This is a genomic window from Rhodoferax sp. GW821-FHT07F03, from assembly GCF_059418745.1.
The window spans coordinates 1-57,487 of sequence record NZ_JBWKQM010000021.1; the positions used below are offsets into that span (position 1 = coordinate 1).

Sequence of the window (57,487 nt, forward strand, 5' to 3'; positions counted from 1 at the left end):
GCCAAGGGCCAAGTCGATGTAATGAGCGCCAACGCCCACATCGACTGGGCTGCGGCCAAGCGGATTCGCATCGCTACCGCCGCGGGGGCGAGTATCACCATTGAGGGTGGGAACATCACCACCACCGCACCGGGGCAGATCACCGTGCATGCTTCTGAGAAGGTGTTTGAGGGGCCGGGGCGGGTGGGGTATACCCCTCCGCACTTGCCCAAGACCGAACTAGCCAACACCGATTTGGAATTCCGCCACATCACCGACTGGGGGGAATCCATCGCAGGGGCCAGCTACAAAGCCACATTGGTAGACGGCAGCACCCGCTCAGGGACACTGGATGCCATGGGTATTGCCCGCATTGCGGGCGTTCCAGCAGGCACTGCTGCCAAGGTGGAATACAAATACCACCCATTGCCGGCCAGTTCCAGCGTATCGACAGACATGCACGATGACGTACACGAGCTATTGAACTGGATGCCTGCCAACGCAGGCAAGGCGAATGGAGAGAGCCAAGCATGAGCGGGAATACCCACCTGAATACGCCTCCGAACGGCCACAGCATGCTTGATGACGCATGGGCAAGCGTGGTTGGGGGCATGGACTGGCTCAAGTCGGTTCTCTTTGGCGAGTTTGCCGACCATCGCCCCTTGTCTGCCGTCGTAGCCGACATGCTGGTAAGTTTTCTACCCGGGGTGGTGATCGTTACCAGCGCACGCGACGCAGTGGCTGTCATCCTGCGCATGGCCAATCATCCAGAAAAGCGCGAAGAGCTGATGGAGTGGGTGCTTTTATGCGCCTGCCTGATCGTGCTCGCCTTGCCATTGGCCATGGCTGCTGGTGGTGCCGCCGCAGCCGGTGTGGGGGCGATTGTTGGCGGCATTGCCGGCTCCGAGCTGGGTGCGGCCTTGCGGGCTGTAATGCTCCTGCTTATTAAGGAGGCATCGAAGCTGGTGGAGCTTGTGCAGTTTTTGCAAAAGTTCATTAAAGGCGACGTGATGAAGTTCTTGCGGGCAGTGAAATTCGCCAAGTATGAAAAAGCGGTGGTTCAGGCTCTGCAAAAGGTTACTGGCAAGCTGTTGGAGATGGTCATAGCCCTGCGCACGCACCTGGAGAGCTTGCGCTACTTCGACACGGTCAAAGCCACCATTGCCAAGTTGGTGGAGTGGGAGAAGAAGTTCTACGCGGTGCAACAAGATGCGCTCAAGCAGGTACCCAAGGCAATGGCCGAGCTAGATGCACGCTTGACAAAAGTATTGGCGCAAACCGCGCCGAAAGAGGTGCACACCGTTTCTGCCGGTGTGCAGGCAGACAAAACAGTAGCCCAAGTGCCCGTCAAACAGCTGGTGCAGGACACGCCGGGCAAAGTGTTGGCCAAGGTGGAGAACAAAGCTCCGGCCGCCAAGGCGAAACCGAAAGTAGAACCCAGCAAGTCCGCGAAGCCTAAAACTCCGCTCAAGGCAGAGCCGCCACCGCTTAAAGAGAAACCTGATCCGGTCAAGCCGCCGGAGGAGGGAATGAACACGAAGAAGCAGGCCGCTGCAGATGCTTTGGCGGCTGCGGATAAGGAGCGGATTACGCAATTGTCTAAAGCTGGAAAAATCGACGAAGCGAGGGAGATTTTGCAACCTCATGTTGATGCAGCAAAGGCAGCAAAAACTGCAACCGAAAAGCAGGCGGCAATGGATGAAATTTTGAAGCGTTTAGACGTCACATCGGATAAGGAAAAGATGTTCTGGTCCGGGAACAAGGATTTGGCAGGGAAGATCGCTGCTGAAAAAGGTAAGACCATTCTTGAACAAACTCCCGGGGGTAAGGTGATCGACGGATGGAAGGATTTAAACAACACCTTTTCATGGAATAAGGAAGATATGCCTCCTCATGGTTGGGATTTATGGGGCGACGTTTCATCCAATTATTCAAAGGGTGCATCCGGGGTTATCGATGTTGTGCAAGATGCGGGGAAATTTCCTGCTGGTGGTCCAACTTGGAGAGGACGCGAGTGGCCAACGATCCTCGACGAAGGCAAGGTGACTTCAATAAATATTTTTAGTATGGACAAAGCAGGCAATGTGCTGGACACAATGAAAATAAAACCAGATAGCGCTGAGGCGTTTTCCCTTTTTGGAGGAAATTAATATGACTGCAGCATTCGATAAATTTATGAAACAATACAAAATGACCGGCAGCGAGAAGGCTGATGGTTATAGTACTGATGCATTCATTGGCCTCGATGACAGTGAAAAAGAAAAAGCTTTCGAATTACTGATAACGGAACTTCCTTTTTCAGCAGAATGGATTTTCCTTCTTGATAAGCAAAAAGCAATATCTGTTGTGCAGGCAATGGAAAAAAAGCTAAGGGGTCAGTATTTGGAGCATGTCTATATGCTTCAGCAGCAGCTTGTCAAAAATACAGGTGACTTAACGTATCAAGCACATATGATTGAGGACTTCCCAAGTTACTCAGATCGTATAAAACCACTTGTCGTGGATGCCATTGGCCGTACCCCAACTTCTGATGAGGCGATAGTTTTTTTTAAACAAGTAATACTGACTGAGGCGAATTCGAGCGCAGTCGCGCGGGCTGCGAGGCGTTTATTGGAGGCAGTTGCCCTGCCTCGTGGCTCGGATGTTGATGATCAACGCTACTCCTTGCTGATTGCTGAACTACGCAGCGATTCAAATGACGTGAAGCTCCGCGCTCTTGCGCAAATTGAGCGCTACCAGATCTGATATACGTCACGGCCCAGTGGGGTAAAGCCGGAAAAATAGAAGAGGCACGCGCCTATCTGAGAGAGAAGGTTCTGGACAATCCGAATATCGCTCCCGCAGACAAGCCAAAAGCGTTGATTGATCGTTTGGATGTTTCGTCCGCCACAGATAAAGCTGTTTTCTGGTCAGGTGACTTGAATGCAGCAAAAGCAAAGGCTGCCGAGATGGGGGGTGTCACATTGGAAACTACTACAGGGGGCAAAGTGGCCGACGGGTGGACTGAGTTAGGGGAGAGATTTCCGGGATGGCAGAACGATCCGCCACCAAATGGACACGATTTTTGGAGCGGTTTGTCAGCGAAATATGCAGAAGGAACCAGCGGAACTGTCAATGTTGTGCAGAGTGCCGAAAGGGCTGCCCAAGGAGGTGGTGGCATTTGGAAGGGGACTGAATTTCCGATATTAAAAGACGCCCAAGATGCAGGTGTTGTTGACGAAATTATTTATACCGTCGTAGCGCCGAAATAGGATTTATGTGAGTGATGCATTTAACAAATTTCTCGATGAATACAACGCGAATGGGCGGGAAAAGCTTGACGGCTATACCTTGATTTACCTGGATTCACTTAAAGGTGACGAACGAGATCAAGCAACTGAAATGTTGCGCAAAGAAACTATTCGCGACGGAATGGGAATGGAGGGTCTGGTACGCATAAATCCCGATGTTGCCTTGAAGACCCTACTGCAAGTGGAACAAGAATGGCCGGAGACTAGAACACAAAAATCATTTGAACTCTATTACTGGCTATGGAAGCTCACCAATGAAGAATCTTATGCAGAAAAATTTTGCTCTTGCAGACCGTTTTTGAGTGAGGCCAGCATCGTCCCGTTTTACACGCATGCAAGTTGGATTATCGAATCACCCACAATCGAACAAATGCTGCGCCAGGCTATCTATGTGGAAATCAACAAAATTGGTTTATCCACCGCAGCAAGAGCCCTGCTAAACAAGTATGGATATAGCAGCGATATACCTACGACCAAATCAGAGTACCTTATAAAGTGGCGCATATTGACTGCTGGAACAATTACACAACGCCAGCATGTACTTCAAAATTTAGTGTGACTTTCAGCGCTACATCTGGACTAGCTCGGCTCCATCCTTAACTATTCACCCGCTTCTTCAGCCATCGCATCAAGCCACCCACCACGGGCAGCTTTTCGTACAGCTCCTCGGCTGTATCCCAGTAGTCGCGGTGTAGGGTGATGCGGCCGTCCGGCCCCAGCTGCAGGTGCGACCCGCCGTGGATGGTCTGGGTGACGGTAGGGCTGAAGCTTTTGAAGCGGAACTGGAAGTCCCAGGTCAGGAAGCACTGCGGGCCGCTGCTGATGTGCTCCTGCACTACGAAGCGCGGCCCATCCAGCGTGTCGAACATATGGCGGTAGATGCCCTGGATGGCGGGTAGGCCTTGCACGTCTTTGAACGGGTCCTTGAAGCGCGCGTCGGCGGCGTAGATGTCGCCGCAGCGCGCCACCGAGGTGGGCGTCAGTGTCTCGAAGAAATCGACGATGGTCTGCAGGGGAATGGGTGTGTCGCTCATAGGCCGGTCATGCCGCGTACTGCCCGGAAGTAGGCGCCGTAGGGTAGCAGGCGCAGGGCCTTCATCCACAGGGTGAAGCGTTTCGGGAAGTGGATTTCAAACGCGCCCCTGGCCCAGCCGGCCAGCATGGCGGTGGCGGCCTGCTCGGGGGTGATCAGGGCCGGCATCTGGAAGTCGTTCTGCGCGGTCAGCGGGGTTTTGACGAAGCCGGGGCAGACCAGGCTCACGCCTATGCCCTGGTCATGCAGATCTAGGTACAGGGTCTCGGCCAGGTTGATCAGCGCGGCCTTGGTCGGCCCGTAGGCCAGGCTTTGCGGCAGGCCGCTGTAGCCGGCCACGCTGGCAACCAGGCTGATGTGGCCGCTGCCCTGGCGCAGCAGCACCGGCAGCACCGCGTCCAGCAGGTGCAGCACGCCCACGTAGTTGACCTGCAGGTGCCGCTGCATCTGCACCAGGTCAAAGGCGGTGGCGCGTTGGGCGCGGTAGTAGCCGGCGCAGTAGACCACGGCGTCGATACACCCCAGTTGGCCCAGGCTGAGCGCGGCGGCCTGCAGGGCGGCGTGGTCGGCCGTGTCCAGCGGCACGGTGCGCGCGCCGGGGTGCTGGTCCACGAAGCGCTGCAGCGCGTCCGCTTGGCGCGCCGACACCACCACCTGGGCGCCCTGGCCGTGCAGCGCCTGCGCTGTGGCCAGGCCGATGCCGCTGGAGGCGCCGATCAGCCACACGGTTTTGCCGTGCCAGTCGGTGATGCGGGGGTTGAGTGACATGCTGTCTACTATTATTTTGATAGCTGCTTGCGCAGGTTTTATGTGCGCTAGCTGCCGATTTGGCTTAACGTTTCGTGAATGAGAGCGTGACGTCGCCCAGGTGGATGCCTAGCTTGGACATGCGGGCTTTGTTCAGCATCACGCGCTCGGTGACCAGGTACATCCAGTCGTCCATCTGCACGTTGTAGACCGAGCCGTCCACCGGCAGCGCCAGGGTGTAGTTCCAGTGGAAGGCGTTGCCGCTCTCCTCGCCCAGGGCAGCGCCCACCACGTCGTCGGCCCGGCCGCTGTAGCGACCGTCGGCCTCGCGGTGCATGCGCCAGATGCGCTTTTGCGTGCTGCCGTCGGAGTAGCTGAAGGACTCGTCGAGCGCACCGTCGTCGCCGCTCCAGCTGCACACCATCACCACGGTGAAGCGCTTCACCACCTTGCCAGACCGGTCCGTGAACACGCCATAGGCGTCCAGCGTGCCGTTGAAGTAGCTGCGCAGGTCCAGCTTAGGTGTTTGGCCCGCGTAGTCGGTCACTTGGGGGCCTGCGCAGCCGGCCAGGGCGGTGATAGCGGTGGCGGCGAGCAGTAAACGGCGTTTCATGGGGATACCTCGGGGGTTGGACGGACGATGAGCCAATACAGAGCGGCGGCGGCCAGGGCTTTCAGCACGCAGGGCAGCAGGCAATAGACGGCGCTGAGGGCGCGCAGGGCGGGCGCGTCCTGCGCGCCGGGTGTGTAGCCGGCCAGGGCCAGCAGCGGCAGGGCCAGGCCGGCGGCCAGCGCCAGGTTCAGTTTGGTGGCGAAGTTCCACCAGCCAAAGTACAGGCCGGTGGCGTTGCCGCCCACGCCGTGGTGCTTGGCATCTTTGACCACGCCCGCCAGCAGCGCGCTGGGCAGGGCCAGGTCGGTGCCCAGCGCAGCACCTGAGGCCACGCAGACCAGTAGAAAAGCGGTGCTGTCGCCCGCACCCAGCAGGCTGGCGCCGACAAAGCTGACAACCGACAAGCCCATGCCGACCAGCCAGGTGCGCGCCAGGCCCAGGCGCACCACCACCTTCAGCCAGAGCGGAATGGACAGCGCCGCGCAGATGAAATAGGTGGCTAGAAACAGCGGCTGTAGGGCGGCTGCGGCCTGCAGCCGGTCTTGCACAAAAAACAGCACCAGGGTGGCAGGCACGGCGCTGGCAATGCCGTTCAGCAGAAACACCGCCAGCAGCCTGCGAAACGCCGGGTTGCGCCAGGGTTGCCACAGCGCGGCAGGGCTGGCGTGTAGAGTCGCTGCGGGGGTGGATGGCGCTACCGAGCGGCTCCAGGCCCACCAGCCGGCAGCCAGGCCCAGCACCAGCAGACCCACGGTCGCGGGCAGGCCCAGCAGCACCGGGGCTACGCTGGCCGTGACCACGCCCACCAGGCCCAGGCCTTCGCGCCAGGCCACGATGCGGCTGCGCTCGGTCTCGCTGCCGCCCAGCAGCGCGGCCCAGGACTGGTGCAGCACGCCGAGAGTGCTGTAGGCGGTATAGGTCAGCACCAGCAGCGCTGCGGCCCACAGCAGCAGGCCCTGCGGTGTGCTGGCCCAGGGAAAGAACAGGCCGGCAAAACCCAGCGCCATCAGCAGTGCGGCGCCCGCCGCCACCGCCAGCACGGCACGGTGCGAGGTGGCAAACAGCCGGTCGCCCCAGCGGCCCAGCAGCGGGTCCACCACGCCGTCCAGCACCCGCGCCGCCAGCAGCAGCGGGCCCAGCCACGCCAGGGGCACGCCCAGGGTGGTGGCGTAGTGGTGGGGCAGCACCACGTACAGCGGCAGCGCCACAAAGGCCAGGGGCAGGCCCATCAGGCCGTAGAGCAGGCCGTTGCGCGGGGTGAAAGCGGCGGAGGATGTCACGGTGTGGCGGCCAGCAAGGCCTTGCGCATGGCCGGCTCGGAGGTTTGGGGCGACAGCCAGATGCCGAAGAACAGCGCGGCAAAGTTGCCGTCGCGGATCTCGCCGGTGGGCTGGCCATTGGTCAGGAAGCGCGCAGTCTGGGTCTGCGGTTCGTAGATGCCCAGGATGCGGTCGCCGCGTTGAACGTCGGGGAAGGCAGCCTCCAGCTTCTGCTGCCAGGCCTGGGCCTGGGTGTCAGGAATGCTGGCGCTGCGGCGCATTTCGGCAATCGATCGGCGGGCGATGTCGGCGCGGCTGAAATCGCGCAGGTAGCGCAGCTCCAGAGCGAAGGGCGTGTCGGCATAACGCGCGGCCTGGAAGCCGGGCGCCACCCAGAGCTGGGCGTCATACACCTCAAAGCCCCACACGCGTAGGCGCGTGCTGCCGCTGAGCGTGGCTTGCGGTACGGCCTGGGCCACCGGTGCGGGCAGGTCTGCCGCCCACAGATTCAAGCAAAAAAGGCCTGCGGCGCAGGCAATACCTGCACAGGAAGCTACTTTTTTAATAGCGTGTACTGAACTAGATTGATGTTGCCCTTGTCGAAGGCGGCTTCGCAGTAGGCCAGGTAGAACTCCCATAAGCGCATAAACCTTTCGTCAAAACCCAGTTGCAGCACCTCGGTGCGGGCGGCCAGAAACTTGTCGCGCCAGCGGCGCAGGGTCTCGGCGTAGTCGGGGCCGAAGGCGAACTCGTCCACCACCTCCAGCCCGGCCGCGGTGGCTTCGCGCTTGAACTCGCGCGGGCACGGCAGGCAGCCGCCGGGGAAGATGTACTGCTGGATGAAGTCGGTGCTGCTGATGTAGCGCTCGAACAGGCTGTCGTCGATGACGATGCTCTGGATGCAGGCGCGGCCGCCGGGCTTGAGCAGGCGGGCCACGGTCTGGAAGTAGGTGGGCCAGTATTCGCGGCCCACGGCTTCCACCATCTCGATGGAGCAGATGGCGTCAAACGGCGCGTCGGCGATGTCGCGGTAGTCCTGCAGGCGCAGGTCGGTGCGGCTGCCTAAGCCCAAGCGCTCGCCCAGCTGGTGCATGCGCTGGTTGGCAAAGGCCAGTTGCTCGGTGCTGAGGGTGACGCCTGTGACGCTGGCCTTGAATTCCACCGTGCCCATCTCGGCCAGCGCGCCCCAGCCGCAGCCTATCTCCAGCACGCGGTCGCCCTTTTGTACGTTGGCCATGCGCAGGGCGCGGCGCACCTTGGCGTTTTGCGCCAGGCGTAGCGGCTGGTCCAGCGCGCCCTCGAACCAGGCGGACGAGTAGTTCATGCTGTCGTCCAGCCACAGGCTGTAGAAGGCATTGCCCAGGTCGTAGTGGGCGTGGATGTTCTTCTGGCTGTTCGCCTTGGTATTGCGGTTCAGCAAGTGCTTGATGCGGTACCACAGCCGGCCTATCCAGTGGCCGTAGACCACGTCCTCAATCTCCTGCCGGTTGCAGATGAAGACGGTCAGCAGGTCGGTCAGGTTGGGCGTGGTCCAGTCGCCGGCGATATAGGTTTCGGCCACGCCGATGTCGCCGGACTTGAGGGCGGCGACGCAGACGTTCCAGTTCTTCAGCGTCATGGCCGCGGTGGGGGCGTCGCCATGCTGCTGGTGGTTGCCAAATACCTGCATGCTGCCGTCGGGCAGCTGCATGGTCAGGCTGCCGTGGCGCAGGCGCTGCAGCAGTTGCAGGGCGCTGCGGGCGGCGGCGGGCGCGTCGGAGGGAATGGCGAAGCGTGGGGCGGTGGTGCTGATGGGCATGGGCTCTATCTCGTCACAAAATCTTGGGGTGGCTGGGGCTTGCGGAAGAAGGGCACGCGCTGGCGCCACAGCTTGAAGGCTTGCCAGTGGATGCGGGCCATGACGCCCAGGGTCATGGCCGGGTAGCGCCACAGGGCGCGGCGCATGCTGGCGGTCGTAAAGGGTTCCAGCGTGCCGCTGACGCTGGTTTCGATCAGCGCGCCCTGTGCGTCGTCGTAGTCCACCCGGGTCACGGTCTTGTCGCCGGCCCGCATGAAGCGGAAGCGGTAGCCGCCCTCCACCGGACAGAACGGCGAGACGTGGAAGACCTTGGCGGCGCTCAGCTCTAGGCCATAGCGGGGCTGGTCCAGCACATAGCAGTGGCGTTCGCCAAAGGTGTTGTTGACCTCGACCACGATGGCGCGCAAGGCCCCATCGGCACGGTGGCAGTACCAGAAGCTCACCGGCTTGAAGGTGTAGCCGAATACGCGGGGGTAGCAGTGCAGCCAGATTTCGCCATCGGCGTCGGCAATGCCTTCGCGCTGCAGCAGCGCTTCAACCCATGCCAGGGCACTGCCCTGGCCGTCGCCGTGGTCGGCGTCATAAAAGCTCAAGGCCGCGCGGCGGTTGATGGCTAGCTTTGTCGTGCCCAGTGAGCGCATGGGCAGCATCAAAAAATAGGTGGGGTAGGCAAACGCATGGCGCACCGGGCGTAGCCGGGTATGCCGCACTTGGCCAAAGCCAATCAATGGTGCCCCCACGCTTCTCACTGCGTGTAGTGCGCTGCCCCCCGAGGGGGTCGTGCCTGTGGCGTTCATACCCCCGCCTTGATCTGCTCGGCCACGGCCAGCCCAGCTTTCAGGCCATCTTCATGGAAGCCGTAGCCCATCCAGGCGCCGCAGAAATAGGTGTTCTGCTGGCCCTGCAGCGCCGGCATGCGTTTTTGCGCCGCGATGGCGGCCAGGTCCAGTACCGGGTGTGCGTAGTCGTAAGTGCCCATGACATGGGTACGCGCGATCTCGCGGATTGGATTCAAGGAAACCACCACCGGCTGTTCCCACGGCAAGGGTTGCAGCTTGTTCAGCCAGTAGTGCAGACACACGCGGCTGGATTCGGTCTCGGTGGCCGGAGCGCGCTCGTAGTTCCAGGCGGCCCAGGCCACCGGGTTGCGCGGTAGCACCGATGCATCGGTGTGCAGCACCGCCTGGTTGGCGTGGTAATGGATGGCGCCCAGGGTGGCGGCCTCGGCCTGCGTGGGCTGGTCCAGCAGGGCCAGGGCCTGGTCGGAATGGGTGGCTAGCACCACTTTGTCGAAGCGCTCGCTGCGTTGGAAGCCGTGTTCCTGGCTGGCAATGAACACGCCGTCGGCGCGGCGTTCTATGCGCTGCACGGGGCTGTGCAGGCGCTTGTCTTTGATGCGGGCCGTGATCTTGTCCACATAGTGGCGTGCGCCGCCGGTCACCGTCCACCACTGGGGCCGGTTCAGCACCTGCAGCAGGCCGTGGTTGTGGCAGAAGCGCACCATGGTGGCCACCGGAAACTGCAGCATCTGCTCGGTGGGGCAGCTCCAGATGCAGCCCATCATGGGCAGAAAGTACCAGTCACGGAAGGCGCTGCCAAAGCGGTGCTGGGCCAGGAAGTCGCCCAGCGGTTGCGCCAGAGCTGCATCGTTGTTGCCCAAAGCCAGCTGGGTGCAGAGCTTGTTAAAGCGCAGCAAGTCGCGCAACATGCCCCAGAAGCGCGGTTTCCACAGATTGCTGCGCTGGGCGAACACGCTGGACAGGCTGCTACCGCTCCATTCCAGATGCTGTGGCCCGGGGATCTGGGCCGAGAAAGACATATCGGTCTTGCTGGTGGCCACCTCCAGCTGCTGGAACAGCGCAATCAGGTTCGGGTAAGTGCGTTCGTTGAACACCAGAAAGCCAGTGTCCACCCCATGCGTGACCGGCCCCTGCGGCGTGGGCAGGGTCAGGTCCACCGTGTGGGTATGGCCGCCAAAGTAGCTGCCCGCTTCGAACAGGGTGATGTCGGCGTGGTCGTGCAGGGCATGGGCCACGGCCAGGCCGGAGATGCCGGAGCCGACGATGGCCAGTCGCATGCGCGCTGTCATGGCCGGTCGCCAGCAATGAGGGTGAGGAAAGTGGCCGCGAAGCACCCCGGAGCGAACAAGGGAGTGAGGGAGGAGGAGAACCGCCCTGGGGCATCGTGTCTACGCACAGAGCGCGGACGGCTTCGCTGCCAATAAAAACAGGTTGCGCGCATAGCGGCAACACGGGCAGTGACAGCGCCTGGGGCTAAAAAGTTCCCCCAAGCGTACCGGGCTGGCGACATTGCGGGAAATAGGACTGTGGATCGCATGGTGGGATAATATACCAATCAGTCATATTTCGACCAATAAGTTATATTTAAGTCGTTACAGGTTTGTTTACTTGATGGTTTTGAGAATAAATGTCATCTGCACCGCCTAGAATGAAACCAGCTATGAAGGACTGCCATGCTCTACCCTGAACTTTTCAAGCAACTCGAAGCTGTACGCTGGAATATGGAAAAGGATGTTCCCTGGGCCGACTTTGATCCGGCGCTGCTGACCGAAGAGCAGGCCCAGACCATCAAGATGAACGCCATCACCGAATGGGCGGCCTTGCCGGCCACCGAGATGTTCCTGCGCGACAACCAGGACGACAGCGACTTCTCGGCATTCATGTCGATCTGGTTCTTTGAAGAGCAAAAGCATTCGCTGGTGCTGATGGAGTACCTGCGCCGCTTCCGCCCGGACCTGGTGCCCACCGAAGAAGAGCTGCACGACGTGCGTTTCGAGTTCGACCGGGCCCCGCCGCTGGAAACCCTGATGCTGCATTTCTGCGGCGAGATCCGCCTGAACCACTGGTACCGCCGCGCCAGCGAATGGCATTCCGAGCCGGTCATCAAGAACATCTACACCAAGCTCAGCCAGGACGAGGCCCGCCACGGCGGCGCCTACCTGCGCTACATGAAGCGCGCCATCGCCAATGTGGGCAACGAGGCGCGCACCGCCTTCACCAAGGTGGGTGTGCTGATGGCCAGCGCCCGCCGCACCGCCCAGGCCCTGCACCCAACCAATCTGCATGTGAACGAGAGCCTGTTCCCGCGCGACACCATCCAGAGCCGCCTGCCCAACCCCGAGTGGCTGGAGCACTGGCTGGACACGCAGATCAAGTTCGACGCGGTGTGGGAAGGCAAGGTGGTGGACCGCATCCTGCACAACCTGAGCCTGCTGATGGACCGCAGCTTCAAGACCGTGCAGGAGCTGAACCGCTACCGCAAGGAAATCACCCGGGAACTGGCCGAAGCCACCCCCCCGGGAGCCCCCGCCTAGCGGCTCAAGGTTGGCGCTGCTAGATCAGCGCCAGCAGCTTGTGCAGCTGCACTTGCACCCGCACATCGCGGTGCAGTACATGGGCCACGATCTTGTAGTTGGGGGTGTTGGTCTCGCGCACGATCAGCTCGCCGGTGGGCATGCCTTCGCGGTTCACCAGCACGGCCACGCGGGGGGCCGTGGTATTGGCGCTGCGGCGTATGACCGCCGCGATTTCACCATTCGCCAGGCGCACGAAGACCCCGGGTGAATACACGCCCACGGCCTTGATGATGGCCGCGCCCGCCTCGTCCACGTTCTTTTCCTCGTCGTAATAGCAGGCCTGCATGGCCGTGGTTGGAGGTATGGAGTCGCGCCCCACGCGCGGCGACAGCCGTGCAATGAAAGAGTCGGCGCGCTGTATCAACCGGGACATGCGCAAGGCCACGGTCTTGGCGTCCAGCGGGCCGGGGGCGCGGTCATGGTGGTGGCGCACGGCCAGCAGCCAGTCTTCGTTGTCCACGCCCAGGGCCAGCAGCATGGTGAAGGCGCGCTGCGGGTGTTGCTCCACCATCTCGATCTGTTGCGCCGTCATGGCTTGGTTTTGCACCGCCAACTGGTCTTGCAGCGCGGTCATGGCGATGTTCATGGTCAGCACGGCTCGGCCCAGCGTGGCGTCATGCTCGGGCGGCCAGTTCAGCACATCGCGCGCGGCCATGCTGCACACCACGTACACCAGCATGGCGTGGGTGGCGCTGTACATGTGCACCTCGGTGGCGGCCAGGTGCATCAGCGCGCACAGGGTGGCATCGGGGTGCAGCTGCACCAGGTTGTGCAGCTCGTTGTACAGCTTGTCCAGCCGGGGCAGGAAGTTTTCGGCCTGCGGGTCGCGCAGCAAGGTGTTGGCGCGCATCTGCAGCGCCGTCCAGTCCGGAATGCCCGAGGCTTCGGTGGGCTCGACCGGCGCCAGGTCGTCGGCACCCAGCTGCATTTCGGCAATGTGGCCCAGCGTGGTGTCTGTGCGCACCATGTCGTACAGCTTGCCCACATAGGCCCGGTGGTTGTCGGCCGCGTCCACGTCCACGCACAGCGTCATGCCGCGCGATGTCCAGTAGGTGATCTCCTCGCGGCTGGTGATGGTGTAGCCCTTGTTGGCCAGCAGCACCCCGTTTTCATTGCGCAGGGTGAATGGCAGCGGCTGCCCCAGGCGCAGGGTGCTGAGGTTGACGGGGATGAGGTTCATGGTGGCGATGCCTGGGTGTGCGCGGTCAAATCAGTTCCAGCAGTTGCTCCATGGGCACAGCGGCGCGTACATCGCGGCGCGCCACATGGCCGGTAATCTTGTAGCTGGATTGCTGGGTGTCGCGCACGATCCACTCGCCGGTAGGGAAGCCCTGCCGGTTGATCAGTACCGCGACCTGCGGTGTGGTGTTGTGGATGCCGCGCCGGATCACGGCCGCAATCTCCTGGCTGGCCAGCCGGACCAACGTGCCCGGTGCGTACAGGCCCACGGTCTTGACCAGGGCGGCGCCGGCTTCATCGGACTGCGCGGCCGCCACCGGTGGCAGGCACAGCCGGCCCAGGCGCGGCGACAGGCGCGCCGCATAGATGTCGGCACGCTGTATCAGGCGGGCGATGTGCAACGCCTCGCTGGCCGGCGGGCCGGGCGTGCGGTCGTGGTGGTGGCGTACGGCTTGCAGCCAGTTCTCATCGCTCACGCCCATGCTGCGCAGCATGCTGCAGGAGCGTTCGGCATGCTGTTCCACCGCTTCCATCTGGGCCACGCTCAGCGGCTTGGTCTGCAGCACCAGGTCGTCCTGCAGGGCCGACATGCTGATGTTCATGGTCAACGCGGCCTTACCCAGGGTGGCATCGCGCTCGGACGACCAGTTCAGGGTTTCGCTGGCGGCCAGGCTGCACACCACGTAGACCAGCATCGCGTGGGTGGCGCTGTAGCTGCGCATCTCGGTGGCCGAAAGGTGGATCAGCGCAAACAGCGTGGCATCCGGATACTGCTGCACCAACCCATGCAGCTCCTGGTAGAGCTGCTCCAGCCGCGGCAGGAACTGCGCGCTCTGGGTGTCGCGCAACAAGGCATGGGCCTTTTGCTGCAGGGCTGCCCAGTCGGGCAGATAGGTGGGAGATGGCGGCATGGTGGCAAAGATTATCTATTCAGGTATCGACAAATCAACTCTCCTCTTGAGCAGGTACTGAGCCTGCTAGCATTTGACCATGACGTCAATGCTCGCTGTACCTGCTTTCTTGCAAAAAATATGCCCCCGGGAAGATGCGCAGGCCCAATTGGCCCGCCTGCCCCGCCCCTGGGTCTTCACCAACGGGGTGTTTGACATCCTGCACCGCGGCCACGCCACCTACCTGGCCCAGGCCCGGGCACTCGGTGGCAGCCTGGTGGTGGCGCTGAACAGCGATGCCTCGGCGCGCCGCCTGGGCAAGGGCCCGGACCGCCCGCTGAACAACGAGACCGACCGCGCCGTGATGATGGCCGCGCTGGAGTCGGTCAGCCTGGTGACCTGGTTCGATGAAAACACCCCGCTGGAGCTGATCACCGAGCTGCGCCCCGACATCCTGGTCAAGGGCGGCGACTACGACATGCAAAAGCTGGCCGAGACCGCCGTGGTGCAGGCCTATGGCGGCACGGCGCTGGCAATACCCTTTGTAGACGGCTACTCCACCACCGCGCTGGTACGCAAGATCAAGCAGCCGCATGGCGCCTGAGCCGCTGCTGCAGCGCGTCTGGCAGACGCTGCGTAACGACATTTTTCTGCAGATCCTGTTGCTGGCCCTGGTGGGCCTGAGCTGGGCCACCCGCACGCCCTTGCGCGCCTACCCGACCCTGGTGGACTGGCCCACCATCGCCGCCCTCACCGGCCTGCTGGCCTTGACCAAGGGCGTGGAAAGCAGCGGCGCGCTATACCGCCTGGGCCACTGGCTGGTCGGCTACATGACCAGCGAACGCGCCGCCGCCCTGTGCCTGGTGACCGCCGCTGCCGCGCTGTCTACCGTGCTGACCAACGACGTGGCGCTGTTCGTCATCGTGCCGCTGACCCTGGGCATCTGCCGCATCACCCCGCTGCCCACGACCCGCCTGGTGGTGTTCGAGGCGCTGGCTGTCAACGCCGGCTCGGCCCTTACGCCCATCGGCAATCCGCAAAACCTGTTCCTGTGGCAACTGTCTGGCAGCTCCTTTGGCCAGTTCGTCTGGCACATGCTGCCGCTGGTGGCCATCCTGATGTTGCTGCTATGGGCGGTGACGGCGCTGGCCTTCTCCGGCCGCGAACTGAAAACCAGCGACCCCGAGTCCGAGCACGCGCTCAGCCGTCCGCTACTGGCCGTGTCCCTGCTGCTGTACCCGGTGTTCCTGGTGCTGACCGATATGCACTACGCCCCCTGGGCCTTGCTGGCCGTGCTGCTGTGTCTGGGCCTGCTGCGCTGGCGCGTGCTGGCGCAGATCGACTGGGGCCTGCTGCTGGTCTTCGTGCTGATGTTCATCGACCTGCGCTTGCTGGCCGGGCTGGACCTGGTGCAGCACGCACTCGCCGGCTGGGGGCTGCAGCAGCCCATGCATTTGTTCTGGGCTGGCATTGCCGCCTCGCAGGTGGTCAGCAACGTGCCGGCGGCCATCGCCCTGGCCGAGTTTTCGAAGGACTGGAAGGTGCTGGCCTACGCCGTCAACATCGGCGGCTTCGGCCTGATGGTCGGCTCGCTGGCCAACCTGATCGCTCTGCGCATGGCGCCAGACAAACGCGCCTGGATCAGCTTCCACGTCTGGTCCATCCCTTTCCTGGTGGCCGGTGCGGCCTTGGGCTGGGTACTGCTTTTTGCTATATAAAAGGTAGCTACTCGCGCAGGTGGAATCTGCGCTAGCGGCCATTTTTATTCAAATGACCGCCGGGGTTCTTCAGCCCTCTGCTACTTCGGGCGGCTGCAGCCGCGTGTTGATGCCATACAACGCCAGCAAGCCCAGCACATGGCCAATGGCAACGCCCGGCTCGCCGGACTCCACGCGGGCAATGGTCTGCACATGCACGCCCAGCCGGGCTGCCGCAGCGGCCTGCCCTTCGCCAGCGGCGACGCGGGCCTGCTTGGCTGCGGCGCCCATGTCCTTGATGGCCTGCACCGCGTCGTTAGGGATGTGGGAAGAGATTCGTTTGCCTTGGGTCATGGCTGGATTGTCTACGTAGAGCGTAGCACCGCCCCGGCCCGTTCAAGAGCCGGGCACGAACACCATGGCGATGCTCACCCACACGCCGAAGCTGAAGTACGGCGTCAGCCACAGCGCGTCGGCCCGCCAGGCCGACCAGTTGCCGCTCGGCACGCGGCGCTGCCAGGCGTCGCGCGCGCCCTGGTCCAGGCGCATATAGGCCAACCCGTGGGCGCGGCCATGCTGGTAGCGGCGCCAGTACATCGGCACGTCCACGCACAGCACATAGGCCACGAAGGATACCGAGCCCAAGATGCCGGCGATGGCCAATGCCTGCACCCAGCCGCTGCTGCCCAGGGCCACGGCGCCCAGCAGCGCCGCCATCCACGCAAAGCCCGCCGCCCACAGCGAGGACTCGACCGCCTGGGTAATGTGGTTCAGCGTCAGCACGCTGTGCCAGCAGAAACCCTGGGCCACCACCATGAACACCGGTATCGCCCACGCCGCCATCTGCACCCACGGCAGGCCGGCATGCACGCCCAGCTGGTGCACCAACAGCCCCAGCTGCAGCGCAAAGCAAATCTCGGCCACCGTGGCCGCGCTGCGGCCAAGGAAGATGCTGGACAGCCGTGTGTCCACTACCACCAGCCGCTCCAGGTCCACCCGGGGCAGCACCGACCGGTAGGCGCACACCAGCACGTACACGCCCGACAAGGCCAGCTGCAGCCCCGCGTAGATACCGCTGCCCGGTCCCATGTGCAGCACGGCCAGCCATAGGCACACATTCAGTACCGCAATCGCGCACAACGCTCGCCACCAGGACAGGACCCCTATATCGGCTTCGATGGGGACTAGCGAAAAAGTGTGGCGGTTTGATGACATGGGGGTCAGGGTAACCGGGAGGGGGTTGGGGAGGCAAGTGCTTTCAGCAATGAGGACGCAGGGCTCACCTAACATAGGCCGTGGAGGAGTGGCCGGCAGCAACAACGCGGCTCTCAGGATTAGCTTGCAAACCAATGGCGTTGTGCCAGGGAGGAAAAATGCCGACGATTGAAAAATTAATTTTGTCGAACTTTAAGAAGTTTGATGCCCTTGAACTTGAGTTTGACCCCGATCTAAATCTTCTAATCGGGGACAACGAAGCAGGGAAGAGCTCCATACTGTTGGCGCTCGAGCTCGTAATGGGTGCAAGCCGCAACAAGGTTGAGACGGTTGGTCTTGAGACCCTGCTTAATGCAGCCGCAGTGAAGGCATTTCAAGCCGGGGTGCGCACAATTGAGAACCTACCGGAGCTGTTTGTTGAGGTTTATCTTTCGGTAGGTGCTAAACCAGGGCTGAGCGGAAAGAACAACTCGAAGCGCCTCGAGCGGGACGGTCTGAAGATGACCTTCAAGCCGATGGACGAGTTCAGTAAGGATATCGCCGAGGCACTGGCGGAGGATCCGACGAACTTTCCATATGAGTACTACGGCGTGCAGTTCATGACATTCGCCGGAGACGCCTATTCGAGCGTAAAGCGCCATGTACGACACTTGGCTATCGACAGTTCTAGGATTGACAGCGACTACGCGGCGCGTGAGTACACCCGGTCTGTCTTCGCGCTCCACGCGGACGTGGCCCACCGAAGCAAGCTCGAGAACGCCTATCGGCAGAACAAGGGGGCGTTCAGAGCTACTCACCTTACCGAACTGAACGACGGAATTGACGACTACAAATTTTCGGTCCGAACGAGTGCCAAATCAAACCTCGAGGCCGATCTAGTTATCACTGAAGACGACATTCCGATTGAGAGCAAAGGGAAGGGACGTCAGTGCTTTATAAAGACAGAGTTTGCACTCCGAAAACGTGGTGGAGAGAGCCGCTTGGACGTACTGCTGTTGGAAGAGCCGGAGAACCATCTCAGCCATGCAACGATGAATAAACTCATTGACCGCATCGCGCAGTCTTCGAACCAGCAGTTGTTTGTGGCAACACATAGCAGCCTCATATCGTCACGTCTGGACTTGCGCAAGGCTATCCTGCTGGGCGCGGGTGGCAAGAATGCTAGGCTCAACAAGCTTCCAGAGGACACTGCAAAATTCTTTATGAAGGCGCCAGACAACAATGTGCTCGAATTCGCGTTGTCAAGGAAAGTGATACTGGTAGAGGGGGATGCCGAGTTCATTCTCTTGGACGCCCTTTACTCTAAGCACACCGGTTCCTCATTGAAGCGCGATGGTGTGCATGTGATCTCCGTCGGCGGCACAAGCTTCAAGCGGTACCTTGATCTTGCCAAGTTGTTGGACGTGAGAACAGTCGTCATTCGCGACAACGACGGCGACTATCAGAAGAACTGCGTCGACAACTACGCGGAGCACGTGACTGGGACTGCGAAGGTTTTCGCCGACAGCGAATCGATTCGCCGCAAGACTTTTGAAATCTGTCTCTACGATGACAATAAAGCACTGTGCGACGAGGTCTTCGTTACGCCCCGTCGAAAACTATCGGCTCTTGAGTACATGCTGGCCAATAAGACAGATGCTGCGTTCGAGTTACTGCAAAAGAAGGAGGCAGATCTTGTTGCGCCCGTTTACATGCGAGAGGCCATCAAGTGGATAAACGAGTAGTCTTCGCGGTTGCAGGATCGGGGAAGACGACGCTGTTGGTGGACGAACTCAATCTTCAAAAGCGGGTGTTGCTGATTACCTATACCGAGAATAACTGCGCGGAGATCCGGCGAAGGGTGATCGCGAAGTTTGGTTATTTGCCTGAGAACATCTCGGTGAACACCTACTTCACCTTTCTAAACTCATTCTGTTATAGGCCGTTCCTACTGGATGAGATGAAGACGAAAGGCATATGCTTCGAGCGACCCGCTGATCACACCTCGCTGATGAAGCTTACTAATCCGGCTCGCTATATGACCTCGGAGAGGCGTGTTTATCACGCGCGCATGGCAAAGTTGCTCGAAGTCAAAGGTTGCATCGCTGAACTACAACGCCGCATTGCGCGGTACTACGACAAGATCTGCGTTGATGAAGTGCAGGACTTCGGAGGTCATGACTTTAATTTGCTTAAGCAGATCGTCGCGGCGAAGGTGGAAGTTCTTCTCGTTGGAGATTTCTTTCAGCACACATACTCGACAAGCGTTGACGGTGCAGTGAATAAGGGACTCCACGATAGTTTTGATCGTTTCAAGAATAGTCTGCAGGGCGCTGGACTCGTTGTCGATACAACGTCTCTGCTGAAAAGTCATCGCTGCAGTGCAACAGTTTGTGAATTTATTCAGAAGCACATAGGTGTGGAAATCCGTCCTGCCGTTGAGCGCGTCACGACGGTTTCCATTGTTCGCGATGCGGACACTGCCGCACAGATTTATGTCCGCGGTGATACCGTGAAGCTATTCTTTCGGGAGCAAGATAAATACTCGTGTTACTCGCAGACGTGGGGAACATCTAAGGGTCAAGATCACTATCAAGACGTCTGCGTCGTCATGACCGATGTAGCATGGAAAAAGTACGAAGCAGGAGGGTTAGCGGGGTTGGCTGCGCTGTCGAGAAACAAGCTGTACGTGGCCTGTTCGCGCGCCCGCGGTGACCTTTACCTTATGCCGGAATCATTGCTCAAAAAGTTCAAGGCTACTGCCGAAATGCGCCATTGAGCGGAGCGATTCCTTACGATGAGTCGCTTCGTGGATATCCCATTTAGCAGCACAAGAATGTAGAGACAGCCCCATGCACAAGCCCGCCGGACCGCATAGTTCAGAGCCATTGCCGTTTGAAACGGATCGTCTCATTCTGCGTCCTTGGCGCGGCAGTGATCGTGAGCCTTTCGCGGCGATGTCATCTGATCCCGAGGTGATGGCGTATTTGCTCCCCTTTGCTTCACCCGAGGCCGTGGACAGCTGGATCGCTCGGCAACAAGCGCATTTGGCAACGCACGGCTTTTGCCTGTGGGCCGTAGAGTCCCGAGATACCGGCGAATTCATAGGTGCGACTGGCCTGCTCCGCATTGGCTACCAGGCCCATTTCGCTCCTGCTGTGGAAGTGGGCTGGCGTTTGGCTCGCCGATTTTGGGGCAAGGGATATGCCCCGGAGGCCGCACGCGCGGCCATTAACTTCGGCTTCGATCGTCTTGGACTTCAAGAGATCGTGGCTAACACGGTGCCGCATAACAGCAACTCACGCCGCGTTATGGAAAAGCTGAGTATGGCGTACGACCCTGCGGACGATTTCGACCATCCATTGGTGCCCGCAGATAGCCCGCTGCGAAGGCAAGTGCTATACCGCCTACCACGCGAACGTTGGACTGGGCTTTCGGAGATGGGCATTTAAATCGGCCCAGCAGCTTCCGGCCGATACGCAAACCTACCGCAGATGCCCCGGCACCCGCTTCTCCAACAGCGCCACGAGCTCCGGCTGCATGAACTGGTAGTTATCCGGTATATCCAAACACACCACTTTCTTCCCGGCCAAGTGCCGCTTGAACCGCTGGCTCAGCTGCGTGCGGTGCCGCTTCTCCATCACGCAGATGATGTCTGCCCACTCGATCTGGTCCGCGCTCAGCGGGCAGTCTGCGTCGGGCGCCAGGCCGGCGGAGTCGGTTTCTATGCCGGGTACGGTGGAGAAGACATGCTCGGCCGTGGGGCTGCGCAATCTGTTGCGGCTGCAGATAAAGAGTACGCGTGGCATGGCTGGCGCTGTATCCCAGGTTTAAACAAAAAAGGCCGCCAGCGCAGGTAGTATCTGCGCCAGAAGCTCCTATTACGATAGCGCCTTGGGCTGCGGTGCCGGGGGCAGCTGGGCGGGCCCCGGGGCGGGTTTGCCGCGTAGCTTCGCGCCCATGCGCTTGAACCAGTGCTCTAGGTCGTCGATATAGGTGAACACGGCAGGCACCACCAGCAGGCTCAGCACCGTGGAGGTGATGAGGCCGCCTATCACCGCCACCGACATGGGGCTGCGGAAGCTGCTGTCGGCGGCGCCCCAGCCTAGGGCGATGGGCAGCATGCCGGCGCCCATGGCCAGCGTGGTCATGATGATGGGGCGGGCGCGTTTGTGGCAGGCGTCCAGCAGGGCCTCCACTCGGGTCATGCCGTGGTCTCTTCGCGCCACGATGGCGTATTCGACCAGCAGGATGGAGTTCTTGGTGGCGATGCCCATCAGCATCACCAGGCCGATCAGCGAGGGCATGGAGAAGCTCTTTTGCGCGATCAGCAGGCCCACGAAGGCGCCGCCCAGCGACAGCGGCAGCGCGCACAGGATGGTGACCGGGTGCAGGAAGTCTTTGAACAGCAGCACCAGCACGATGTAGATGCACAGCACGCCGGTCAGCATGGCCAGGCCGAAGCTGGCGAACAGCTCGCCCATCACTTCCGCGTCGCCCACCTCCACCACTTTCACGCTGGGCGGTAGCTGCTGGATGGAGGGCAGCTTTTGCACGGCGGCGGTCACGTCGCCCAGCGGCAGGCCGGACAGTTCGATTTCAAAATTGACGTTGCGCGTGCGGTCGTAGCGGCTGATGACGGCCGGGCCGCCGGTGGTTTGCAGCGTAGCCACCTGGCCCAGCATCACCGGGCCCTTGCTACCCGGCACGGCCAGGCGTTCCAGCACGGCCAGGTCTTTGCGCGCTGCGTCGTCCAGCTTCACCAGGATGGGCACCTGGCGTTGCGACAGGTTCAGCTTGGGTAGCGACGTGTCGTAGTCGCCCACGGTGGCGATGCGCAGGGTTTCGCCGATGGCGTTGCTGGTCACGCCCAGGTCGGCGGCGCGCGCGAAGTCGGGGCGCACGGCGATTTCCGGGCGTATCAGGCTGGCGGTGGAGGCCACACTGCCCAAGCCGGGGATGGTGCGCAAATCCTTGCCCACGGCCATGGCGGCCTCCTGCAGGGCCACCGGGTCTTCGCCGCTGAGCACCAGCACATACTTCTCGCCCGAGCCGCCCAGGCCCACCTTGCTGCGCACGCCGGGCAGGGCCTCCAGCGTGGCGCGCATGCGGTTTTCAATCACCTGTTTGCGCGGCCGTGCGCCGCGGTCGGTCAGGGTGATGGTCAGCGTGGCCTTGCGGGTTTCGGCGGTGCCGGCGGGCGCAAACGGGTCGCCGCCCACACTGCCGCCACCCACGGTGGTGTAGATGCTTTTCACATCCTCCAGCTGGGCCATCAGCAGGCGCGCCTGCTCGGCGACCGCGCTGGTTTGCGCCAGGGTGGAGCCGGGTGGCAGCTCCAGCGTGACCTGGGTTTGCGAGTTGTCGTCCGGCGGGATGAAGCCGGTGGGCAGCAGCGGGATCAGCATCACCGAGCCGATGAAAAACAGCGTGGCGCCGACCATGGTCAGCACCCGGTGCTTCAGGCACCAAGCGGCCCAGCGCATGTAGACGCGCAGCCAGCCGGGCTCCTTCTCGGCGGTGACGATGGGCTTGAGGATGTAGGCCGACATCATTGGCGTCAGCACCCGCGCCACCACCAGTGAGGCCACCACGGCCAGCGCCGCGGTCCAGCCAAACTGCTTGAAGAACTTGCCGGCAATGCCGCTCATGAAGGCCGTGGGCAGGAACACCGCCACCAGGGTGAAGGTGGTGGCGATGACGGCCAGGCCGATCTCGTCCGCCGCCTCCATGGCCGCCTGGTAGGGCGTCTTGCCCATGCGCAGATGGCGCACGATGTTCTCCACCTCGACGATGGCGTCGTCCACCAGAATGCCCACCACCAGCGACAGCGCCAGCAGCGTGATCACGTTGACCGAGAAGCCCAGCCAGGCCATGCCGATGAAGGCCGGAATGACCGACAGCGGCAGCGCCACGGCCGACACAAAAGTGGCGCGCCAGTCGCGCAGAAACAGCCACACCACCACCACGGCGAGGATGGCGCCCTCGTACAGCAGATGCATGGAGCCGGTGTATTCCTCTTGCACCGGCGCCACGAAGTTGAAGGACTCGGTCAGCGTGATGTCGGGGTGCTGGGCCTTGAGTTCGTCCAATGCTTTCAGCACCGCCGCGCCCACCGACACCTCGCTTTCGCCGCGACTCCGCGAGACTTCAAAACCGACCACTGGCTTGCCATTCAGCAGTGCCGACGAGCGCTGCTCGGCGGTGGTGTCGCTCACCGTGGCCACCTGGTCCAGGCGGATGCGTCGGCCGTCGCTCAGCGCCAGCTGCAGCTGGCCCAGCTCTTGGGCGGTTTGTACCGTGGCCAGGGTGCGCACGGGCTGCTCGCCACTGCCCAGGTCGGCACGGCCGCCGGCGCTGTCCAGCTGCACCAGGCGCAGCTGGCGCGAGATGTCGGCGGCGGTGGCGCCCAGGGCCTGCAATTTGAGCGGGTCCAGCGACACACGCACCTCGCGCGTCACGCCGCCCACGCGGCTCACCGCGCCGACACCGCGCACGGCCAACAGCTTGCGCGTGACGTCGTTGTCGACAAACCAGGACAAGGCCTCGTCATCCATCTTGGGGCTGGTGATGGTGAAGGCCAGCACCGGCTGGGCCGCCATGTCCATCTTGGCGACGATGGGGTCGCGCACATCGGCGGGCAGGTCGCTGCGCACCGTGGCTACGGCGGAGCGCACATCGTCCACCGCTTCTTGCACCGGCTTCTCCAGCCGGAACTCGGCCGTGACGACCACGCCGCCATCCTTCACCGAGGTGTAGATGTGCTTCAGGCCCTGCACGGTGGCGATGGAGTTCTCGATCTTGCGGGCCACCTCGGTTTCCAGCTGCGCTGGCGCTGCGCCGGGCAGCGAGGCAGTGACGGTGACCGTGGGCAGATCGATGTCGGGAAAGTTCTGCACCTTCATCGCGTTGAAGGACAGCAGGCCGGCAAAGGTCAGCATCACGAAGAGCATGACCGCCGGAATGGGGTTCTTGATGGACCAGGCGGAGACATTCATAAATGCTCCTTATTTGCTAGCTGCTACCGCAGGAGCTGCCTGCGCTGCGGTCGTATTGGGCTTGGAAGTCTCCAGCACGCGCACCAGGTCGCCATCGTTCAGGAAACCGGCGCCGCTGGCCACCAGTTGTACGTCGGGCGGCAGCGGGCTCAGCAGCTCGACCCGGTCGCCGATTTGCCGGCCGGTTTGCACCTTGATTTGCGTGACGCGCTTGTCGGCGTTCAGCCGGTAGACGTAGCTGAAGGCATCGCGCACCACCACGGTGGTTTGCGGCACGGTCAGCGCATTCGTCTGGCCCAGCTCGAACGCGCCCTTGGCGAACATGCCGGCTTTCAGGGCATTGCCTGCGGGCAGGTCCACATAGACCAGGCCGGCGCGGGTTTGCGTATCCACCGTGGGGGCGACCACGCGCACCTTGCCTTTGACCGGCGTGCCGTTGGCCGTGCTGACCTGCACGTTGGTGCCCGCGCGTATGCGTTCCAGTTCGCTGGACGTGACTTCGGCGCGCCATTCCAGCCGGCCCTGGCGCACCATGCGGAACAGCTCGGTGCCGCTGCCCAGCACGGCGCCTACGGTGGCGCTGCGGGCGCTGATGACGCCGCTGTCGGGGGCCAGCACCGTGGTGTTTTTCATGCGCTGCTGCTGCACCACTACCGTGGCCTTGGCGGCTTCGACGCGGGCCTTGGCGACCTGCTCGGTGGTCAGGTACTGGTTGATCTGCTGCTCGCTCAGGGCACCGGTGCTTTGCAGGGTGCGGGCGCGGGCGGCGTTGCCGGCGGCGTCCAGCGCATTGGCCTGGGCCTCCAGCAGATTGGCCTTGGCCTGGGCCAGGTCGGCCTGCACGCTCTCGGCGGCGAAGGTGGCCAGCACCTGGCCGGCACGCACCACGTCGCCCACATTGGCGCGCACCTCCTGCAGGCGCAGGCCGGCGGCCTCGCTGCCGATGCTGGCCTCCTGCCAGGCGGCGACGTTGCCGTTGGCGCTGAGCTGCAGCGGCCAGGCCAGCGCTTGCGGCTGCACGGTGGTGACGCTGAGCGCCGGCTTGGGCTGGGCCTGGGGCTTGTCATCCGCCGCTTGGGAATTGATAGAAAAAAGGCCTGCAGCGCAGATAGACAGTGCGCAAGCAGCTGCGAAAACGATAGCGTTGGGTTTGAAAGTCATGCGGTGTGTCCAGGGTGTGTCAGGGCTATTGCGCAGTGTTTGCGTTGCTGGCGGTGGTGTTGGCATCGGGGCCGGGCCAACCGCCGCCGACGGCGCGGTACAGGGAGACCCAGGCCAGCAGGCGCTCGCGCTGCAGGGCGATGACGTTGGTGTCGGCGGCCAGGGCGTTGCGGCGCGCGTCTTCGAGTTCGGGCAGGCTGGCTACGCCGGCTTTGTAGCGGGCTTGGGTGGCCTCGTACGAGGCCTGGTAGCCGGCGGCGGCGGTCTGGGTGTCGGCCATGCGCTCGTCGCTGCTGCGCAGGTTGACCAGGGCCTCCTCCACCTCGCGCACGGCCTGGCGCACCTTGGCCCGGTACAGGGCCACGGCCTCGGTGTAGCGGGCCTGGGCGGCGTCGATGTTGGCGCTGCGCACGCCGCCGTCCAACAGCGGCAGCGACAGGCTCAAGGGCCCGATGGACCAGGTGTTCATGTCCACATTGCCGCCCCCGGTGCGGTAGCTCAGGGCGCCGATATTGCCGCTTAAAGCCAGGCGTGGGTAGCGCTGGCCCTGGGCGTTGCCCACGTCGAAGCTGGCGGCGGCCACGTCGCGCTCGGCGCTGAATACATCGGGCCGCTGGGCCAGGGCCTGGGCCGGAATGGATGCTATGGAAAACAGAGCTATCTGCGCAGAAGGTGCGGGCGCTGCAGCCAGTTTTTGTGCCAAGTCCGCCTCCGGCAGCGCGGTTAGCGCCACCATGGCTTTCAGGTACAGATCGCACTGCGTGAGCTGCTGGTTGAGGCGGTTATTCGCCTCGGCGGCACTGGCGCGGGCCAGCGCGTCCACCGCCGGGGCGGTGAAGCCGGCGCGGGTGCTCAGGTTGGAGAGGCGGGCCGTCTCTTGGCGCGAGCGGGCGTCTTGGCCGGCCAGACCGCGCAGCAGGGCGCAGGCGCGCACATTGACGTACTGGTTGGCCACCTCGGCGGCCACGGCGACACGGGCGTCATGCCATAGCGCCTGGGCGCCTTGCTGGCGTGCCTGGGCGGCGTTCAGCGCGGCGCGCTGGGTGCCGAACAGGTCGATCTCCCAGGCGGCCTGCAAGCCGCCTTGCAGCGTGGTGGCGACGGGCGTGGCGGGTTGTGAAATACCCCGGCTGGCGCTGGCCGATGCGTCCAGCGTGGGTCCGAGTGCCGCGCCCGCACTGACGGCGGTGGCGCGGGCCTGGGTGATGCGCGAGGCGGCCGAGGCCACGGTGGGGCTGGCGTTTTGCGCGGCTTCAATCAACTGCACCAACAGTGGGTCGTCCAGCCGCTGCCACCAGCTGGCCAGGTCGCCCAGGTCACCGTGGTGGGGCATGGTGGAAGGCAGTGCCGCCTGCCACTGCGCGGGCGCTACGGCCGCCACGCTGGGGGCCGGCGGCGGCGTGCTGGCGCAGGCTGCGAGCCACAGCGGCAGGCTGCACAAAAGAGTCCATCGGGGCACATGCATGCAGAAAGCTCCTGGGGGATGGGGGGCCTATAGTAATGGGGGGGACCTGGCTTGTAGAAAGCCTGGCTGGCATATGTCCGCCAAGGGGTGGACGCCGCGCCGCCATGGTGCCAGAGACGGCGCTTGGTGTTTTCGCAGCCGCGTATCGGATTGTGTCGATTTATGTCAAAACCACAGCTTCTCAGGCGACCGGCGGGCCCACCTGGTCGCGGTGGCAGATGCGGTTGCGGCCCAGGTTCTTGGCGGCGTAGAGCGCTTCGTCGGCCTGTATCCGCAACACGTTGGCGTCGCCGCGCTGGCCGGTTTCGCAGGTGGCGATGCCGATGCTGAATGTCAGGTAGCGGTCGGTGGGCGAGCTGTCGTGCGGCAGGGCCATTGCCGCCAGGGCCAGCATGCATTTGTCTGCCATGGCGATGGCGCCCGCCGCATCGGTTTCGGGCAGCAGCAGGGCGAACTCTTCGCCGCCTATGCGGGCCGGCAGGTCTTGCTGGCGGCAGAGGTCTTTCAGCAGCGTGCCGACTTTTTGCAGGGCCACATCGCCCATGGGGTGGCCATACAGGTCGTTGTAGCGTTTGAAGTGGTCCACGTCCAGCACCAGCAAGGACAAGGGGGCGGGCCGGCGCGCCAGGCGCACGATCTCGTAGGCCAGGCGCTCGTCGAACTGGCGGCGGTTGGCGATGCCGGTGAGCGCATCGGTACTGGACAGTGTCTCCAGCGCATCCACCTGGCTGTGCAGCACCTGTAGCAGGGCGTTCACCCCTTGGGTCAGGGCGCCGATTTCATCGGGCCGCTTGGCAGTGAGTATGCGGTCCCAGCGCCGTGAGGAGGTCATCATGGCCAGATCGGCCTGTAGCTGGCGGATGGGGCGCACCAGCCAGTGGTGTATGGCCAGCAGCAACACCAGGCCGGTGACCAGGGCCAGCGCGGCGAGCTGCCAGGCCACCTCTTGCAGGATGCGCTGGGCCTGCAGGGCCAGGTTGCGCGGCAGGTTCATGTGCACGGTGGAAAGGGGCTTGTCTTCCAGGTCACGCAGCAGGTAGTGCAAGGTGATGTTCTGGGGCTCGTAGGTGGCGTGCACCTGGCGGTTGCTGAAGTATTTGAACTTGGGCAGCTCCCAGGCCAGCTCGACCGCGCTGGGGCTGTTGGGTTCCTCGGCGTGCGGTTCTATGGAAAAGGCGGCGCCGGCGTTTTGCGCGATGACGGCCATGGCGCCGTCGTCCAGCTCCTGCACCATCACCACCAGGCCGGCGGCAGCGCCCTGGCCGTCGCTGTGCACGATGGGCGTCCAGCACACGGCGGACAGGATCTTGCTGGCCTGCGTCAGCCCGCATTCGGTGGGCCTGGACTGCCAGGGATGGGCGGCCCAGCGGCGCTGCAGGGGGGCCAACGCCTGCTCTGCATGCACCAGGCTGCCGTCACTCTGGGGGCGCCTGCCCATACCAACCAGCTGGCCCTGCTGGTCTACCAGCAGCACGGCGTTCAGATGCGAGGTCAGCATGGCGGCATCACTGAGGTTGCTGTCTTCAAAGGCTTTGCTGCGCTGCTGCATGTGGCTGTACAGCTCGTCCCAGAAAGCCCAGTCGTGGTTGAGGATGCTGAGGGCTGCGAGCTGCTCGTCAAAGCCGCTGGCCACGCGCTTGACGCTGTCTTGGGCAAAGTGTTTTTCGATGGCGTCGAAGGCGGGCAGCAGCTTGCTTTGCATCAGCATCAGGCCCAGCCCGCCCATCAGCCCGAATACCAGCACAAACAGGGCGACGATGCGCGGGCCAATACCAAGCCCGCTCTGGGCCAGCCGAGCAAGCGGACCTTGTCTCAATGGGCCCATGGCGCAAACGCGAAGGTATGCATAGCGGCACAGCTTAGCGCTGTATCGGGGGCATAGCAATGCGGACAAAAATCTGGCGGGAGGGGCCGCCGGATTCAGGGCTCAGAGGTCTTAAACGGTGCTTAGCCAAACACCGCATGCCACAGCGCCAGCACCGCGTAGAAGCGCTGGTGCAGATCGCTTGGGCCGAGCACGCAGCGTGCGCGCGTCATTCGGTATAGAGGCTATGAAAAACGGAGCTATCTGCGCAGAATTTGCGGGCGTTGCAGCCAGTTTTTGTGCAAGGTCCGCCTCGTGCAGCGCCACCATGGCTTTCAGGTACAGGTCGCACTGCGTCAGCTGCGGTTGAGTCGGTTATTCGCCTCGGCGGCGCGGGTGCTCAGGGCTGACAGGCGGGCCGTATCCCGCCCTTTGGGTTGGGCTGCAATTGGGTGTGTAGCGTGCACCATCCAATGTGTGAACGGCCTGACGGTGACAAAACTCAAAAACGTGCGGAGCTTCGGGTGAGACCAAGCGGTCAGCTGCCGTTTCCAGGATCAGTCCAGTGTCAGGACCACTTTCACGCTGGCGTCGGCATCGGCTTTGTCGATGTAGCCCACCAGCTTGGGGTCGGCGGCGACCGCTTTCTTGACAGCGGCGGCGTCGGACACTTCCTTGGGTGGCATGCCCCTGCCACTGAAGACTATGCGCGACCACGCGGCCTTTACCTGTGCGGCGTCGCGCTCGGTTGCCTTCTTGTAGAAGTGATCACGGGTGGCATTGCCTTCGGGCAGATCGAGCGGATGCAGCTCGGCCGAACGGCCCAGGTAGATGTTGGCGATCTGCTCCTTGCTGAGCGGGCTGGCGCTGGGCGCCATGACGACTGCCACTTGGGCATGGGTCGAGCTGCAAAACAGGCTAGCCAATGCGAGGATCAGCGCAAGTTCAACGGATGATGGTTTCATGGTGTTCTCTCGGCGGTGGCGTCAGAACACGAAGTCGATAGCGACACTGACGAGGTTCAGCTTGCCGCCGGGCTGGTAACTGGATGATTTGTTGACCAGTGGGCCAAATGAATTCGATCCAAGGTCGATGTGGTCGTACTGCAGCTTGGCGGCAGCGTTTTTCATGAAGTCCCAACGCAGGCCCAAAGTGATGCTCTTTTGTGTCGGGGCCGGGATGCTGTTCGCCAGGCCGATCACGCCGCCGTTGAGTGCGGTGGCGCCGGCAGCCAGCTGAGGCGGCAGTCCTGCGGTGGATATCCCGGATTCATTGAGCTGGGGCGTTCGGGTTGCCGCGAGCGTGGCATAGGGTGTCCACGCGCCGACCCGATAGCCCGCGGTGACGTAGCCGGAGTTGGAGTTGCCGAATGCGCCACCGGCAATGAGGCGCACGTACTCGCCCGCGAAAAACCAGTGACCGGTGTCGTGCGAAACGCCAATGGCCAAGGTCTGCCGGGACAAGTCCTTGAGGCGGTACTTCTGCGCCAATGCATAGGCCTGCGCACCCGCTGCCTGGATGCTCGGGACGGGAATGGCCGAGGCCGAGGCGCCGAAGCCGTTCAGCCCATCCTGCAGCTGTTGCACCGACGACGAATCGATGTCTGCCTTGACCAAGACATAGCTGACACGCACGCTCGTCGCGCCCATCTCGAGCGTGTTGTTGATGCCCCAGCTCGATTTGGCCCTGGCAGTGACGTCGAGGGGTATCTTGGCCGTGCTGCTGCCGTAGAACGCGGACAGGCTGTTCACCGCGTCGCCAAAGTGCGACACATGGGTTGCGTCCACGCCGTCGTTGCTGGTGAGCGTGTTGATGAGGTAGACCTCCTCCGGCGGGCGTACCGAGGGGTTTGCGTAACCCACGAGGCGTGTTTCCGACACCATGAAGCTTGGCATCGCGATGCGGCCCACACGCACACGCAGCGCGGGCGAGAACTGGTACTGGACATTGGCCCACTCGACCTGCGGTGTCCAGCTGTTGTCGTACTGGTGCTGGGCCACGACCTGCACCACGGACGACAATTCGGACGTGAGCCTGGCCGTGACCTGGCCGCCTAATCTGCTGTCCGGGCCGAAGCTGGTGGCCTGGGTGCGGCCCGCGCCACTGGGCTGCTGGTTGCTGCCTACGAAATCGGCCTCACGCTCACTTGAATGCACGGCTGCGAGCGTGCCGAAGCCGCTGAACGACCAGATCGAGGGGTCGCCTTCGGCGGCCTGGGCCGCCCCGGCCAACGCCAGCGACAGCGCGGCCACAAGCGGCCGCAACCGAATATTCGTCATATGGTCTTCCCAAGAACCCTGGTATACCCCCCGGTATCGGTATGGGGTAAATAATTTCAGGTGCTTTGTACTGTGCCTGAGGATACACGCGCTTCCGCCTCAAGGATGCCGCATAGACCTTTCGGTCGCCGCCGGGTTATCCTGACGCGACATCATCGCTGGGGCCGAGGCCCAACAGGTCTGGGAGGTATTTGGAGACTGCAATGAAACTAAAGATACGCAGCGTTGCGCAGGCGCTTATCGGGCTCCGCGCCGCCGGTGCTACGGCCAGGTTGCGGCGTTACCTGGCGCGGGTTACCGAGCCGGCCATGCTGTTTCCGGCGATCACGATTTTGGTTCTGGGCGTTGTCTGGGGCACGACCCTGAATCTGGTCAAGGTCGAGCGTGCGGCCGCCGAACATGCCGCGGCCGTATCGAGCGACGAACTGGCTGAAACCTACGAAGCGCAGGTGGTGCGCGCGTTGCGCGAGATCGACCTTACGCTGAAGTTCGTCAAGTACGCGTATGAACTCAGGGGCAGACAGGCCGTGCTGCAAGAGCTGAAGGACAAGTCGCTGTTGCCGCCCGCACTGTTGTTTGTCGTCAGCATTGCGGACAGCACGGGCAATGTTGTGGCGAGCACCAAGCCGTCCACTGCGGTCAATATCGCCGATCAGGACTACTTTCAGATCCCGCGCCAGGTCGATACCCTCTCGATCGGTCAGCCGCCGCACGGCCCAAGCATCGGCGAAGGCAAACTGCATTTCAGCCGCCGGCTTGACACAGCGGACGGACGGTTCGCCGGCATCGTGACGATTGCCGTGGACGCTGCCTACTTCGTCAGCGGCTACGAGACGTCCAAGTTGGGCGAGCATGGCGTGCTCGGCATTCTGGGAGTCGACGGCGTGTTTCGTGCCCGGCGTACCGGAGAAGCAGTCTCTGCCGGCGACACGCGCGGCTACACCGCTGTGCTGCCGGCCGCGAATCAGGCAAGCCGCGAAGCGGAACTGTCCACCAACTCCTGGGATGGCGTGCTGCGCTACACCAGCGTGCGCCAGCTCTACGAGTTTCCGCTCGCCGTGATCGTCGGGCTATCGGCGGACGAACAGCTTATCGCCACGCGCCAGAGCCTGCACACCTATCTATGGCGGGCTGCCGCCGCCAGCTTCATACTGATTCTGATCGCCGCCGTGTTAAGCCGCATGGGCCGCCAATTGGCGGCCAGCCGCTTGCGTGTCGTCGAAGAGCAGCTGGCCCACGCCGCACGCGTCGAGCACCTTGCGTACCACGACAGCCTCACGGCGCTGCCGAATCGAAGCCTGTTCAGCAAGCTATTGGGTCAGAGCATCAACCAGGCGCATCGCTACAACAAGCGGCTGGCGGTGATGTTTCTCGATCTGGACCGCTTCAAACAGATCAACGACACCCTGGGGCACGAGGCCGGTGATCAGCTGCTGCAGGAGGTTGCGGCCAGGCTCAAGGCTTGTCTGCGCGACAGCGACACGGTCGCCCGGCTGGGCGGCGACGAGTTCGTCATGTTGCTGCCGGAATTGGCGGAGGAAGCGTATGTCGCCACCGTAGCGCAGAAGATTCTTTCCGCCGTGGCGCGACCGTTCGTGCTGCTCGGCCAGGAGTTTCGCGTCACCGCCAGCATCGGCATCAGCACCTACCCGCAAGACGGCCTGGACGAGCAGACCCTGACGAAGAATGCCGACATCGCGATGTACCAGGCCAAGGAAGAAGGCAAGAACAATTTCCAGTTTTATTCCGAGGCACTGAACGTCAACTCGCTCGAACGGCTCACGTTGGAGTCAAGCTTGCGACACGCCCTGGAACGTAGCGAGTTCGAGCTGCATTACCAGGCCAAGCGCGACATCCGCAGCGGCCGCATCACCGGCATGGAAGCTTTGTTGCGCTGGCAGCATCCCGACCTGGGCATCATCGCGCCGATGCAGTTTATTCCGATCGCGGAAGAAACTGGTCTGATCGTCCCTATCGGGAAATGGGTGCTCAAAACCGCCTGCCTGCAAAACATGGCTTGGCAGACGCAGGGCCTGCCGCAGCTGAGCATGGCCATTAACCTGACGGCACGGCAGTTCTTTGACGACGGTCTGCTGCCCGACCTGGCGGCGATGCTCGCGGCTACCGGCATGGACGCACACCTGCTGGAGCTGGAAATCGCCGAGAGCCTTCTGATGCGCGATGTCGAAAGAAGCCTCGGCATCCTGGCCGGACTCAAGGGCATGGGCATACGGATCGCCATCGACGACTTCGGCGTCGGTTACTCGTCGCTCGCCACGCTCCAGCAATTCCCGCTCGACACCATCAAGATCGATCGCTCCTTCATCCGCGACGTTGCCAGCCTCGACGAGGACAAGGCGCTGACCGAGGCGATCATCGCGATGGGCCGCACGCTGAGCCTGACCGTCGTGGCCCAGGGCGTGGAAACGAAGGCGCAGGCCGACTTCCTGCGCCTGAACGCCTGTGACGAATTCCAGGGCTTTTATTTCGATGTGCCCATGCCGGCGGATCAGACATCGATGTTGCTGCAAACACAGAAGGATGTTGCAAGCGGTGAGGCCAGGTAGGCAGTCTGACCAGGCTCTTCGGCGTCTTACTGTAACTGCCGATGCCTTGAATCGAACCTAACCAAAAACGGTCGACCACAGCGCCAGCACTGCGTCCCGCTCGGCCTGCAACGGCTCGGGGGCGACCTGGGTGGGGGTTTCATTCAGGCGTGCGTGGTGCTGTACCTTGCGCAGCACGCGGTAGGCATTGGCGGCTGCCATGCCTACGCCCGGGGGCAGCAGGCCCACGGTTTCGGCGCGCTGCAGCAGGGCGATATTGCCCACGTTGTCCTGTAGTGCCGGGTGTTGGGCCGCGTGGGCCAGCACCAGGTACTGCACGGCGAATTCGGCGTCCACCATGGCGCCGGGGCTGTGCTTCACGTCGAACTGGCCGCCGCGCACCGGGTGGGCGCCACGTACCTTGTTGCGCATGGCCACGATCTCGGCCTGCAGCGCAGGTAGGTCGCGTGGTGCGGTGATGACGGCCTGGCGCACCGCGTCAAAGCGCTGGTGCAGATCGGCGGGGCCGAGCACGCAGCGCGCGCGCGTCATGGCCTGGTGCTCCCAGGTCCAGGCGGTGTTGCTGCCACGGCCTTGCTGGTAGCTGGCGTAGGCGTTCAAGGTGGTGACCAGCAGGCCAGAGTTGCCGTTGGGGCGCAGCGCTGTGTCGATCTCGAACAGGTCGCCCTCGGCGGTCTTCACGCTCAGCCAGTTGATCAGCTTGCGCACCAGGTTGGCATAGGCCTCGGGGGCGCGGTCGTCCTCGTCCTCGTAGACAAAAACAATGTCCAGGTCACTGCCGTAGCCCAGTTCCTTGCCGCCCAGCTTGCCGTAGCCGATGACGGCAAAGCGCGGTTCGTCCAGGTGGCGGTTTTTCAGGCGCTGCCAGCACCAACGGGCGGTGACGCGCAGCACCACATCGGCCAGCGCGCTCAGGTCGTCGGCCACCTGCTCTACCGTGGTGCGGCCTTCCACGTCGCGCGCCAGGGTGCGGAACAGCTCGGCATGGTGGGCGCGGCGCAGCAGGTTGAGCAGGGTTTCGTCGTCGTCTTCCTGGGTGGACTTTAGGGCGGCGCGGCGGGCTTCGAGTTCGGCCTCGAATTCGGCGGGCACAAATCGCTCGGACAGCATGGTGTCCGCGGCCAGTTCGTCGATCACGCCCGGGTGTTGCTGCAGGTAGCGGGCCGGCCAGCGGGCCGCGCCCAGCAGGCGCAGCAGGCGCTGGTGGATGGCCGGACGCTCCAGCAGCAGGGCCAGGTAACTTTCACGGCGCAGCAGGGATTCGATCCAGTCCATCCAGCGCAACGCGCCTTCTTCGCTGGCCGTGCCGTCGCGCAGCCAGCCGGCGGTGCGCTGCACCAGGCGCGACAGGCGGGCGCGGGGAGCGTCACGCAGCGCCTGGATGCGGCTGTTTTCGGCCCATTGCAGCAGGCGCGCGCGCAGAGGTTCTTGCAATTGTTCAGCCAGGGTGGCCAGGTCCGGGACATTGCCCAGGTCGTTACTGCCCATGCTCTTGGCGCCTTTGCAGCTGCCGCCCTTGCATTCTTTTTTGCCCGCGCCGCCCAGCAGGGTGTCGAACTCTTGTGCCACGCGTTCACGGTGGCTGTCCAGCTCGCACAGAAAGGCGCAGCAGTCGGGGTAGCCCATGGTGTGGGCGATCCAGGCCAGGTCTTCGTCGGCGGTGGGTAGCACATGGGTTTGCTGGTCGTCCAGGTACTGGATGCGGTGCTCCACCCGGCGCAAAAAGGAATAGGCCTGGGCCAGTGCATCGGCGGTGGCCTGGGGCATCAGGCCGGCGCGGGCCAGGCGCTGCAGTGCGTCCAGCGTGGGGCGGGTGCGCAGCTCGGGGAACTGGCCGCCGCGCACCACCTGCAGCAGCTGCACGGTGAATTCGATCTCGCGTATGCCGCCGCGCGACAGCTTCACGTCGTTCGCGCGTTCGGGCCTGCCGGCGCTACGTCGTGCCGAGTGTTCGCGGATCTGCTGGTGCAGGTTGCGCAGGGCGTCGAACACGCTGTAGTCCAGGTAGCGGCGGAACACAAAGGGCAGCACCACGCCGCGCAGCGCGCAGGCGTCCTGGATGCAGGCGCGCGGCGCCACCACCCGGCTTTTCAGCCAGGCAAAGCGCTCCCATTCGCGCCCTTGCTGCTGCAGATAGTCTTCCAGCGCGTCCAGCGACAGCGCCACCGGGCCGGAGTTGCCATGCGGACGCAGCGCCAGGTCCACGCGGAACACAAAGCCGTGCTCGGTGGTGTCACCCACCAGGGCGTAAATGGTCTTGACCGCTTTGCCGAAGTACTCGTGGTTGGAGATGCGGCCCCGGCCCTCGGGTGTGCCGGCGGTTTCGCCCTCGGTGTTGTAGATGTAGATCAGATCGATGTCGCTGGACACATTCAGCTCGCGCGCCCCCAGCTTGCCCATACCGATGACCCACAGCTGGGCGCGCTGGCCGTCCGGGCCCAGGGGCATGCCGTGCTGGGCGTCCAGGGTCTGCTGTGCGTAGGTGCAGGCGGCGTCCAGGGCGATTTCGGCCAGCACGGTGACCGCGTGGGTCACCACAGCCAGCGGGGCCTGTTCGTCACAGTCCAGGCTGACCAGGCGCTCCATCACCAGCTGGCGCAGGCTGCGCAGGGCGGCGCCGAGTTCCAGGCCCTGGGCCAACAGGGCAGCCAGGGTGGACTGCATGGTTTCAAACACCGGCGGCCCAGGCTGCAGCAGATCCAGCTGGTCGGCATAGCGGCGGCGCAGGCGCTGCACAAAGCGCGAATGCTCCGACAGAGGGGAGGTGGGGGGCTGGCTTATTAACAAAACTTCACCGTTTCGCTGAGGCCGCGCCATAGGGGGGCGAAGCATGGGAGTGATAATTCTTGTTGCATCCATGTGTCCAATGACTGAATCTAAGCCCCAACCTACGCGTCTGCTGCGACTGGCTGCCAAGGCAGCGCCCTGGGGCCTGGGCCTGGTAGCGGCGGCGTGGTTGGTGTTGGCCATCGCTTGGGGGGCCTTGCACGGCTGGATTGTGCCGCGAATCGGCGAGTTTCGCCCGCAGCTGGAAGCGCAGGCCAGCCTGGCTGTGGGGTTGCCGGTGCGCATAGGCTCGATTTCTGCACATTCCACGGGCTGGATACCGTCGGTGGAGCTGCGCGACGTGGCCATACTGGACCCGCAGGGCCGTGAAGCCTTGCGCTTGCCGCGCGTGTTGGCTGCCTTGTCGCCCGCCTCGCTGCTGAAGCTGGGGTTTGAACAACTGGTGATAGACCAGCCCGAACTGGATGTGCGCCGCAGCGCCGATGGCCGCCTGCTGGTGGCCGGGCTGGATGTGTCGCGCGGCGACAGCCAGGACACCCGGGCGCTGGACTGGTTGTTTTCCCAGACCGAGCTGGTGGTGCGCGGTGGCACTGTGCGCTGGACCGACGAGCAGCGCGGCGCCCCACCGCTGGCTTTGAGCGCGGTGGACTTTGTGATGCGCAACAAGGGCCTGCGCCACAGCTTGCGCCTGGACGCGTCGCCGCCGGCCGAATGGGGTGAGCGCTTCAGCGTCATGGCCCAGTTCCGTCAGCCGCTACTGAGCGTGCACCGGGGCCGTTGGAAGGAATGGGATGGCCCGGTGTACGCCAGCCTGCCCCGGGTGGATGTGTCGCAGCTGCGGCAATACACCGACCTGGGCCTAGACGTGGCCCAGGGTGTGGGGGCTTTGCGGCTATGGGCCGAGTTGCAGCACGGCAAGCTGCAGGCCGCCACGGCCGACGTGGCCCTGGCCAATGTGCGCGTTCAACTGGGGGCCGATCTGCAGCCCCTGGCCTTGCAGCAGCTGCAGGGCCGCCTGGCCGGGCGCCCCCTGGCTGGCGGCGTAGAGTTCAGCACCGAGGGTCTGCAGTTCACTACCGACGCGGGCGTGCAGTGGTCCGGCGGCAACGTGTTTGCCCGGGTGCAAAAAAACCAGGGCCAACTGCGCGCCGACCGCCTGGACCTGGCGACCCTGGCGCAGATTGCCGAGCGCCTGCCGTTGGGTCCGGATGTCCATACGGCGCTGGATACCTATGCCCCCAAAGGCCTGGTTGAGCGCATCGAGGCCAGCTGGCAGGGCGATGTGGCGGCGCCCACGCAGTTCCAGGCCAAGGGCCGTGCGACGAACTTGGACGTGGGTGGTGCTGCGGTGCTGGGCGTGCGTGGCGCCACTCTGGACTTTGACGTGAACCAGGCCGCAGGCAAGGCCAGTCTGCAGATCGCCCAGGGCGCACTGGAGCTGCCCGGCGTGTTTGAAGAACCCGTGCTGCCGGTGGACCAGTTGTCGGCCGGCCTGGCCTGGAAGATCGATGGCAAGGCGTTGTCTGTGCAGGTCAGCGATATGCGTTTTGCCAACCCCGACCTGGAAGGCACGCTGCAGGCCAACTGGCACACCAGCGACCCGGCGCGCTCCGGCAGCCGTTCGCGCTTCCCCGGCGTGCTGGACCTGCAAGGCCAGCTGAGCCGGGCCGAGGGTGCACGCGTGCACCGCTACCTGCCGCTGTCGCTGCCCGAGACGCGCCGCTACCTGCGCGAAGCCCTGGTGGCCGGCAGTTCGGACCGGGTGAAGTTCCGCGTCAAGGGGGATCTGCACGACTTCCCCTTTCTGAAGCCGCAGCAGGGTGAGTTCCGTGTGGTGGCCGAGGTAAAGAACGCCACTTACGCCTACTCGCCGCCCAGCCTGCACCCCGCGGGCAGCCTGCCCTGGCCGGCGCTGGAGCAGCTGTCGGGCGAGCTGGTGCTGGACCGCAGCTCTCTGCAGGTTAACCGTGCCACTGCCGTGCTGGCCGGTGCGCCGAACCTGCGCATCAGCCAGGCCGAAGTGCAGATTGCCGATGTGGAGCATGCCGTGGTGGTGTTCAAGGGTCAGGGGCGCGGCCCCCTGCCCGACATGTTGGGCGCCATGGCGCGCTCCCCGCTGGCGGCGCTGACCGAGCATGCACTGGACCGCGCCAGCGGCACCGGCATAGCCGATATCCGCCTGCAGCTGCAGCTGCCGATAGACAAGATCGAGCAAAGCAAGATCCAGGGCAGCCTGGTGCTGAACGGCAACGACTTGCAGGTGGTGCCCGGCACCGTGGGCCTGGAGAAGGTGCGCGGCGCGGTGAACTTCACCGAGTCGGGCTTTACCGTGGTGGGCGGCCAGGCACGTTTGCTCGGGGGCGAGGCGCGTATTGACGGCGGCACGCGGGCGCCGGTGGCGGCTAACTACCCGACTGCCGCTGTGGCCTCGCGCGACGTGGGCCTGCAGTTCCGTGTGCAGGGCGTGGCCACGGCCGACGGCCTGCGCCAGGCCCCGGGGCTGGGTAGCTTGTCGCGCTTGACTGCTCGCATCAGCGGCAGCGCAGCCTATTCCGCGGTGCTGGGCTTGCGCCAGCAGGTGCTGGAAGTGGCCGTCAACAGCACGCTGCAAGGCATGGCCCTGGACCTGCCTGCGCCCTATAAAAAGTCGGCCGAGGTTGCCATGCCCTTGCGGTTTGAGAACGCCCTGCTGCCTAGCCCGGCCGGCACGCTGCGCGACCGCCTGTCCCTGGACCTGGCCGGTATCGGCAGTGTGGCCTATGTGCGTGATGTGAGCGGACCCGAGCCCCGCGTGCTGCGCGGCAGCATGGCCGTGGGCCTGCCAGCGGGCGAGACGGTGGCCATGCCGGAAGAAGGCGTGGCAGCGAACATCCGCGTGGACAGCATCAACACCGATGCCTGGGACCGTATTTTGGCTTCCACCCCTGGCGCCACCGGCCTGGCTGCGGTGGACCCGAACGCGATCGCCTACCTGCCCACCGTCTTGAACTTGCGCGCCAATACGCTCACCGCCCATGGCCGCACCCTGCACCGCCTGGTGCTGGATAGCACCCGCCAGGGTACGACCTGGCATGGGAATGTGGATGCCGAGGAGCTCAATGGCTATGTGGAATTTCGCCAGCCTGGCGGCGGTAGCCCCGGCCGCGTCTACGCCCGCCTGGCCCGCCTGACCCTGACGCCCAGCGCCAGCACCGAGGTCAACACCCTGTTCGACGAACCCACCGAGAGCGTGCCGGCGCTGGACATCGTGGTGGATGAGCTGGAGCTCAAGGGCAAAAAGCTGGGCCGGGTGGAGGTGGATGCGGTCAACCGCGGCATGCGCGACTGGCGGCTGAACAAGCTCATCATCACCACCCCGGAGGCCCAGCTTAGCGCCACCGGCAACTGGACGGCGCTGGCCAGCGCGGCCCTGCCCGCGGCGCCGGGCCTGGCATCCGGCTATATGCCGCACCGCTCGGTAATGAACTTCAAGCTGGACATCAATGATGCCGGTGCCCTGCTCACCCGCCTGGGCATGGCCGGAGTGATCCGGCGTGGCAAGGGGCAGATGGAGGGCCAGGTGGCCTGGGTGGGCTCGCCCCTGTCGCTGGACTACCCCTCGTTGGGCGGGCAGTTCAATCTGGAGGTGGAAAACGGCCAGTTCCTCAAGGCCGACCCCGGCCTGGCCAAGCTGCTGGGCGTGCTGAACCTGCAGGCCCTGCCGCGCCGGTTGACGCTGGATTTCCGCGATGTGTTCAGCGAAGGCTTTGCGTTCGACTTCATCCGGGGCGATGTGCGCATAGACCAGGGCACGGCCAGCACCAACAACCTGCAGATGAAGGGCGTGAACGCAGCCGTGCTGATGGAAGGCAGCGCCAGCATCCCGAACGAAACGCAGAACCTGAAGGTGGTGGTGGTGCCCGAGATCAACGCCGGCACGGCTTCGCTGGTGGCCACCGTCATCAACCCGGCCATCGGCATAGGTTCCTTCCTGGCCCAGTGGTTCCTGCGCCGCCCCCTGACCGAGGCCGCCACGCAGGAATTCCATATCGACGGCACCTGGGCCGACCCGAAAATCACCAAGGTGCCGCATAAGATCTCGGAAAGCAAAGCCGATCTGCCACCCAAGCCAGGAACCACGCCATGAAAGTCGCCGCCATCCAGATGGTCTCCAGCACCAGCCTGACGGCGAACCTGGAGCGTGCCGGCCAGCTGCTGGCCGAGGCGGCAGCCGGTGGCGCCGAGCTGGCCGTGCTGCCCGAGTACTTTTGCCTGCTGGGTCGCAAGGACACCGACAAGCTGCAGATCCAGGAGGCCTATTGCAGCGGCCCCATCCAGGACTTTCTGGCCCGCAGCGCGCGCCAGCTGGGCATGTGCATCGTGGGCGGCACGCTGCCGTTGACCATTGGTGACGGTAGCCGCGTGCGCAACAGCAGCCTGGTGTTCGACGCCACGGGTGCCTGCGTGGCGCGTTACGACAAGATCCATCTGTTCCGCTTCGACAATGGGCAGGAGCGCTTTGACGAGTCGCGCGTGCTGGAGCCCGGCAGCGAGCCTGTGTTGTTCGAGCTGGTGGCGCGCGACGGCCAACGTTGGCGCATCGGCTTGAGCGTGTGCTACGACCTGCGCTTTCCCGAGCTGTACCGGCGCTACGCTGCCCAGGGCGCGGATGTGCTGCTGGTGCCCAGCGCCTTCACCCACACCACCGGCCAGGCCCACTGGGAGCTGCTGCTGCGCACCCGCGCGGTGGAAAACCTGGCTTATGTGCTGGCCCCGGCCCAGGGCGGCCTGCATGAGAACGGCCGCCGCACCTGGGGCCATAGCATGCTGGTGGACCCCTGGGGAACCGTGCTGTCCCAGCATGCCGAGGGCGAGGCCGTGGTGGCCGGCCTGCTGGACGCCGCGCAACGCGACAGCTACCGCCGCCAGCTGCCGGCGCTGGAGCACCGGGTTCTGTGAAAACCCTGCGCTGGCCACGCGGCCCGGCGGGACACCGCTGGTTTTTGTGGGGGCTGCTGCTGGGCTTGATGTTGCTGCTGCTGGTCACCCTGGTGTGGTTGGCCGGGCGCTTTGAAGCCAGCCAGGTGCAGGAAAAGCTGGAGCGCGACGCCGCCGATGTGGTCAACGATATCCGTAGCGGCCTCACGCGCAATGTGCAAAGCCTGCAGGCCCTGCATGCGCGCGATCCCTCGCCGAGTATCTGGACCGACAACGCCACCCAGTTCATGGGCGAGCACCGCGAGCTGCTGCGCGTGGAGTGGCGCACCCCGGCGATGGACACCCTGGCCGCAGTGGATTCGCCGTTTCGTCCGCCCGCGTTCGACATGCTGGGCCGTGGCTATGCCCAGGCCGATGTAGCCCTGGGCTGCGCCACGGCCCGCCGCTTCAATGGTGCGGCCTATTCCACCAACTATTTTTTGCCCCAGAAGGACGGCCTGGGCATGGAGGTGATGGAGGTCTGCCTGCCCTTGGCCTCGGGCGGTGGCATCACGGGTTATGTGGTGGCCACCTATTCGCTGCCGGAGATTCTGGCCGGCCTGGTGGGCCGGCAGCTGACGCGCAGCCAGGAAGTGTCGTTTGCCGAGGCCGACGGCGCGCGCCTGGCGCTGAACGGAGTGGCGCGGCGTGGCACGCCGGTGTTCACCGCCCGCCAGCTGCTGGACCTGCCTGGCAACACCCTGGTGGTGCGGCTGGACAGCTGGCGCGGCGCGCCCGGCGTGTTCCCCAACCTGATGATGGCCCTGGTGACGCTGATGTCGCTGGCGCTGATCACCGTCACAGTGCTGCTGGCGCGCGACACGCGGCTGCGCCAGCGCGCCGAGCGCGGCCTGGCCGAGGCCCTGGCGTTTCGCAAGGCCATGGAGGATTCGCTGCTGACCGGGCTGCGCGCGCGCGATCTGCAGGGCCGCATCACCTACGTCAACCCGGCGTTCTGCCAGATGGTCGGCTTCAGCGTGGAAGAGCTGGCCGACCACGCCATGCCTGCGCCCTACTGGCCGCCCGACCTGGCCGAGGAATACCAGCAGCGCCAGGAAGTGCGTCTGGCCGGCAACGCGCCGCCGCGCGAGGGCTTCAGCTCGGTCTTCATGCGTAAGGACGGCACGCGCTTCCCGGTACTGATCATCGAGGCCGCGCTGATCGACGCCCAGGGCACGCAAACCGGCTGGATGAGCGCGGTGGTGGACCTGACCGAGCAGCGCCGGATAGAAGAGCTGTCGCGCACCAGCCAGGACCGGCTGCAGGCCACGGCCCGCCTGGCCACCGTGGGCGAGATGGCCTCCCTGCTCAGCCACGAGCTGAACCAGCCGCTGGCCGCCATCTCCAGTTACGCCACCGGCTCGCTGAATCTGCTGCAGGCCGACGCGCTGGACGGCGCCGATCTGGCCATGGCCATGCGCCGCATCGCCGAGCAGGCCGAGCGCGCCGGCAAGGTGATACGCAGCGTGCATGACTTCGTGCGCCGCCGCGCCGAGGCCCGCGAAGCCGTGGCACCGCAGACCCTGCTGGACGCCATCATGCCCCTGGTCGAGCTGCAGGCGCGCAAGCTGGGCGTGCAGGTACAGACCGAGCTGCCGGCCCATCTGCCCGCCGTGCTGTGCGACCGCACCATGGTCGAGCAGGTGCTGCTGAACCTGGCCCGCAACGCCATGCAGGCCATGGACCAGCCGAACATTACCCAGCGCCTGCTGGTGCTGCGCGTCAGCCTGGCCGGCGCCAGTTTGCGCGCCTCCCAGCCCAGTGGCTGGCTGGAGTTCGCCGTGCTGGACCAGGGCGACGGCATACCCGAAGACGTGGCCCAGCGTCTGTTCACCCCGTTCTTCACCACCAAGCTGGAGGGCATGGGCCTGGGCCTGAGTTTGTGCCGTACGGTGGTCGAGCAGCATGGGGGATTTTTGGGATTCGAGGCCAACTATCCGCGTGGTACCGTGTTCCGATTTACCCTGCCCACGGTGAAGTAAACGGAGCCCGCCATGCAACCCATACAAGACGCCACCGTATTCATTGTGGACGACGACGCCAGCGTGCGCGACGCGCTGTCCTGGCTGTTGCGCTCGCGCCGCCTGTTCAGCGAGAGCTTTCCCAGCGCCGAAGTGTTTGACGCCATGCTGGGCCCCGACTTCACGCCGCGCCAGGCCTGCTGCGTGCTGCTGGACGTGCGCATGCCCGGCATGAGCGGCCTGGCCTTGTTCGACAAGCTGGTGGCCCGGGGCCTGCATACGGCCATGCCGGTGATCTTCCTGACCGGCCATGCCGACGTGCCCACGGCGGTGGACGCGGTTAAGCGCGGGGCCTTTGACTTCTGCGAAAAGCCGTTTTCCGACAACGCGCTGGTGGATCGCATCGAGCAGGCGCTGCAGCAGTCGGCCCAGCACCTGCAGCGGCTGCACAGCCGCAGCCAGCTGCAGACCCGGGTGGACGAGCTGACCGAGCGCGAGCGCGACGTGATGCGCCTGGTGGTGCAGGGCCTGCCGAACAAGCTGGTGGCCGATCAGTTGGACATCAGCGTGCGCACGGTGGAGGTGCACCGCGCCCGGGTGTTCGACAAGATGGAAGTCAAGTCGGCCGTCGAATTGGCCAACTTGCTACAAAAAATGTAGCTTCTTGCGCAGATTATTCCTGCGCTGGAGGCCTTTTTCCCTCAGAGTCCTTGGGCTCGCTGGGGGGCTGGATAATCTCACCTCCGCTGCGGCCCGAGAACATGGTCCACCAGACTATCAGCACCAGTAACAAGCCCGCCCCTAGCGCTTCAAGCAATAGCAACACCATGAACCGACTCCTTCAGCAATCTGTGATGGCCGCGATTGTAGGAACCCTGGCCGCCTGCGCCACCCGCATGCCCGACTACACCCCCGAGCCCAGCCCGCCTGCTACGCCAACCACCCCCGAAGCCCCGCCCTTCGTGGTGCCCGGCGACACCGGCCCGCTGCCCGCGCCCATCGTGCAGGGCAAGAGCCGCTGGACCCCCGTGCGCTGGGCCGAGCTGCCCGGCTTCGCCCAAGACCCGCTGCATGAAGCCTGGAACGCCTGGATCAAAAGCTGTGAGCGCCCCAGCCCAGTACACGCCGCGCTGTGCAAGGACGTGCGCCGCCTCAGCATAGGCACGGGCGACGAGCAGCGCGCCTGGATGGTGGCCCGCTTCCAGCCCTACCGCGTGGAGCCCCTGCAGGGCAGCGCCGAGGGCCTGCTGACCAGCTACTACGAACCGCTGATGGACGCCACGCGCAACCCCACCAGCGCCTCTGCCGTGCCTCTGTACCGCCCGCCCGCCACCCTGGGCCAGCGCAAGCCCTGGTACACCCGGCAAGAGATGGACACCCTGCCCGAGGCCAAGGCCCAGCTGGCCGGCCGTGCCATCGCCTGGCTGGCCGACCCGGTGGACGCGCTGGTGCTGCAGATCCAGGGCTCCGGCCGCCTGCGCATCACCGAGGCCGACGGCAGCCAGCGCCTGGTGCGCCTGGCCTATGCCGGCACCAATGACCAACCTTACAAGAGCGTGGGCCGCTGGCTGCTGGACCAGGGCCTGGTGCGCGACGCCACCTGGCCTGGCATCAAGGCCTGGATCGCCCAGAACCCGCAGCGTGTCAACGAGCTGCTGTGGAGCAACCCGCGCATGGTGTTCTTCCGCGAAGAGGTGTTGTCTGAATTTGACGCGGCTTTTGGTCCGCGCGGCGCCCAGGGCGTGGCGTTGACCCCAGGCCGATCCATCGCGGTGGACCCGGCCAGCATCCCCTACGGCACCCCCGTGTGGCTGGCCTCCAGCGGCCCCAACGTGCAGCTGCAAAAGCTGGTGCTGGCCCAGGACACCGGCAGCGCCATCGTCGGCGCTGTGCGTGCCGACTACTTCGCGGGCTGGGGCCCCGAGGCGGGCGAGCTGGCTGGCCGCCTGAAGCAGCCGCTGAAGCTATGGGTGTTGTGGCCTAAGTAGGCCGGTGCATTGCAACCGCCGCGCTGCGTTCGGGGGGCTCATATTTCATACCCCTGCCGAAGGCGGGGTGTTTTGCGCCAGCCAGGTATCAAAAGCCTCCTTGGCGTTGCGGCGCAGGGCCAGTTCGTAGGTGTCTTTGTCGCTCAAGTAGAGGCAGTGGCGGATCACGGTGTAGGGATTGAACTTGAGGCTGTCATTGCGGTCCTCGAAATACAGCTTGTACTTCTTCACCGTCCCGATCTGGTGGCGCACGATGGAGTTGAATTCGCTGCGGTTGATCTTGGGCGACCAGGACTTGATGCTCTCCACAAAGCTGTCCACCTTGGCCGGCTCAAAGCTAAAGTCTTTGAAGAAGTGGTTCACGATTTTCAGAAAGGTGAAGGCGTTGAGCTCGCTCTGCGCATGGCCGTCGCGCGTGGGGGCGCGGGTGTCGGGGGTTGCTTCCGCCGAGGCAGATTCATCCGGAGCGGACTGCAGGCCGGCTTCCGTTTCATCGCGGATCTGCCGAAACTCGCGGTCAGCCAGTTCGAACAACGCCGCTAAAACATTGATGCGTCGCTTGAGCGGGCTGGGGATCGATTTTTTGTACTTGATCTGGTGGTCCAGCACGCTCCAGGAGTCCTGGATGATGGTGCGCACCTGCAACTCAAACTGCCTGATATGCAGCGTGGTGTCGGGCGCCAGGCCCACGTCCTCGGCCCGAAAACCCAGGTCCAGGTGCAGGCCCTTGTAGCCGAAGGAATCGTCGGTGCCCTCCACCTTGGCGATCTTGTCGGAGATTTCAATCACGCTGAAACTGGGCCGTATCTGTTCTGCAATCTTCCAGATTTCGTCTTCGTACAGGCACACGACCCGGATGCCAATCAGGTCTGTCAGATGGTCCTGGATCGCATAGGGCAGGTTGGCCTCTTCCAACGCATAACGGTATTTGTTGGTGAATTTGCGCAGGCACTCATCGCGGTCTTTGATCCGCCCCTCCACCTTGACCCCCGCGACACCGCCAGCACCGCCCAGCAACTCGGCGATGCGACTTTGCAAGCTCTGGCACATGGTGTCGAGCAGGGACGCCTGGTTGGAATAGAACGCCGTGAAGAGCTGCTCTTCCTGGTCAAATTGGAGTGATGCCATGGTCAAGAAATGGGAACGTGGTGGTCACCGTCAGGTGTATTGTGGATGCGTGCCCGCATCATAGAACCCATGGCTTCGCACCCCGTACCAGGCGGCGCATGGTACGGGGGATGGATCGATAATTGCTCTTAAATTAATAGCTGATTGCGCAGGTATATTCTGCGCTAGCGGTCGATTGGGTTTGTAGGCGCTGTTTGGCTTGTGGACGCCATAGGTATCCCTGGCCGGGATATGCGGTCAGGGATCGCATGGGCGTCAGAAGCATCCACATCACCTCAAACCGCATAGAAATATCTGGAAGAAAAAGAGGCCTCCAGCGCAGGTTCCATCTGCGCTGGAGGCCCATTTTTGACAACGCGGCGAGCCGCTCAGAACTTGTAAGTCACACCCACGCCCAGGCGCGATGCGTCCAGCGTGGCGCTGCCGTCTGCGCGATCCACTTTCAGCCTGCGGTAGGCGGTGTACAGCCGGGTGCTTTTGGACAGATCGTAGGTGCCCATCAGGCTCAGGCCGCTGGCGTCCACCACCTTTTGGCCCGCGCCGCTATCGGTCACTGCGCTGGCGTAGCCTATGGCCACGGTGGCTGCGCCAAACGGGGCGTCCAGGCCCAGCTGCCATTCCCTGGACTTTTGCGTGCCGGTGACGCGCTCGTCGCTTTGGCGCTGCATGGCGCCGACCAGGCGGGCCGGGCCGAAGTTGTAGTGGCCGGCGACCAGGTGGAATTTGTTGGCGCCAGTGGTGTAGTGCTCCAGCTGGCGCGCATAGCCTATGCGCAGCGGGCCGGATGCGTATTCCACATGGCCGGTGAGCATGCGGGGCGCATCGGTGGCGGTGGTGGCGCCTTCGGGGGCGCTGTAGCTCAGCGAGCCCTTGACCGGGCCGATGAAGGGGCTGGCGTAGTAGGCCGTGTTGTTGCCGCGCGCCAGGTAGTCGCTGCCGGTCACGGCGGGCAGGCCGTTGGCGGCGGTGCTGCCCGCACCCCAGACCTGGCCGGTGGAGGCAAAGCCCGATGAGTCGTACAGCTGGTTGGTGGAGCCGCGCAGTGCGTCAAACGCGGTCAGCATGCGGCCCAGGCGCAGCTCGCCAAAGTCACCGGCCAGGCCCACGTAGGACGCGCGGTTAAAGCCGTTGTCCGAGTTGGAGACCTTGCTGACGCTGCCATTGTCGATGCTGATGCCTTGCTCCAGCACGAACCTGGCCTGCAGGCCGCCGCCCAGGTCTTCGGAGCCGCGCAGGCCCCAGCGACTGGCCTGCGCGCCGCCGCTGTCCACCACCGAGCCCGTGCCGGGCGGTGTGGCGCCCACCTTGTGGTTTGTCTGGCCCACCCAGGCATCGACGATGCCGTACAGGGTGACGCTGGATTGGGCCGAGGCGGCGCCGGCGAGGCTGGCGAGGGCCAGGGAGGCGAGTAATTTGGGTTGCATGGACGGTGTCTCCGATGGATAAAGTTATTAAATTGGTAGTACGTCAGTCGTCAGATGACTTGAGCGATACTAAAAACCGGAACAACAATCTGCCATCGGTGAAAACCCTTGAGGTCAGGCGTCTTGGCAGCCTGCGCGCCGCCTGCGGGTGGCGTTCTTCAGCTCAGCCCTGGCTGGGCGAGCTGCTGCGCATGCGTTCGCGGCTATTGCTCAGGTGCATGAACATGGCGGCGCGGGCGGCGGCGGCGTCGCCACGGTAAATGGCATCGTAGATCGCCTCGTGCTCGCGCTGGGTGATGGCCTTGCCGCTCTCCAGCACGGCCTGGGCTTCGCCGAAGCGTGCCGTGGGCTTGTCGGCCGGCGCGGCTTCTGCCCCGTCGCTCGTGGGGCGGCGGATGGTGGCATTGCCCAGGCTGCACAGCACTTCTTCAAAGTATTCGTTGCCCGTGGCGGCGGCAATCTGCACGTGGAACTGGAAGTCGTGTTCGGTGGTGCTGCCGCCAACGCGGCGTTGCGCATCGAAGGCGTCCAGCGCGGTGCGCATGGCCTGCAGGTGCTCGTCACGCCGGCGCATGGCGGCCAGGCTGGCGGCTTCGGATTCCAGGCTGATGCGCAGCTCCAGCATGGCCAGCTTCTGGCGCACCTGCACATCACGCGAGGCAATGGCCAGCAGCGGCTCGGGCGCCGGTGTGGCCAGCACGAACGTGCCTACGCCTTGCCGGGTTTCGACCAGGCCACGGGCCTGCAGGCGCGACATAGCCTCGCGCACCACCGTGCGGCTGACATTGAATTCGCGCATCAGGCTGGGCTCGGGCGGCACCCGGTCGCCGGGCTTCAGGGCGCCGCTGTGTATGCGCTCGGAGACGCCGTCCACCACGCGCTGTGGCTGGCTTTTGGCACGCAGGGGTTGTTCTTGCAGCAGGGTGCTCATGGACGGGCGTTCGGGTGGATAGCTGGCAACTATAACGCTGCCGTGTGGCTCGCCTGACGACTGATGCACAAGCCCCAAGAGCAGGTTTTACAGAGAGACCAAGGGTTTGTACCAGGAATACACGTCAGACGTGTTGTCTAGAATTATGCAAAGTCTGACGACTGATGAATAAAAAGGATGGATATGAAAATCGTAAGCGTGCACGGCACGGAGTTCAGCTTCCCCACCCGCCGTTCGGTGGATTCTGCGGGCCACTCCCATCCCGGCCCCGAAGGCCTGGGCAAGATGGCCATGCTGACCATCACCACCGATGAAGGCCATAGCGGCTACGCGTTTGCGCCCCCCGAAGTGATACGCCCCCATGTGCTTGAAGCCTTTGTGCGCAAGGTGCTGATCGGCCAGAACGCCTTCCAGCGTGAATACCTGTGGCAGGGCCTGGAGCACTGGCAGCGCGGCAGCGCCGGCCAGCTGACCGACCGCGCCCTGGCCGCCGTGGACCAGGCGCTGTGGGACCTGGCCGGCCGTGCGCTGGGCCAGCCGGTGTACCGCCTGATCGGCGGCTACCGCGACAAGGTGCCGGCCTATGGCAGCACCATGTGCGGTGACGAGCTGGAATGCGGTCTGTCCACTCCCGATGAATACGCGGCCTTTGCCGAGAAGCTGGTGTCGCGCGGCTACAAGGCGCTGAAGCTGCACACCTGGATGCCGCCGGTGTCGTTCGCGCCCAGCGTGGCGATGGACATCAAGGCCTGCGCCGCGGTGCGCGAAGCCGTGGGCCCGCATATCCCGCTGATGCTGGATGGCTACCATGACTACAGCCGCATGGACGCACTCACCATCGGCCGTGCGTTGGAGAAGCTCAACTTCACCTGGTTCGAGGAAATGATGAACGAGCAAAGCATGGCCTCGTATGCCTGGCTGGCCGACCAGCTGGATATCCCCATCGTCGGCCCGGAAAGCCTGTCCGGCAAGCACCACAGCCGTGCCGACTGGGTCAAGGCCGGAGCCTGCGACATCCTGCGCGCCGGCGTACCGGGCGTGGGCGGCATTTCGCCGACCCTGAAGGTGGCGCACCTGGCCGAATCGTTTGGCATGCAGTGCGAGGTGCACGGCAACGGCGCGGCCAACCTGGCGGTGTGCGCGGCTATCAAGAACTGCCGCTGGTACGAGCGCGGCCTGCTGCACCCCTTCCTGGACTACGACGAAGTGCCGGCCTACCTGAACACCTTGGCAGACCCGATGGACGCCGAGGGCTATGTGCACCTGTCGCAGCTGCCGGGCCTGGGAGAAGACATCAACTTCGACTACATCGAAGCCCATACACGCCAGAAGTATTGACGCGCCGCAGGCCCGTCAATCCCGAGGAGACAAGTCAATGCATAACAATAAATGGTGGTGCCCCGCAGCGCTGGCGCTGTGCCTGCTGGCCACCGGCGCGGGGGCGAAAACGCCGGTGGACCAGCTGATCGTCGGCTTCAGCATGAACAATCTGCTGTCGCTGGACCCGGCCGCCGCCACCGGCAACGATGTGGTGGAAATCAACACCAATCTGTACGATTACCTGATCGAGCTGGACGCCAACAACGTGGGCCAGATCCAGCCCGGCCTGGCCGAGCGCTGGACGGTCGCGCCCGACCGGCGCAGCATCACCCTGAACCTGCGCTCCGGCGTCAAGTTCCAGTCGGGCAATGCGCTGACCGCCGCAGACGCAGCTTGGTCGCTGCAGCGCGTGCTCAAGCTGAACCTGGCCATGGCCTCGCCCTGGAAGAGCTACGGCTTCAGCGCCAAGAATGTGGAGAAGATGGTGCGCTCCACCGACGCGCAAACCCTGGTCATTGACCTGCCCAAGCCCACCGATCCCAAGATGGTGCTGTTCACCCTGGCCACCTCGGTCAGCGCCGTGGTGCTGGACCGCCAAGCCGTCATGGCCCACGAGGTAAATGGCGATATGGGCAACGCCTGGCTGACCACGCACGCCGCCGGTTCCGGCCCGTTCTCGCTGTCCGAGTGGCGCGCCAAGGACACGTTGATCATGAACCGCTTCGACGGCTACTGGCGTGGCCCGGCCAAGATGAAGCGGGTGGTCATGCGCCACATGACCGAATCGCAGTCGCTGCGGCTGATGCTGCAGCGTGGCGATCTGGACGTGGCTTCGGGCATGTCGGTGCCCGACCTGGAGGCCATGAAGCACAACCCCGACGCGGTGGTGCAGGCCATGCGCCGCGGCACGCTGTACTACGTGGCCGTGAGCATGAAGGACGCCAAGTTTGCTGACCCGCGCGTGCGCCTGGCGCTGCGCAAGCTGATCGACTATGACGGAATCAACAACGCCGTCATGCCCCACTACGGCGTGCCGAACCAGCGCCCGGTGCAGTTGGGCCTGGCCGCCACATTGCCCAGCCCGGCCTATGTGCTGGACGTGGCCGGCGCGAAGAAGCTGCTGGCCGAGGCCGGCTTCCCCAACGGCTTCAAGACCAGCATCCGCGTGCTGGCCGACCCGCCCTTCATCAACATCGCCACCAGCCTGCAGTCCACACTGGCGCAGGCCGGCATTGATGCTAGCGTGCTGTCGGGCACCGGCAACCAGGTGTATGGCGCCATGCGTGACCGCAAGTTCGAAATTCTGGTGGGGCGCGGCGGCGGCGGTGTGGAGCCGCACCCGCACGGCAGCCTGCGCGCCCTGGTGCTGAATCCCGACAACAGCGACGCGGCAAAGCTCACCAACTTCCAGGGCTGGCGCACCTCCTTCTTCAACCCCGAGCTGAACGCCCTGATCGCCAAGGCCGAGGTCGAGCCCGACGAAGCCAAGCAGACCGCCGAGTACGAAAAGGTGCAGCGGCTGTATGACACCGAGGTCGGCGCCATCCAGCCCATCTCGCAAATGGTGGACACCGTGGTGGTGCGCAAGGACTTGCGCAACTACCAGGGCCATCCATCGGCGACGACACGCTTGCGTGACGTCTACAAGCAGCGTTGAGCCCAGCCCTCTTATTCCGGAGACATGCTCTTGTCCTCTTCCAAAACTTCCAAGCGCTTGCGGGCGCTAGGCCAGCGCGCCTTCAGCGTGGTGCTGACGCTGCTCGGCTTGCTGCTGCTGACCTTTGTGATCGGCCGGGTCATGCCGCTGGACCCGGTGCTGTCCATCGTCGGGCCGGATGCCGATAAATCCACCTACGAGCAGGTCTACAAACAGCTGGGCCTGGACCGGCCGCTGACCGTGCAATTCGGCTACTACCTGCGCGACCTGCTACATGGTGACCTGGGCAAGGCCATGCTCACCGGCCATAAGGTCACCGAAGACCTGGTGCGCGTGCTGCCCGCCACCGTGGAGCTGGCCACCATGGCCATCCTGTTCGGTGCCTGCATCGGCATACCGCTGGGCGTGTATGCCGCCACACGGCGCGGCCAGCTGGCCGACCATGTGGTGCGGGTGGTAAGCCTGTTCGGCTATTCCACGCCGGTGTTCTGGTTCGGCATGATGGGCCTGCTGGTGTTCTATGCCTGGCTGGACTGGGCCGGCGGCGCGGGCCGGGTGGACCTGGCGTTTGACGGCATCGTGCCCACGCGCAGCGGCCTGCTGCTGGTCGACTCGGCCCTGGCCGGCAACTGGGAGGTGTTCCGCAGCGCGCTCAAGTTCCTGATCCTGCCGGCCAGCATCCTGGGCCTGCACTCCATGGCCTATATCAGCCGCATGACGCGCAGCTTCATGCTCGCCCAGCTGTCGCAGGAGTACATCACCACGGCGCGGGTCAAGGGCCTGTCCGAGCGCGGGGTGGTCTGGCGCCATGCCTTCCGCAACATCCTGGTGCAGCTGCTGACCATCGTGGCCCTGGCCTACGGCGGCCTGCTGGAAGGCGCGGTGCTGATCGAAACCGTGTTCGCCTGGCCCGGCTTCGGCCAGTACCTGACCAGCAGCCTGCTGCTGGGCGACATGAATGCCGTGATGGGCTGCGTGCTGGTAGTGGGTGTGATCTTCGTCACCCTGAACCTGGTGTCCGACGCCCTGTACCAAGTCTTTGACCCGAGAACACGCTGATGGCCACGCTTACCTACGACCCCACACATAACGCGACACCGGAATCTGCCGCCCAGGCGCTGCGGCAGAACCTGGCCCGCGGCACCCGCCGGCTGCTGCGCAATCCCATGACCGTCGCCGGCATGGTGGTGGTGGCCTTGCTGCTGCTGGTGGCGCTGTTCGCCCCGCTCATCGCCACGCACAACCCTTTGCTACAAGATTTGAAGCAGGCACTGCAGGCACCGTCTGCGGCGCACTGGTTTGGCACCGATGAATACGGGCGCGACATCTTTAGCCGCCTGGTGCATGGTTCACGCATCTCGCTCTACATCATCCTGCTGGTGACGGTGATCGTTGGCCCGGTCGGCCTGGCCGTGGGCAGCATGGCGGGCTATTTCGGCGGCTGGGTGGACAACCTGTTCATGCGCATCACCGACATCTTTATCTCCTTCCCCAGCCTGGTGCTGGCCCTGGCTTTCGTGGCCGCGCTCGGGCCGGGGCTGGACCACGCGGTGATCGCCATCGCGCTCACCGCCTGGCCGCCGATTGCCCGGCTGGCACGTGCCGAGACGCTGTCGCTGCGCCATGCCGACTATGTGGTGGCCGCGCAGCTGCAGGGTGCCTCCAGCGCCCGCATTCTGCTGCGCTATATCGCGCCCATGCTGATGTCCTCGGTGGTGGTGCGCCTCACCATGAACATGGCCAGCGTGATCCTCACCGCCGCAGGCCTGGGCTTTCTGGGCCTGGGTGCCCAGCCACCGCTGCCCGAGTGGGGCGCCATGATCTCCAGCGGCCGCCGCTACATGATCGAGTGCTGGTGGCTGGTCGCCGCACCTGGCGCCGCCATCATGCTGGTGAGCCTGGCTTTCAACCTGCTCGGTGACGGCCTGCGCGACGTGCTCGACCCGCGCAGCGAATAAGGAATATGACCATGCACAACCCTGCCATTCCTTCTTCTCTGCCGCAGCCCAAGCTGCAGGTGGAAGACCTGCACATCCACTTCGCCACACCCGAAGGCCCCATGCACGCGGTGCGCGGTGTGTCCTTCAACCTGTCGCGTGAAAAGCTGGCCATCGTCGGCGAGTCCGGCTCGGGCAAGTCCACCGTGGGCCGGGCCCTGCTCAAGCTGCACCCGCGCAGCGCACGCATCGAAGCGCGCAAGCTGAGCTTTGACGGCATTGACCTGCTGAACGCCAGCACCAAGACCATGCAGGGCATACGCGGCCAGCGCATGTCCATGATCATGCAAGACCCCAAGTACTCGCTGAACCCGGTGGTGCGCGTGGGCCAGCAGATCGCCGAGGCCTATCTGGCCCACCACAAGGTGCCGCGTGCCGAGGCCTATGAGCGCGCGCTGGCCATGCTGGAGTCGGTGCACATCCGCGAGCCGCAGCGCGTGTTCAATCTGTACCCGCACGAGGTTTCCGGCGGCATGGGCCAGCGCATCATGATCGCCATGATGCTCATCACCGAGCCCGAGATCCTGATTGCCGACGAACCCACCTCGGCTCTCGACGTCTCGGTGCGGCTACAGGTGCTGTCGGTGCTGGACGAGCTGGTCAGCCAGCGCGGCCTGGGCCTGCTGTTCATCAGCCACGACCTGAACCTGGTGCGCCACTTCTGCGACCGCGTGCTGGTGATGTATGCCGGCCGAGTGGTCGAAAGCATTGCCGCCGCCGACCTGGACCGCGCCGAACACCCCTACACCCGCGGCCTGCTGGGCGCCCTGCCCAGCCTGGAGCAGCGCCGCCCGCGCCTGCCCGTGTTGCAACGCGACCCCGCCTGGCTGACAGCCTGAAGGAACCCATCCCATGACCATGATCGATGTCAACGCATTGCACCTGTCCTTCGGTGCCGTCAAGGTGCTCAACGACGTGCACCTGCAGGTGCGCCAGGGCCAGTCCTTTGGCCTGGTGGGCGAGTCCGGCTCGGGCAAGACCACCGTGCTGCGCTGCCTGGCCGGCCAGTACGCCCACTGGGACGGCGCACTGCAGATTGGCGGCCGGGCGCTGGGCCCCAAGCGCAGCCGCGCGCACTGCCGCGAGGTGCAGATGGTGTTCCAGGACCCCTATGGTTCGCTGCACCCGCGCCACACCATCCACACCGTGCTGGCCGAGCCCCTGCGCATCCACGGCATGGATCGGGAACGTGAGCGCATCGACAGCATCCTGGCCAAGGTGGGGCTGAACAGCAGCTTCCGCTTCCGCTACCCGCACCAGCTTTCGGGCGGCCAGCGCCAGCGCGTGGCGATTGCACGCGCGCTGATCCTGGAGCCGCGTGTGCTGCTGCTGGACGAGCCCACCTCGGCGCTGGACGTGTCGGTGCAGGCCGAAATCCTGAACCTGCTGGCCGACCTGCGCGAACGCGACGGCCTGACCTATCTGATGGTCACCCACGACCTGGGCGTGGTCGCCCATCTGTGCGACCAGGTCGCGGTAATGCAGCACGGCCGCATCGTCGAATCGCTGAGCGTGGACGACCTCTGCAGCGGCGCCGCCCAGCACCCGTACACCCGCATGCTGGTGGACGCCAGCCATTCCTATAGCCGGGATATTGCCGAAGCGGTGGCCACTGCGGCCTGACAAAAGGATGCCACTGATGTTGAACCGTCGCCATGTATTGGCCGCCTCCTTTGCGGGGCCGCTGGCCTAGCACCTGCCCGTCGCTACCGCGCCAGCGCTGATCGACTCGCACGTCCATAGCTAACGCCCGCAGTACTTTGCGGCTCATAAGATGGGCGTAGCTTCAACTTACCTGCGCATGTAGTCCCTGCGTTCCCCATAAATCTTCCATTCAACCGCATTGATGCGATCGAAAAATACCCCAGTCGTATTACGACTACTGAGCTTTCCTCGCTCTACCAACTCAATTAATGGTTCTGAGTAACAGGAATCGGATTGACAGTACACGTCTATGGTCTGCGGATAGCAGGCTTGTTGCGTCGAAGATTGGTCCACTATTTCATGGCAGATGTTCGAGATAGTCGCAATCCCAAATACACCATGTGGATTTAACTCAATGGAATGCATGTCCAAAGTCGCGCTACTCTTAGAAAGCAATGGCCGTGCAAATAACGCATTGTCTTTGCTGAAATAACGTGCAATGGCTGCTTCGTATGTAACCGTGCCTTGCTGGCATTCAGCATCAAAAACCGGAACTATTCTTGTTTTTTCGGTGAGTGTTGAAATATCCTCTAAGGGAGCCAAGCCGTAGTAGCTTGCCTGGACATCTACCCCTAAAACGGCAAGTGGCAGGTTTAAGCTAACAGCATTGACATTGCCCCATCCATATCCGTAAAAGCCACGGGCAACCCTGCTTTCACCAAACGTTTGGAGAACCTTCTGCAAGCGCTTGACGCAACTTTCAGAGAGACGGCTAATAGATTGGACAACCGCACTGCCTTCGGCGCTTTCAACATTGATGGTGCCACCATTGCTGCCGAGTAACCCGGTAAAGGCTTTGTTTCCAAAGTTTGTACCTGACTGCAAAATATCATCGATGGATGTTTGAGCCTGCACCGCAGTGCTTATCCCGAGTGCACAGACCAGCGTCAATGTGCGTAGGCAATCATTCAATTTTTGGTGAAACATGTTGGGGCAGTACTTTTTTAGAGGAATGTCCGGGTCTTTGTACTTACTATACGTTTCGTGTCTGTGCAGAAAGACGCGGTATGCGGAGGGTGGCTCAGATGTTAGCGCTGGAGCTCTAGAGTGGGCTAGCTGACCAAAAGGTTCACCTAACCGATAAGGCTATAGGTGCTGTGGCTGAGTGGCTACTCAGAGTTTGCACCGTCGGGCGGTGGCACGGCAGAGTCGCATCCGACCAGAGATACTGATGCCTATCCGCTGTGGGTTGCCTGTTTATGCACCTTCCTTACTTTGGAGCTGCTGCCCCTGTTAGTGACGCTATTCACACGGTATAAAGGCGAGCGTGGGTAAGCCGATAAAAAACAGTGATTGTGTCGCCGGGCGCATGTTCCGGCCGGGGATGCCGGTAGCATCAACCTCATCCAAAATTTCAAGCTAACATAGCCCTTGCGCAGATTCCATATGCGCAAGCAGCTACGAAAAGAAGAGCGCCTTGTGGCCGCTCCGATGGCGACAACCAGGGCCTAGCCCATGTCCTGGTGGATGCACAGATAGTTGCCCTCGGTGTCCTTGAACCAGGCGGCTTTTTCTGCGCCCAGCACGCACACATGGTCCACGGTCTTGACGCCCGGCAGGTCGTAGTCCTCAAACACCACCCCGGCCTTTTTCAGCCCGGCCACGCTGGCGGCGATGTCCTGCACCTGGAAGCTGATCGCCGTGTGGTCCGCCTTGGTGCCCTCCGGCCGAGGGAACAGGGCTAGCGTGCTGCCACCTACCTGGTAGATGAACTTGCCGTCGGGTCGGAAACCACTGGGCGTCAATCCCAGGCAGCGTTCGTAAAACGCTCGCGCCCGCTCGATATCGATCACCGGGAGCATGGTTGTCACGGAGGTATTGGCGAGCATATGCAGTCCTTTCGCTCTCGCGGCTGGCGCTGGTGCAAGGCGATCAACGCTTTCTTAGCATAGGCGCCAAGTTGGCAAACTACCAGTCGGCGGTGCAGCTTGGGTGCTGGTCGGTGCGCGCAAATGGACTTGCATCCCGGCCAGGCATCGTGTGGATGCCAAGCGCCATCCGCACTCTCTCAATCGGGATAGAAAGCTTCAAATACAAACAGTCTCCAGCGCAAATACCACCTGCGCGAGAAGCTATGAAAAATGCAGCGCCGGGCTATAGTGCTTCCTCGTTTGCACCGGGCAATACACGCCCTTCGTATAGACCCACATCCACCCCCCATGTCCAAACTGAATCTCAGCGCAGAGGCCAGCCGCCTGCCCATTCCCTGGCGGTCCACCGTGCTCGGCAGGGCCGCCGGCGCCAACGTCAAAGTGCTGCGCATGGACGCCACGGCCTATCCACCCGAAACCCACCCCTTCGTCGA

General features: G+C 63.7%; 49 protein-coding genes (1 of these 49 cut by a window edge). 24 read left to right on the top strand and 25 right to left on the bottom strand.

Annotated features, from left to right (window positions below):
• From AC07R0_RS24560 to AC07R0_RS24580, 5 genes are all read left to right on the top strand, one after another.
• Window positions 1-513: DUF2345 domain-containing protein (locus tag AC07R0_RS24560; protein ID WP_495106851.1), on the top strand; the 513-nt coding region annotated here is incomplete at its 5' end.
• Entirely contained in the window at window positions 510-2,129 is a 1,620-nt protein-coding gene (locus AC07R0_RS24565) for a hypothetical protein (protein ID WP_495106852.1), read from the top strand. The genes AC07R0_RS24560 and AC07R0_RS24565, both read left to right, overlap by 4 nt.
• A 1-nt stretch (window position 2,130) precedes the next feature.
• Entirely contained in the window at window positions 2,131-2,724 is a 594-nt protein-coding gene (locus AC07R0_RS24570; RefSeq protein WP_495106853.1) for a hypothetical protein, read from the top strand.
• Window positions 2,725-2,837: 113 nt separating this feature from the next.
• Window positions 2,838-3,230 (top strand): hypothetical protein, encoded by a 393-nt coding sequence (locus tag AC07R0_RS24575; protein WP_495106854.1) that lies wholly within the window; start codon window positions 2,838-2,840, stop codon window positions 3,228-3,230.
• A 7-nt stretch (window positions 3,231-3,237) separates the two neighbouring features.
• Complete coding sequence (locus AC07R0_RS24580) at window positions 3,238-3,828, top strand: hypothetical protein (protein ID WP_495100030.1); 591 nt, start codon at window positions 3,238-3,240, stop codon at window positions 3,826-3,828.
• A 37-nt stretch (window positions 3,829-3,865) separates the two neighbouring features.
• On the opposite strand, the gene AC07R0_RS24585 is transcribed toward AC07R0_RS24580, so the two are convergent.
• From AC07R0_RS24585 to AC07R0_RS24620, 8 genes are all read right to left on the bottom strand, one after another.
• Window positions 3,866-4,303, bottom strand: coding sequence for a nuclear transport factor 2 family protein (locus AC07R0_RS24585; protein ID WP_495106855.1), 438 nt, complete (start codon window positions 4,301-4,303; stop codon window positions 3,866-3,868).
• Window positions 4,300-5,070: an SDR family NAD(P)-dependent oxidoreductase gene (locus AC07R0_RS24590; protein WP_495106856.1), complete on the bottom strand. Its 771-nt coding sequence runs from the start codon at window positions 5,068-5,070 to the stop codon at window positions 4,300-4,302. Before AC07R0_RS24590 ends, AC07R0_RS24585 begins: the two co-directional genes overlap by 4 nt.
• Window positions 5,071-5,134: 64 nt before the next feature.
• A complete protein-coding gene (locus AC07R0_RS24595) occupies window positions 5,135-5,662 on the bottom strand; it encodes a DUF3833 domain-containing protein (RefSeq protein WP_495106857.1) in 528 nt (175 codons plus the stop codon).
• Window positions 5,659-6,942 carry an MFS transporter gene (locus AC07R0_RS24600; protein WP_495106858.1) on the bottom strand — a complete coding sequence of 428 codons (1,284 nt, stop codon included), beginning with the start codon at window positions 6,940-6,942 and terminating at the stop codon, window positions 5,659-5,661. The genes AC07R0_RS24595 and AC07R0_RS24600 overlap by 4 nt, the downstream gene beginning before the upstream one ends.
• Entirely contained in the window at window positions 6,939-7,433 is a 495-nt protein-coding gene (locus tag AC07R0_RS24605) for a chalcone isomerase family protein (protein ID WP_495106859.1), read from the bottom strand. The genes AC07R0_RS24600 and AC07R0_RS24605 overlap by 4 nt, the downstream gene beginning before the upstream one ends.
• Before the next feature lie 41 nt (window positions 7,434-7,474).
• Entirely contained in the window at window positions 7,475-8,719 is a 1,245-nt protein-coding gene (locus AC07R0_RS24610) for a class I SAM-dependent methyltransferase (RefSeq protein ID WP_495106860.1), read from the bottom strand.
• 5 nt (window positions 8,720-8,724) lie between these two features.
• Window positions 8,725-9,516, bottom strand: coding sequence for a DUF1365 domain-containing protein (locus AC07R0_RS24615; RefSeq protein ID WP_495106861.1), 792 nt, complete (start codon window positions 9,514-9,516; stop codon window positions 8,725-8,727).
• Complete coding sequence (locus tag AC07R0_RS24620; RefSeq protein ID WP_495106890.1) at window positions 9,513-10,796, bottom strand: NAD(P)/FAD-dependent oxidoreductase; 1,284 nt, start codon at window positions 10,794-10,796, stop codon at window positions 9,513-9,515. Before AC07R0_RS24620 ends, AC07R0_RS24615 begins: the two co-directional genes overlap by 4 nt.
• Before the next feature lie 396 nt (window positions 10,797-11,192).
• On the opposite strand from AC07R0_RS24620, the gene AC07R0_RS24625 reads away from it, so the two are divergent.
• Complete coding sequence (locus AC07R0_RS24625; protein WP_495100039.1) at window positions 11,193-12,053, top strand: ferritin family protein; 861 nt, start codon at window positions 11,193-11,195, stop codon at window positions 12,051-12,053.
• A gap of 19 nt (window positions 12,054-12,072) precedes the next feature.
• Here AC07R0_RS24625 and AC07R0_RS24630 read toward each other — a convergent pair whose 3' ends face one another.
• Both AC07R0_RS24630 and AC07R0_RS24635 read right to left on the bottom strand, forming a co-directional pair.
• Complete coding sequence (locus AC07R0_RS24630) at window positions 12,073-13,275, bottom strand: HD-GYP domain-containing protein (protein ID WP_495106862.1); 1,203 nt, start codon at window positions 13,273-13,275, stop codon at window positions 12,073-12,075.
• Window positions 13,276-13,300: 25 nt separating this feature from the next.
• Window positions 13,301-14,185 (bottom strand): HD-GYP domain-containing protein, encoded by an 885-nt coding sequence (locus AC07R0_RS24635; protein ID WP_495075504.1) that lies wholly within the window; start codon window positions 14,183-14,185, stop codon window positions 13,301-13,303.
• Between the two features lie 88 nt (window positions 14,186-14,273).
• Between AC07R0_RS24635 and rfaE2 the strand changes: the two genes are divergently transcribed.
• Window positions 14,274-14,768 carry a D-glycero-beta-D-manno-heptose 1-phosphate adenylyltransferase gene (gene rfaE2, locus AC07R0_RS24640; protein ID WP_495075818.1) on the top strand — a complete coding sequence of 165 codons (495 nt, stop codon included), beginning with the start codon at window positions 14,274-14,276 and terminating at the stop codon, window positions 14,766-14,768.
• A complete protein-coding gene (locus AC07R0_RS24645) occupies window positions 14,758-15,882 on the top strand; it encodes an SLC13 family permease (protein WP_495106863.1) in 1,125 nt (374 codons plus the stop codon). The genes rfaE2 and AC07R0_RS24645 overlap by 11 nt, the downstream gene beginning before the upstream one ends.
• A 69-nt stretch (window positions 15,883-15,951) precedes the next feature.
• Here the strand turns inward: AC07R0_RS24645 and AC07R0_RS24650 are convergent, their stop codons facing one another.
• Window positions 15,952-16,215, bottom strand: coding sequence for a helix-turn-helix domain-containing protein (locus AC07R0_RS24650; protein WP_495106864.1), 264 nt, complete (start codon window positions 16,213-16,215; stop codon window positions 15,952-15,954).
• 42 nt (window positions 16,216-16,257) lie between these two features.
• Entirely contained in the window at window positions 16,258-17,076 is an 819-nt protein-coding gene (locus AC07R0_RS24655) for a hypothetical protein (RefSeq protein WP_495106865.1), read from the bottom strand.
• A gap of 158 nt (window positions 17,077-17,234) precedes the next feature.
• On the opposite strand from AC07R0_RS24655, the gene AC07R0_RS24660 reads away from it, so the two are divergent.
• From AC07R0_RS24660 to AC07R0_RS24670, 3 genes are all read left to right on the top strand, one after another.
• On the top strand, window positions 17,235-18,800 hold the full coding sequence (locus tag AC07R0_RS24660) for an ATP-dependent nuclease (protein ID WP_495106866.1): 1,566 nt from the start codon (window positions 17,235-17,237) through the stop codon (window positions 18,798-18,800).
• On the top strand, window positions 18,785-19,834 hold the full coding sequence (locus AC07R0_RS24665; RefSeq protein ID WP_495106867.1) for an AAA family ATPase: 1,050 nt from the start codon (window positions 18,785-18,787) through the stop codon (window positions 19,832-19,834). Before AC07R0_RS24660 ends, AC07R0_RS24665 begins: the two co-directional genes overlap by 16 nt.
• A gap of 73 nt (window positions 19,835-19,907) precedes the next feature.
• The gene (locus AC07R0_RS24670) at window positions 19,908-20,507 is read left to right on the top strand and encodes a GNAT family N-acetyltransferase (protein ID WP_495106868.1); all 600 of its coding nucleotides are present in this window, start codon (window positions 19,908-19,910) and stop codon (window positions 20,505-20,507) included.
• A 33-nt stretch (window positions 20,508-20,540) separates the two neighbouring features.
• Here AC07R0_RS24670 and AC07R0_RS24675 read toward each other — a convergent pair whose 3' ends face one another.
• The 7 genes from AC07R0_RS24675 to AC07R0_RS24705 form a co-directional block, all read right to left on the bottom strand.
• Window positions 20,541-20,864, bottom strand: a complete 324-nt coding sequence (locus AC07R0_RS24675) for a low molecular weight protein tyrosine phosphatase family protein (protein ID WP_495106869.1) — start codon at window positions 20,862-20,864, stop codon at window positions 20,541-20,543.
• Window positions 20,865-20,936: 72 nt separating this feature from the next.
• Complete coding sequence (locus tag AC07R0_RS24680) at window positions 20,937-24,053, bottom strand: efflux RND transporter permease subunit (protein WP_495106870.1); 3,117 nt, start codon at window positions 24,051-24,053, stop codon at window positions 20,937-20,939.
• A gap of 9 nt (window positions 24,054-24,062) precedes the next feature.
• Window positions 24,063-25,214 (bottom strand): efflux RND transporter periplasmic adaptor subunit, encoded by a 1,152-nt coding sequence (locus AC07R0_RS24685; protein WP_495106871.1) that lies wholly within the window; start codon window positions 25,212-25,214, stop codon window positions 24,063-24,065.
• A 25-nt stretch (window positions 25,215-25,239) separates the two neighbouring features.
• Entirely contained in the window at window positions 25,240-26,679 is a 1,440-nt protein-coding gene (locus AC07R0_RS24690) for an efflux transporter outer membrane subunit (RefSeq protein ID WP_495106872.1), read from the bottom strand.
• Window positions 26,680-26,860: 181 nt separating this feature from the next.
• Complete coding sequence (locus AC07R0_RS24695; RefSeq protein WP_495106873.1) at window positions 26,861-28,504, bottom strand: sensor domain-containing diguanylate cyclase; 1,644 nt, start codon at window positions 28,502-28,504, stop codon at window positions 26,861-26,863.
• 536 nt (window positions 28,505-29,040) lie between these two features.
• Window positions 29,041-29,448 carry a hypothetical protein gene (locus AC07R0_RS24700; RefSeq protein WP_495075516.1) on the bottom strand — a complete coding sequence of 136 codons (408 nt, stop codon included), beginning with the start codon at window positions 29,446-29,448 and terminating at the stop codon, window positions 29,041-29,043.
• Between the two features lie 21 nt (window positions 29,449-29,469).
• The gene (locus AC07R0_RS24705) at window positions 29,470-30,762 is read right to left on the bottom strand and encodes a hypothetical protein (RefSeq protein WP_495106874.1); all 1,293 of its coding nucleotides are present in this window, start codon (window positions 30,760-30,762) and stop codon (window positions 29,470-29,472) included.
• A gap of 203 nt (window positions 30,763-30,965) precedes the next feature.
• On the opposite strand from AC07R0_RS24705, the gene AC07R0_RS24710 reads away from it, so the two are divergent.
• A complete protein-coding gene (locus AC07R0_RS24710; RefSeq protein ID WP_495106875.1) occupies window positions 30,966-33,329 on the top strand; it encodes a bifunctional diguanylate cyclase/phosphodiesterase in 2,364 nt (787 codons plus the stop codon).
• Window positions 33,330-33,386: 57 nt separating this feature from the next.
• Here AC07R0_RS24710 and glnE read toward each other — a convergent pair whose 3' ends face one another.
• Window positions 33,387-36,146: a bifunctional [glutamate--ammonia ligase]-adenylyl-L-tyrosine phosphorylase/[glutamate--ammonia-ligase] adenylyltransferase gene (glnE, locus tag AC07R0_RS24715; RefSeq protein ID WP_495106891.1), complete on the bottom strand. Its 2,760-nt coding sequence runs from the start codon at window positions 36,144-36,146 to the stop codon at window positions 33,387-33,389.
• A 49-nt stretch (window positions 36,147-36,195) separates the two neighbouring features.
• Between glnE and AC07R0_RS24720 the strand changes: the two genes are divergently transcribed.
• The 5 genes from AC07R0_RS24720 to mltA all read left to right on the top strand — a co-directional run bounded on the left by AC07R0_RS24720 (window position 36,196) and on the right by mltA (window position 45,021).
• Window positions 36,196-40,242, top strand: coding sequence for a YhdP family protein (locus AC07R0_RS24720; RefSeq protein WP_495106876.1), 4,047 nt, complete (start codon window positions 36,196-36,198; stop codon window positions 40,240-40,242).
• A complete protein-coding gene (locus AC07R0_RS24725; RefSeq protein WP_495106877.1) occupies window positions 40,239-41,054 on the top strand; it encodes a carbon-nitrogen hydrolase family protein in 816 nt (271 codons plus the stop codon). The genes AC07R0_RS24720 and AC07R0_RS24725 overlap by 4 nt, the downstream gene beginning before the upstream one ends.
• A gap of 5 nt (window positions 41,055-41,059) precedes the next feature.
• Window positions 41,060-43,054, top strand: a complete 1,995-nt coding sequence (locus AC07R0_RS24730) for a two-component system sensor histidine kinase NtrB (RefSeq protein WP_495106892.1) — start codon at window positions 41,060-41,062, stop codon at window positions 43,052-43,054.
• A gap of 12 nt (window positions 43,055-43,066) precedes the next feature.
• Window positions 43,067-43,693 carry a response regulator transcription factor gene (locus AC07R0_RS24735; RefSeq protein WP_490591822.1) on the top strand — a complete coding sequence of 209 codons (627 nt, stop codon included), beginning with the start codon at window positions 43,067-43,069 and terminating at the stop codon, window positions 43,691-43,693.
• Between the two features lie 101 nt (window positions 43,694-43,794).
• Window positions 43,795-45,021 (top strand): murein transglycosylase A, encoded by a 1,227-nt coding sequence (gene mltA / locus AC07R0_RS24740; protein ID WP_495106878.1) that lies wholly within the window; start codon window positions 43,795-43,797, stop codon window positions 45,019-45,021.
• Window positions 45,022-45,066: 45 nt separating this feature from the next.
• Here the strand turns inward: mltA and AC07R0_RS24745 are convergent, their stop codons facing one another.
• The 3 genes from AC07R0_RS24745 to AC07R0_RS24755 form a co-directional block, all read right to left on the bottom strand.
• Window positions 45,067-46,149 (bottom strand): GTP pyrophosphokinase, encoded by a 1,083-nt coding sequence (locus AC07R0_RS24745; protein WP_495106879.1) that lies wholly within the window; start codon window positions 46,147-46,149, stop codon window positions 45,067-45,069.
• A 368-nt stretch (window positions 46,150-46,517) separates the two neighbouring features.
• Window positions 46,518-47,573: a porin gene (locus AC07R0_RS24750; protein WP_495106880.1), complete on the bottom strand. Its 1,056-nt coding sequence runs from the start codon at window positions 47,571-47,573 to the stop codon at window positions 46,518-46,520.
• A 163-nt stretch (window positions 47,574-47,736) separates the two neighbouring features.
• Entirely contained in the window at window positions 47,737-48,504 is a 768-nt protein-coding gene (locus AC07R0_RS24755; protein WP_495106881.1) for a FadR/GntR family transcriptional regulator, read from the bottom strand.
• A 183-nt stretch (window positions 48,505-48,687) separates the two neighbouring features.
• Here AC07R0_RS24755 and AC07R0_RS24760 point away from each other — a divergent pair, with 183 nt between their 5' ends.
• Genes AC07R0_RS24760 through AC07R0_RS24785 form a run of 6 tightly spaced genes read left to right on the top strand, consistent with a single transcriptional unit; the run spans window position 48,688 to window position 55,101 of the window.
• The gene (locus AC07R0_RS24760; protein ID WP_495106882.1) at window positions 48,688-49,842 is read left to right on the top strand and encodes a mandelate racemase family protein; all 1,155 of its coding nucleotides are present in this window, start codon (window positions 48,688-48,690) and stop codon (window positions 49,840-49,842) included.
• A gap of 37 nt (window positions 49,843-49,879) precedes the next feature.
• Window positions 49,880-51,481: an ABC transporter substrate-binding protein gene (locus AC07R0_RS24765; RefSeq protein WP_495106883.1), complete on the top strand. Its 1,602-nt coding sequence runs from the start codon at window positions 49,880-49,882 to the stop codon at window positions 51,479-51,481.
• A gap of 30 nt (window positions 51,482-51,511) precedes the next feature.
• The gene (locus tag AC07R0_RS24770; RefSeq protein WP_495106884.1) at window positions 51,512-52,540 is read left to right on the top strand and encodes an ABC transporter permease; all 1,029 of its coding nucleotides are present in this window, start codon (window positions 51,512-51,514) and stop codon (window positions 52,538-52,540) included.
• The gene (locus tag AC07R0_RS24775) at window positions 52,540-53,439 is read left to right on the top strand and encodes an ABC transporter permease (RefSeq protein ID WP_495106885.1); all 900 of its coding nucleotides are present in this window, start codon (window positions 52,540-52,542) and stop codon (window positions 53,437-53,439) included. The genes AC07R0_RS24770 and AC07R0_RS24775 overlap by 1 nt, the downstream gene beginning before the upstream one ends.
• A gap of 11 nt (window positions 53,440-53,450) precedes the next feature.
• Complete coding sequence (locus tag AC07R0_RS24780) at window positions 53,451-54,317, top strand: ABC transporter ATP-binding protein (RefSeq protein ID WP_495106886.1); 867 nt, start codon at window positions 53,451-53,453, stop codon at window positions 54,315-54,317.
• 19 nt (window positions 54,318-54,336) lie between these two features.
• Window positions 54,337-55,101 carry an ABC transporter ATP-binding protein gene (locus tag AC07R0_RS24785; protein WP_495106893.1) on the top strand — a complete coding sequence of 255 codons (765 nt, stop codon included), beginning with the start codon at window positions 54,337-54,339 and terminating at the stop codon, window positions 55,099-55,101.
• A 168-nt stretch (window positions 55,102-55,269) separates the two neighbouring features.
• Here AC07R0_RS24785 and AC07R0_RS24790 read toward each other — a convergent pair whose 3' ends face one another.
• Together AC07R0_RS24790 and AC07R0_RS24795 are read right to left on the bottom strand one after the other, a co-directional pair.
• Window positions 55,270-56,109, bottom strand: coding sequence for a hypothetical protein (locus AC07R0_RS24790; protein ID WP_495106887.1), 840 nt, complete (start codon window positions 56,107-56,109; stop codon window positions 55,270-55,272).
• 521 nt (window positions 56,110-56,630) lie between these two features.
• Window positions 56,631-57,011, bottom strand: coding sequence for a VOC family protein (locus AC07R0_RS24795; protein ID WP_495106888.1), 381 nt, complete (start codon window positions 57,009-57,011; stop codon window positions 56,631-56,633).
• 330 nt (window positions 57,012-57,341) lie between these two features.
• Here AC07R0_RS24795 and AC07R0_RS24800 point away from each other — a divergent pair, with 330 nt between their 5' ends.
• Window positions 57,342-57,487 carry the beginning of a cupin domain-containing protein gene (locus AC07R0_RS24800; protein ID WP_495106889.1) on the top strand. 151 nt of this gene lie beyond the right edge of the window, so only the first 146 of its 297 coding nucleotides appear in the window; it begins with the start codon at window positions 57,342-57,344; its stop codon lies beyond the right edge, outside the window.

Bases quoted from the DNA above. Each gene is read 5' to 3' on its own strand.
- AC07R0_RS24625 (WP_495100039.1), top strand. From the start codon at position 11,193: ATGCTCTACCCTGAACTTTTCAAGCAACTCGAAGCTGTACGCTGGAAT.
- AC07R0_RS24690 (WP_495106872.1), bottom strand. From the start codon at position 26,679: ATGCATGTGCCCCGATGGACTCTTTTGTGCAGCCTGCCGCTGTGGCTC.
- AC07R0_RS24790 (WP_495106887.1), bottom strand. From the start codon at position 56,109: ATGTTTCACCAAAAATTGAATGATTGCCTACGCACATTGACGCTGGTC.
- AC07R0_RS24795 (WP_495106888.1), bottom strand. From the start codon at position 57,011: ATGCTCGCCAATACCTCCGTGACAACCATGCTCCCGGTGATCGATATC.
- AC07R0_RS24785 (WP_495106893.1), top strand. From the start codon at position 54,337: ATGATCGATGTCAACGCATTGCACCTGTCCTTCGGTGCCGTCAAGGTG.
- AC07R0_RS24650 (WP_495106864.1), bottom strand. From the start codon at position 16,215: ATGACCCAAGGCAAACGAATCTCTTCCCACATCCCTAACGACGCGGTG.
- AC07R0_RS24565 (WP_495106852.1), top strand. From the start codon at position 510: ATGAGCGGGAATACCCACCTGAATACGCCTCCGAACGGCCACAGCATG.
- AC07R0_RS24700 (WP_495075516.1), bottom strand. From the start codon at position 29,448: ATGAAACCATCATCCGTTGAACTTGCGCTGATCCTCGCATTGGCTAGC.
- AC07R0_RS24670 (WP_495106868.1), top strand. From the start codon at position 19,908: ATGCACAAGCCCGCCGGACCGCATAGTTCAGAGCCATTGCCGTTTGAA.
- AC07R0_RS24635 (WP_495075504.1), bottom strand. From the start codon at position 14,185: ATGCCGCCATCTCCCACCTATCTGCCCGACTGGGCAGCCCTGCAGCAA.
- AC07R0_RS24750 (WP_495106880.1), bottom strand. From the start codon at position 47,573: ATGCAACCCAAATTACTCGCCTCCCTGGCCCTCGCCAGCCTCGCCGGC.
- AC07R0_RS24660 (WP_495106866.1), top strand. From the start codon at position 17,235: ATGCCGACGATTGAAAAATTAATTTTGTCGAACTTTAAGAAGTTTGAT.
- AC07R0_RS24570 (WP_495106853.1), top strand. From the start codon at position 2,131: ATGACTGCAGCATTCGATAAATTTATGAAACAATACAAAATGACCGGC.
- AC07R0_RS24590 (WP_495106856.1), bottom strand. From the start codon at position 5,070: ATGTCACTCAACCCCCGCATCACCGACTGGCACGGCAAAACCGTGTGG.
- AC07R0_RS24775 (WP_495106885.1), top strand. From the start codon at position 52,540: ATGGCCACGCTTACCTACGACCCCACACATAACGCGACACCGGAATCT.
- AC07R0_RS24595 (WP_495106857.1), bottom strand. From the start codon at position 5,662: ATGAAACGCCGTTTACTGCTCGCCGCCACCGCTATCACCGCCCTGGCC.
- AC07R0_RS24585 (WP_495106855.1), bottom strand. From the start codon at position 4,303: ATGAGCGACACACCCATTCCCCTGCAGACCATCGTCGATTTCTTCGAG.
- AC07R0_RS24705 (WP_495106874.1), bottom strand. From the start codon at position 30,762: ATGACGAATATTCGGTTGCGGCCGCTTGTGGCCGCGCTGTCGCTGGCG.
- AC07R0_RS24630 (WP_495106862.1), bottom strand. From the start codon at position 13,275: ATGAACCTCATCCCCGTCAACCTCAGCACCCTGCGCCTGGGGCAGCCG.
- AC07R0_RS24760 (WP_495106882.1), top strand. From the start codon at position 48,688: ATGAAAATCGTAAGCGTGCACGGCACGGAGTTCAGCTTCCCCACCCGC.
- AC07R0_RS24610 (WP_495106860.1), bottom strand. From the start codon at position 8,719: ATGCCCATCAGCACCACCGCCCCACGCTTCGCCATTCCCTCCGACGCG.
- AC07R0_RS24615 (WP_495106861.1), bottom strand. From the start codon at position 9,516: ATGAACGCCACAGGCACGACCCCCTCGGGGGGCAGCGCACTACACGCA.
- AC07R0_RS24695 (WP_495106873.1), bottom strand. From the start codon at position 28,504: ATGGGCCCATTGAGACAAGGTCCGCTTGCTCGGCTGGCCCAGAGCGGG.
- AC07R0_RS24755 (WP_495106881.1), bottom strand. From the start codon at position 48,504: ATGAGCACCCTGCTGCAAGAACAACCCCTGCGTGCCAAAAGCCAGCCA.
- AC07R0_RS24735 (WP_490591822.1), top strand. From the start codon at position 43,067: ATGCAACCCATACAAGACGCCACCGTATTCATTGTGGACGACGACGCC.
- AC07R0_RS24780 (WP_495106886.1), top strand. From the start codon at position 53,451: ATGCACAACCCTGCCATTCCTTCTTCTCTGCCGCAGCCCAAGCTGCAG.
- AC07R0_RS24765 (WP_495106883.1), top strand. From the start codon at position 49,880: ATGCATAACAATAAATGGTGGTGCCCCGCAGCGCTGGCGCTGTGCCTG.
- AC07R0_RS24725 (WP_495106877.1), top strand. From the start codon at position 40,239: ATGAAAGTCGCCGCCATCCAGATGGTCTCCAGCACCAGCCTGACGGCG.
- AC07R0_RS24655 (WP_495106865.1), bottom strand. From the start codon at position 17,076: ATGTCATCAAACCGCCACACTTTTTCGCTAGTCCCCATCGAAGCCGAT.
- mltA (WP_495106878.1), top strand. From the start codon at position 43,795: ATGGTCCACCAGACTATCAGCACCAGTAACAAGCCCGCCCCTAGCGCT.
- AC07R0_RS24745 (WP_495106879.1), bottom strand. From the start codon at position 46,149: ATGGCATCACTCCAATTTGACCAGGAAGAGCAGCTCTTCACGGCGTTC.
- AC07R0_RS24720 (WP_495106876.1), top strand. From the start codon at position 36,196: ATGACTGAATCTAAGCCCCAACCTACGCGTCTGCTGCGACTGGCTGCC.
- glnE (WP_495106891.1), bottom strand. From the start codon at position 36,146: ATGGCGCGGCCTCAGCGAAACGGTGAAGTTTTGTTAATAAGCCAGCCC.
- AC07R0_RS24645 (WP_495106863.1), top strand. From the start codon at position 14,758: ATGGCGCCTGAGCCGCTGCTGCAGCGCGTCTGGCAGACGCTGCGTAAC.
- AC07R0_RS24620 (WP_495106890.1), bottom strand. From the start codon at position 10,796: ATGCGACTGGCCATCGTCGGCTCCGGCATCTCCGGCCTGGCCGTGGCC.
- AC07R0_RS24675 (WP_495106869.1), bottom strand. From the start codon at position 20,864: ATGCCACGCGTACTCTTTATCTGCAGCCGCAACAGATTGCGCAGCCCC.
- AC07R0_RS24680 (WP_495106870.1), bottom strand. From the start codon at position 24,053: ATGAATGTCTCCGCCTGGTCCATCAAGAACCCCATTCCGGCGGTCATG.
- rfaE2 (WP_495075818.1), top strand. From the start codon at position 14,274: ATGCTCGCTGTACCTGCTTTCTTGCAAAAAATATGCCCCCGGGAAGAT.
- AC07R0_RS24710 (WP_495106875.1), top strand. From the start codon at position 30,966: ATGAAACTAAAGATACGCAGCGTTGCGCAGGCGCTTATCGGGCTCCGC.
- AC07R0_RS24685 (WP_495106871.1), bottom strand. From the start codon at position 25,214: ATGACTTTCAAACCCAACGCTATCGTTTTCGCAGCTGCTTGCGCACTG.